The sequence below is a fragment of the Streptomyces sp. NPDC058008 genome, assembly GCF_042886395.1.
Lineage (GTDB): Bacteria > Actinomycetota > Actinomycetes > Streptomycetales > Streptomycetaceae > Streptomyces.
Map to the genome: position 1 here is coordinate 287,617 of NZ_JBHVQX010000003.1, position 42,032 is coordinate 329,648.

40 protein-coding genes and 1 tRNA gene are annotated in these 42,032 nt (G+C 71.9%); 31 read left to right on the forward strand and 10 right to left on the reverse strand.

Features of this window, described 5'->3' with window-relative positions:
* The first annotated feature begins 21 nt into the window (after window positions 1-21).
* A tRNA-Glu gene (locus ACFVS9_RS04805) sits at window positions 22-94 on the forward strand.
* A gap of 243 nt (window positions 95-337) precedes the next feature.
* On the opposite strand, the gene ndgR is transcribed toward ACFVS9_RS04805, so the two are convergent.
* Window positions 338-1,054, reverse strand: a complete 717-nt coding sequence (gene ndgR / locus ACFVS9_RS04810; protein WP_033303994.1) for an IclR family transcriptional regulator NdgR — start codon at window positions 1,052-1,054, stop codon at window positions 338-340.
* A 174-nt stretch (window positions 1,055-1,228) separates the two neighbouring features.
* Between ndgR and leuC the strand changes: the two genes are divergently transcribed.
* From leuC to ACFVS9_RS04830, 4 genes are all read left to right on the forward strand, one after another.
* Complete coding sequence (gene leuC / locus ACFVS9_RS04815; RefSeq protein WP_383118947.1) at window positions 1,229-2,653, forward strand: 3-isopropylmalate dehydratase large subunit; 1,425 nt, start codon at window positions 1,229-1,231, stop codon at window positions 2,651-2,653.
* Between the two features lie 5 nt (window positions 2,654-2,658).
* Complete coding sequence (gene leuD / locus ACFVS9_RS04820) at window positions 2,659-3,252, forward strand: 3-isopropylmalate dehydratase small subunit (protein WP_389930030.1); 594 nt, start codon at window positions 2,659-2,661, stop codon at window positions 3,250-3,252.
* 104 nt (window positions 3,253-3,356) lie between these two features.
* Window positions 3,357-3,584 (forward strand): hypothetical protein, encoded by a 228-nt coding sequence (locus ACFVS9_RS04825; RefSeq protein ID WP_383118945.1) that lies wholly within the window; start codon window positions 3,357-3,359, stop codon window positions 3,582-3,584.
* A gap of 142 nt (window positions 3,585-3,726) precedes the next feature.
* Window positions 3,727-4,380, forward strand: coding sequence for an HU family DNA-binding protein (locus ACFVS9_RS04830; protein ID WP_383118944.1), 654 nt, complete (start codon window positions 3,727-3,729; stop codon window positions 4,378-4,380).
* Window positions 4,381-4,461: 81 nt separating this feature from the next.
* Here ACFVS9_RS04830 and ACFVS9_RS04835 read toward each other — a convergent pair whose 3' ends face one another.
* Entirely contained in the window at window positions 4,462-4,665 is a 204-nt protein-coding gene (locus tag ACFVS9_RS04835; RefSeq protein ID WP_389930033.1) for a hypothetical protein, read from the reverse strand.
* Between the two features lie 10 nt (window positions 4,666-4,675).
* Entirely contained in the window at window positions 4,676-5,359 is a 684-nt protein-coding gene (gene cofC / locus ACFVS9_RS04840; RefSeq protein WP_389930036.1) for a 2-phospho-L-lactate guanylyltransferase, read from the reverse strand.
* A gap of 150 nt (window positions 5,360-5,509) precedes the next feature.
* On the opposite strand from cofC, the gene ACFVS9_RS04845 reads away from it, so the two are divergent.
* The 3 genes from ACFVS9_RS04845 to ACFVS9_RS04855 are packed head-to-tail and all read left to right on the forward strand — an operon-like array spanning window position 5,510 to window position 8,488.
* Window positions 5,510-6,262, forward strand: coding sequence for a lysophospholipid acyltransferase family protein (locus ACFVS9_RS04845; RefSeq protein ID WP_383118426.1), 753 nt, complete (start codon window positions 5,510-5,512; stop codon window positions 6,260-6,262).
* Complete coding sequence (locus tag ACFVS9_RS04850) at window positions 6,259-7,269, forward strand: NAD(P)H-dependent glycerol-3-phosphate dehydrogenase (RefSeq protein ID WP_383118425.1); 1,011 nt, start codon at window positions 6,259-6,261, stop codon at window positions 7,267-7,269. The genes ACFVS9_RS04845 and ACFVS9_RS04850 overlap by 4 nt, the downstream gene beginning before the upstream one ends.
* A 34-nt stretch (window positions 7,270-7,303) precedes the next feature.
* The gene (locus tag ACFVS9_RS04855) at window positions 7,304-8,488 is read left to right on the forward strand and encodes a D-alanine--D-alanine ligase family protein (RefSeq protein ID WP_389930040.1); all 1,185 of its coding nucleotides are present in this window, start codon (window positions 7,304-7,306) and stop codon (window positions 8,486-8,488) included.
* A gap of 30 nt (window positions 8,489-8,518) precedes the next feature.
* Here ACFVS9_RS04855 and ACFVS9_RS04860 read toward each other — a convergent pair whose 3' ends face one another.
* Window positions 8,519-9,007, reverse strand: a complete 489-nt coding sequence (locus ACFVS9_RS04860; RefSeq protein WP_383118423.1) for a DUF3515 domain-containing protein — start codon at window positions 9,005-9,007, stop codon at window positions 8,519-8,521.
* Window positions 9,008-9,027: 20 nt separating this feature from the next.
* Window positions 9,028-9,261, reverse strand: a complete 234-nt coding sequence (locus ACFVS9_RS04865) for an Lrp/AsnC family transcriptional regulator (RefSeq protein ID WP_383118422.1) — start codon at window positions 9,259-9,261, stop codon at window positions 9,028-9,030.
* A 320-nt stretch (window positions 9,262-9,581) separates the two neighbouring features.
* On the opposite strand from ACFVS9_RS04865, the gene ACFVS9_RS04870 reads away from it, so the two are divergent.
* On the forward strand, window positions 9,582-10,553 hold the full coding sequence (locus ACFVS9_RS04870; protein ID WP_383118421.1) for a thiamine-phosphate kinase: 972 nt from the start codon (window positions 9,582-9,584) through the stop codon (window positions 10,551-10,553).
* Window positions 10,554-10,563: 10 nt separating this feature from the next.
* The gene (thiD, locus tag ACFVS9_RS04875; RefSeq protein ID WP_383118420.1) at window positions 10,564-11,370 is read left to right on the forward strand and encodes a bifunctional hydroxymethylpyrimidine kinase/phosphomethylpyrimidine kinase; all 807 of its coding nucleotides are present in this window, start codon (window positions 10,564-10,566) and stop codon (window positions 11,368-11,370) included.
* A 95-nt stretch (window positions 11,371-11,465) separates the two neighbouring features.
* On the opposite strand, the gene rpmB is transcribed toward thiD, so the two are convergent.
* On the reverse strand, window positions 11,466-11,651 hold the full coding sequence (gene rpmB / locus ACFVS9_RS04880; RefSeq protein ID WP_003965989.1) for a 50S ribosomal protein L28: 186 nt from the start codon (window positions 11,649-11,651) through the stop codon (window positions 11,466-11,468).
* Window positions 11,652-11,909: 258 nt separating this feature from the next.
* On the opposite strand from rpmB, the gene ACFVS9_RS04885 reads away from it, so the two are divergent.
* The 9 genes from ACFVS9_RS04885 to mutM all read left to right on the forward strand — a co-directional run bounded on the left by ACFVS9_RS04885 (window position 11,910) and on the right by mutM (window position 20,985).
* A complete protein-coding gene (locus ACFVS9_RS04885; protein WP_383118419.1) occupies window positions 11,910-13,532 on the forward strand; it encodes a DAK2 domain-containing protein in 1,623 nt (540 codons plus the stop codon).
* A 51-nt stretch (window positions 13,533-13,583) separates the two neighbouring features.
* Window positions 13,584-15,806 carry an ATP-dependent DNA helicase RecG gene (gene recG, locus ACFVS9_RS04890; protein ID WP_383118418.1) on the forward strand — a complete coding sequence of 741 codons (2,223 nt, stop codon included), beginning with the start codon at window positions 13,584-13,586 and terminating at the stop codon, window positions 15,804-15,806.
* 89 nt (window positions 15,807-15,895) lie between these two features.
* A complete protein-coding gene (gene rsmD, locus ACFVS9_RS04895; RefSeq protein ID WP_383118417.1) occupies window positions 15,896-16,480 on the forward strand; it encodes a 16S rRNA (guanine(966)-N(2))-methyltransferase RsmD in 585 nt (194 codons plus the stop codon).
* Between the two features lie 26 nt (window positions 16,481-16,506).
* Entirely contained in the window at window positions 16,507-16,986 is a 480-nt protein-coding gene (coaD, locus tag ACFVS9_RS04900; protein WP_383118428.1) for a pantetheine-phosphate adenylyltransferase, read from the forward strand.
* Between the two features lie 97 nt (window positions 16,987-17,083).
* A complete protein-coding gene (locus tag ACFVS9_RS04905) occupies window positions 17,084-18,202 on the forward strand; it encodes a cell division initiation protein (RefSeq protein WP_389930047.1) in 1,119 nt (372 codons plus the stop codon).
* Window positions 18,203-18,340: 138 nt separating this feature from the next.
* The gene (locus ACFVS9_RS04910; protein WP_383118415.1) at window positions 18,341-19,006 is read left to right on the forward strand and encodes a YceD family protein; all 666 of its coding nucleotides are present in this window, start codon (window positions 18,341-18,343) and stop codon (window positions 19,004-19,006) included.
* A 2-nt stretch (window positions 19,007-19,008) separates the two neighbouring features.
* Window positions 19,009-19,182 carry a 50S ribosomal protein L32 gene (gene rpmF / locus ACFVS9_RS04915; RefSeq protein ID WP_003965982.1) on the forward strand — a complete coding sequence of 58 codons (174 nt, stop codon included), beginning with the start codon at window positions 19,009-19,011 and terminating at the stop codon, window positions 19,180-19,182.
* Between the two features lie 19 nt (window positions 19,183-19,201).
* Window positions 19,202-20,023, forward strand: coding sequence for a ribonuclease III (gene rnc, locus ACFVS9_RS04920; RefSeq protein ID WP_383118414.1), 822 nt, complete (start codon window positions 19,202-19,204; stop codon window positions 20,021-20,023).
* Window positions 20,024-20,127: 104 nt separating this feature from the next.
* Window positions 20,128-20,985, forward strand: coding sequence for a bifunctional DNA-formamidopyrimidine glycosylase/DNA-(apurinic or apyrimidinic site) lyase (gene mutM, locus ACFVS9_RS04925; protein WP_383118413.1), 858 nt, complete (start codon window positions 20,128-20,130; stop codon window positions 20,983-20,985).
* Between the two features lie 10 nt (window positions 20,986-20,995).
* On the opposite strand, the gene ACFVS9_RS04930 is transcribed toward mutM, so the two are convergent.
* The gene (locus ACFVS9_RS04930) at window positions 20,996-21,400 is read right to left on the reverse strand and encodes a winged helix-turn-helix transcriptional regulator (protein WP_383118412.1); all 405 of its coding nucleotides are present in this window, start codon (window positions 21,398-21,400) and stop codon (window positions 20,996-20,998) included.
* A gap of 110 nt (window positions 21,401-21,510) precedes the next feature.
* On the opposite strand from ACFVS9_RS04930, the gene ACFVS9_RS04935 reads away from it, so the two are divergent.
* Both ACFVS9_RS04935 and ACFVS9_RS04940 read left to right on the forward strand, forming a co-directional pair.
* Window positions 21,511-21,894 carry a PadR family transcriptional regulator gene (locus ACFVS9_RS04935; RefSeq protein ID WP_383118411.1) on the forward strand — a complete coding sequence of 128 codons (384 nt, stop codon included), beginning with the start codon at window positions 21,511-21,513 and terminating at the stop codon, window positions 21,892-21,894.
* A gap of 53 nt (window positions 21,895-21,947) precedes the next feature.
* Window positions 21,948-22,553 (forward strand): HAAS signaling domain-containing protein, encoded by a 606-nt coding sequence (locus tag ACFVS9_RS04940; protein WP_389930052.1) that lies wholly within the window; start codon window positions 21,948-21,950, stop codon window positions 22,551-22,553.
* Window positions 22,554-22,621: 68 nt separating this feature from the next.
* Here the strand turns inward: ACFVS9_RS04940 and ACFVS9_RS04945 are convergent, their stop codons facing one another.
* A complete protein-coding gene (locus ACFVS9_RS04945; protein WP_389930055.1) occupies window positions 22,622-23,566 on the reverse strand; it encodes a CAP domain-containing protein in 945 nt (314 codons plus the stop codon).
* Window positions 23,567-23,721: 155 nt separating this feature from the next.
* On the opposite strand from ACFVS9_RS04945, the gene ACFVS9_RS04950 reads away from it, so the two are divergent.
* The 4 genes from ACFVS9_RS04950 (at window position 23,722) to ACFVS9_RS04965 (ending at window position 30,393) form a co-directional block, all read left to right on the forward strand.
* A complete protein-coding gene (locus ACFVS9_RS04950) occupies window positions 23,722-24,003 on the forward strand; it encodes an acylphosphatase (RefSeq protein ID WP_383118575.1) in 282 nt (93 codons plus the stop codon).
* A gap of 435 nt (window positions 24,004-24,438) precedes the next feature.
* Complete coding sequence (locus tag ACFVS9_RS04955) at window positions 24,439-24,651, forward strand: hypothetical protein (RefSeq protein ID WP_033304037.1); 213 nt, start codon at window positions 24,439-24,441, stop codon at window positions 24,649-24,651.
* Window positions 24,652-24,959: 308 nt separating this feature from the next.
* Window positions 24,960-28,742: an AAA family ATPase gene (locus tag ACFVS9_RS04960; protein ID WP_389930058.1), complete on the forward strand. Its 3,783-nt coding sequence runs from the start codon at window positions 24,960-24,962 to the stop codon at window positions 28,740-28,742.
* Window positions 28,743-28,974: 232 nt separating this feature from the next.
* Window positions 28,975-30,393 carry a sugar porter family MFS transporter gene (locus ACFVS9_RS04965; RefSeq protein ID WP_389930061.1) on the forward strand — a complete coding sequence of 473 codons (1,419 nt, stop codon included), beginning with the start codon at window positions 28,975-28,977 and terminating at the stop codon, window positions 30,391-30,393.
* A gap of 99 nt (window positions 30,394-30,492) precedes the next feature.
* On the opposite strand, the gene ACFVS9_RS04970 is transcribed toward ACFVS9_RS04965, so the two are convergent.
* Complete coding sequence (locus ACFVS9_RS04970; RefSeq protein WP_389930063.1) at window positions 30,493-31,884, reverse strand: purine-cytosine permease family protein; 1,392 nt, start codon at window positions 31,882-31,884, stop codon at window positions 30,493-30,495.
* 110 nt (window positions 31,885-31,994) lie between these two features.
* On the opposite strand from ACFVS9_RS04970, the gene ftsY reads away from it, so the two are divergent.
* Window positions 31,995-33,200 carry a signal recognition particle-docking protein FtsY gene (gene ftsY, locus ACFVS9_RS04975; RefSeq protein WP_383118571.1) on the forward strand — a complete coding sequence of 402 codons (1,206 nt, stop codon included), beginning with the start codon at window positions 31,995-31,997 and terminating at the stop codon, window positions 33,198-33,200.
* Window positions 33,201-33,265: 65 nt separating this feature from the next.
* Here ftsY and ACFVS9_RS04980 read toward each other — a convergent pair whose 3' ends face one another.
* Complete coding sequence (locus tag ACFVS9_RS04980; protein WP_383118570.1) at window positions 33,266-33,913, reverse strand: bifunctional DNA primase/polymerase; 648 nt, start codon at window positions 33,911-33,913, stop codon at window positions 33,266-33,268.
* A gap of 426 nt (window positions 33,914-34,339) precedes the next feature.
* On the opposite strand from ACFVS9_RS04980, the gene ACFVS9_RS04985 reads away from it, so the two are divergent.
* From ACFVS9_RS04985 to ffh, 5 genes are all read left to right on the forward strand, one after another.
* Window positions 34,340-35,815: a hypothetical protein gene (locus tag ACFVS9_RS04985; protein ID WP_383118569.1), complete on the forward strand. Its 1,476-nt coding sequence runs from the start codon at window positions 34,340-34,342 to the stop codon at window positions 35,813-35,815.
* A gap of 339 nt (window positions 35,816-36,154) precedes the next feature.
* Window positions 36,155-37,510: an ammonium transporter gene (locus ACFVS9_RS04990; protein WP_389930068.1), complete on the forward strand. Its 1,356-nt coding sequence runs from the start codon at window positions 36,155-36,157 to the stop codon at window positions 37,508-37,510.
* Window positions 37,507-37,845 carry a P-II family nitrogen regulator gene (locus ACFVS9_RS04995; RefSeq protein WP_033304048.1) on the forward strand — a complete coding sequence of 113 codons (339 nt, stop codon included), beginning with the start codon at window positions 37,507-37,509 and terminating at the stop codon, window positions 37,843-37,845. Before ACFVS9_RS04990 ends, ACFVS9_RS04995 begins: the two co-directional genes overlap by 4 nt.
* 32 nt (window positions 37,846-37,877) lie before the next feature.
* A complete protein-coding gene (locus ACFVS9_RS05000) occupies window positions 37,878-40,328 on the forward strand; it encodes a [protein-PII] uridylyltransferase (protein ID WP_389930071.1) in 2,451 nt (816 codons plus the stop codon).
* 121 nt (window positions 40,329-40,449) lie between these two features.
* On the forward strand, window positions 40,450-41,997 hold the full coding sequence (gene ffh / locus ACFVS9_RS05005; protein WP_383118999.1) for a signal recognition particle protein: 1,548 nt from the start codon (window positions 40,450-40,452) through the stop codon (window positions 41,995-41,997).
* Window positions 41,998-42,032 lie beyond the last annotated feature (35 nt).

Consider the following 42,032-nt stretch of genomic DNA (forward strand, 5'->3'; position numbering starts at 1 on the left):
AGCGCAAGACCGAAGTAACAAGCCCCCGTTGTGTAGCGGCCTAGCACGCTGCCCTCTCACGGCAGTAGCGCCGGTTCGAATCCGGTCGGGGGTACAACACAGCAGTACGGAAAGGCCCTTCACCTCGGTGGAGGGCCTTTCTCCGTGTATCCCGGGGGGGTTGACCGGCCCCGGGCGATCTCCCGTACGGGACGGGCCTGTTGGGCCGGTTCGGGGCCAACAGGCTTTACGCGGAGGAGGGTTCCGGGGAGGGGGCACCCGGAGAAGGGGGCCGCCACGGCGCTGGGGCGGCCTCGGGGGAGGCGTGGGGCGGGGCGGCCCCGTGACGGCGGTGGGCTCAGCCCGTGCGGCGCAGGGCCTCGCTCAGCCGTGCGGCCGAGTCGATGATGGCCTGGGCGTGCATCCGGCCCGGGTGGCGGGTGAGGCGCTCGATCGGTCCGGAGACCGACACCGCGGCGACCACCCGGTTCGACGGCCCGCGGACCGGGGCCGAGACCGAGGCCACACCCGGCTCGCGCTCGCCGATGGACTGGGCCCAGCCCCGCCGGCGCACACCGGAGAGGGCCGTCGCCGTGAAACGGGCCCCTTGCAGGCCCCGGTGCAGGCGCTCCGGCTCCTCCCAGGCCATCAGGATCTGCGCGGAGGAACCGGCCTTCATCGTGAGCGTGGAGCCGACCGGCACGGTGTCCCGCAGTCCGGACAGGCGCTCCGCCGCCGCCACGCAGATGCGCATGTCGCCCTGCCGGCGGTAGAGCTGCGCGCTCTCGCCGGTGATGTCGCGCAGATGTGTGAGTACCGGTCCGGCCGTCGCCAGGAGGCGGTCCTCGCCCGCCGCGGCGGCGAGCTCCGCGAGCCGGGGGCCGAGGATGAAGCGGCCCTGCATGTCCCTCGCCACCATGCGGTGGTGTTCGAGTGCCACGGCCAGTCGGTGTGCCGTGGGCCGTGCGAGCCCTGTCGCCGCGACCAGCCCGGCGAGGGTGGCCGGACCGGACTCCAGGGCGCTCAATACCAGAGCTGCCTTGTCGAGAACGCCGACGCCACTAGAGTTGTCCATACGACGATACTCGCGTCTCACTCTGTGAAACGCAAGTTCAATTTTCGCCGGAAGTTGCGAACCTGTACGTGCGGCCGTACGACGGCCCGCAGCCACCGCCCCGCTCGGGGGGTCAGGGCGGCGGTACCCGAATCTCTAGTTGGGCCGGCGAAGACGCCGGCCGGAGGGAAAGCGATGGGTAGGACACTCGCGGAGAAGGTCTGGGACGACCACGTCGTCCGGCGCGCCGATGGCGAGCCCGACCTCCTCTTCATCGATCTGCACCTGCTGCACGAGGTGACCAGCCCGCAGGCCTTCGACGGACTGCGCCAGGCCGGCCGGCCGGTGCGGCGTCTCGACCTCACCATCGCGACCGAGGACCACAACACCCCGACCCTCGACATCGACAAGCCGATCGCCGACCCGGTCTCCCGCGCCCAGCTGGAGACCCTGCGCAAGAACTGCGCCGAGTTCGGTGTCCGGCTGCACCCGCTGGGCGACGTCGAGCAGGGCGTCGTGCACGTGGTCGGCCCGCAGCTCGGCCTGACCCAGCCGGGGACCACGGTCGTCTGCGGCGACTCGCACACCTCCACCCACGGTGCGTTCGGCGCGCTGGCCTTCGGCATCGGCACCAGCCAGGTCGAGCACGTCCTGGCCACCCAGACGCTGCCGCTGGCCCGCCCCAGGACCATGGCGATCACCGTCGAGGGCGAACTCCCCGACAGCGTCACCGCCAAGGACCTCATCCTGGCGATCATCGCCCGGATCGGTACCGGCGGCGGCCAGGGCTACATCCTCGAATACCGCGGACCCGCCATCGAGAAGCTCTCGATGGAAGCCCGGATGACCATCTGCAACATGTCGATCGAGGCCGGCGCCCGCGCGGGCATGATCGCGCCCGACGAGACCACCTTCGCCTACCTGCGGGGCCGCGACCACGCCCCCCGGGGCGAGGACTGGGACGCCGCGGTGGAGTACTGGAAGACGCTCCGCACCGACGACGACGCCGTCTTCGACGCCGAGGTCGTCATCGACGGCGCCGCACTCGCGCCGTTCGTCACCTGGGGCACCAACCCGGGCCAGGGGGCACCCCTGTCGGCCAGCGTCCCCGACCCCGCCTCGTACGAGGACGCCTCGGAGCGGTACGCCGCCGAAAAGGCCCTGGAGTACATGGGGTTGACCGCCGGGCAGCCGCTGCGCGAGATCGGCGTGGACACCGTCTTCGTGGGTTCCTGCACCAATGGGCGTATCGAGGACCTGCGCAACGCGGCCTCGGTCCTGGAGGGCCGCAAAGTCGCCGACGGCGTACGGATGCTGGTCGTCCCGGGCTCCGTACGGGTCGCCCTCCAGGCCGTCGAGGAGGGCCTGGACAAGGTCTTCACCGCCGCCGGCGCCGAATGGCGGCACGCGGGCTGCTCGATGTGCCTGGGCATGAACCCCGACCAGCTGGCCCCCGGCGAGCGCTCCGCCTCCACCTCGAACCGGAACTTCGAGGGCCGGCAGGGCAAGGGCGGCCGTACCCACCTGGTCTCCCCGCAGGTCGCCGCCGCCACCGCCGTGCTGGGCCATCTGGCCTCGCCCGCCGATCTGTCCGACGTCCGCACGCCCGCCGGAGTCTGAGAGCCATGGAAGCATTCACCGCACACACCGGCCGGGTCGTCCCGCTGCGGCGCAGCAACGTCGACACCGACCAGATCATCCCCGCCCACTGGCTGAAGAAGGTCACCCGCGACGGCTTCGAGGACGGGCTCTTCGAGGCCTGGCGCAAGGACGGGGACTTCGTCCTCAACCGCCCCGAGCGCCAGGGCGCCTCCGTCCTGGTGGCCGGTCCCGACTTCGGTACGGGCTCCTCGCGTGAGCACGCGGTCTGGGCCCTGCAGAACTTCGGCTTCAAGACCGTCATCTCCTCCCGCTTCGCCGACATCTTCCGTGGCAACTCCCTCAAGAACGGTCTGTTGACCGTCGTCCTCGACCAGCAGGTCGTCGACAGGCTCTGGGAGCTGACCGAGGCCGACCCGACGGCCGAGGTGACCGTCGACCTGGAGAAGCGCCAGGTCCTCGCCGAGGGGATCACGGCCGACTTCGAGCTCGACGAGAACGCCCGCTGGCGGCTGCTGAACGGCCTGGACGACATCAGCCTCACTCTTCAGAACGAAGCGGACATTGCGACTTACGAGGCGGCCAGGCCGTCCCACAAGCCGCGCACGATTGACGCCTGAGCAGCGCTTTTCCCCGACTGCGCCCCCTGCCGGAAGGCAGGGGGCGCAGTCGCTTGTTGAGACCCCCTCGGGCGACAACTCGCCCCAGATGGCACAATCGGTGCATGGAACGCGACAGCCAACTCGAGCTCTATGGCCAAGTCGCCGACCGATTGAAAGAAGCGCACGCAAAGGTGCGCTCACTGCAAGTCCCGGAGGGCGTAAGGATGGCGCTGTCCCGGAAGCTGCTGGCCGTCACGGCCGCGGCTAAGCACGATCTCCCAGGCGCGGCAAGGCGTCTGGACCGGTTGATGAAGGACCTCGATGAGGGCCGATTCCCCGAAGGTGACTGACTCTGCGGACAGCGCAGCGGTCGACTTCGTTGCGGCACTAGGGTGATTAGCCCGTTTCGTGTTTGATTTGCGGTATATATCTGCCTAACGTGCGAAAAAGCCTGAACAGTTTCGTTCCGGCAATGTCTCCGAAGGGGAAGACGTGAACAAGGCGCAGCTCGTAGAAGCGATTGCCGACAAGGTCGGCGGCCGTCAGCAGGCCGCGGACGCCGTCGACGTGGTACTCGACGCGATCGTCCGCGCGGTCGTCGCGGGGGACCGTGTCTCGGTCACCGGCTTCGGCTCGTTCGAGAAGGTCGACCGCCCCGCCCGGTACGCCCGCAACCCGCAGACGGGCGAGCGCGTGCGGGTCAAGAAGACCTCCGTGCCCCGTTTCCGCGCGGGACAGGGCTTCAAGGACCTGGTGAGCGGTTCCAAGAAGCTCCCCAAGAACGACGTGGCCGTGAAGAAGGCCCCCAAGGGCAGCCTCTCGGGCGGATCTTCCACCCGTACGACGGCGAAGGCGGCCGCGAAGAAGGCCACCGCCAAGAAGGCCACCGCGCGCAAGACCACGGCGGCCGCCGCGAAGAAGACGACCGCGGCCAAGAAGACCACCGCGAAGAAGACCACCGCGGCGGCGAAGAAGACCACGGCGGCGGCGAAGAAGGCGGCCCCGGCGAAGAAGGCGACGGCCACGAAGAAGACCGTCGCGGCCAAGACGGCGCCCGCCAAGAAGACCACGGCGAAGAAGGCGCCCGCGAAGAAGACCACGGCACGCAAGACCACAGCCAAGAAGGTCACCGCACGCAAGAAGTGAGACCGGGCACCGCTCGTTCCTCATACGCGCCGGGCCGGGCTCCCCTCGGGGAGCCCGGCCCGCGGGCTGTTCAGGGGCCCTTCAGAGGGTCTGCAACGTCACCAGGGTGATCCGCAGCGACGTTCCCTCGCCCTCGGTCTCGATCCGCACCCGCTGCCCCGGACGCAGCAGCCGCAGCCCTCCCGCGTCGAAGGCGGGCGCGTCGAAGTCCACCGGGGTGCCGTCGTCGAGGAGCACGCTCCCGGAGCGGGTCTCGGAGTCGTACGTGAACGAGGTCGCCTGCATGGGCCGAAGCCTATCGGTCCACGGCGGGCGCCGCCGGGGCGGCGATCCCGGCGGTGAAGCGCCCCACCCCCAGGGCCAGCGCCGCCGCCAGGTCGCCGCCCGTGTCCACGTCCCTGCGGACCGAGTCGAGGCCCGGCAGGGCGGCCTCGACCGCCCCGGACGCCAGGTGCCGCGCCCGCGACGCCCCGCCGAAGGCCGGCCGCAATTCCGCCCCGGGCGCCGCGGAAAGAAATGTGGTCCCGATTCCCTGGGCATCGGCGACAAATGCGCGGGGAAATGCGGCGCAGAATTCGAGCACCCGCGCCAATTCGTCCGGACGCAGCGCGGGGAGGTCCGCGTTGAGGGCGGCCACCGCCGCGCCCCCGTCGCGGGCCCGCACCGACCGCGCGCCGTGCGCCAGCGCCGCGTTCAGCCCGGCCGCCGGGGTGTCGGCCACGACACGGGCGCCGAGCGCGGCCAGCGCCGCTCCGGCCACCGGGTCGTCCGTGACGACCACCACATCCGCCACCCCCCGGCAGGCCAGGGCGGCCGACACGGTGTCCTGCGCGAACGCCAGGGCCAGGCGCGGGCGCAGATCCCCGCCCACCGCCCGCCCGAGCCTGCTCTTGGCCCGTGCGAGAGGTTTCAGCGGGACGACCAGGGACCAGGGGCCGGTCGGGTCGGTGTTCGTGGCGATCTCCCCCTCCGTACGCATCAGCCCATTATTCTCGCCCGCCGGTACGACAACCCGGAGGTCCGCCCCCACGGGTGAGGCGTACGGTGTTCTCCACACAGCAGGGGGCCGGGGCAGGACAGCACCGCCGCGAGCCCCGCAGCAGCTCAGGTCCTAGAGGAAGGCATCCGAGTGTCCCGCCGCAGAATCGGCTTCTGGTACCGCCTGGCAGCGGTCATCGCGAAACCGCCCCTGGTGGTTCTGTTCAAGCGGGACTGGCGGGGGATGGAACACATTCCGGCCGACGGGGGATTCATCACCGCGGTCAATCACAACTCGTACCTGGACCCGCTGTCCTACGGGCATTTCCAGTACAACACCGGACGCGTGCCGAGGCTCCTCGCCAAGGCCGGACTGTTCAGGACGCCGTTCGTCGGAACGATCCTGCGCGGCACCGGGCAGATCCCCGTCTACCGCGAGACGACCAACGCCCTCGACGCCTTCCGCGCCGCCGTGGACGCCATCGAGCGGGGCGAGTGCGTCGCCTTCTACCCGGAGGGCACGCTCACCCGCGACCCCGACATGTGGCCGATGGCCGGCAAGACCGGTGCGGCCCGGGTCGCGCTGATGACCAAGGCCCCGGTCATCCCCGTCGCCCAGTGGGGCGCCAACCTCGCGATGCCGCCCTACGCCAAGGAGAACAAGCTCCGGCTGTTCCCCCGCAAGACCCTGCGGGTGCAGGCGGGACCGCCGGTCGACCTCTCCCGTTACTACGGCCTCGAACCGACCCCCGACGTCCTGCGCCGGGCGACCGAGACCATCATGGCCGCGGTCACCGCCCAGCTGGAGGACGTACGCGGCGAGAAGGCCCCCGCCGAGCTCTACGATCACCGCAAGGCCCGTGCTGAACAGCGGCGCAAGGCAGAGGGAAAGGGAACCACGTGACGCACCCCGTAAAGGCGGCCGTCTTCGGCACCGGCTCATGGGGTACGGCGTTCGCCGTGGTCCTCGCCGACGCCGGCTGCGAGGTCACCCTCTGGGGCCGTCGCGCCGAGGTCGCCGAGGCCGTCAACACGACCCGGACCAACCCGGACTACCTGCCCGGCGTCGAGCTCCCCGCCTCGGTCCGCGCCACGACCGACCCCGCCGAGGCGCTGCGCGGCGCCGACTTCGCGGTCCTCGTCGTCCCCTCGCAGACCCTGCGCGCCAACCTCGCCGACTGGGCCCCGCACCTGGAGCCCGGCACGGTGCTCGTCTCCCTGATGAAGGGCGTCGAACTCGGCACCGCCAAGCGGATGAGCGAGGTCATCCACGACGTCACGGGGGTCTCCCCGGACCGGATCGCCGTCATCACCGGCCCCAACCTCGCCAAGGAGATCGCCGAACGCCGCCCCGCCGCGGCCGTCGTCGCCTGCCCGGACGAGGACGTCGCCCGCCGCCTCCAGGCCGCCTGCCACACCCCGTACTTCCGGCCGTACACCAACACCGACGTGGTCGGCTGCGAGCTCGGCGGCGCCGTGAAGAACGTCATCGGCCTCGCCGTGGGCATCGCCGACGGCATGGGCCTCGGCGACAACGCCAAGGGCTCCCTCATCACCCGCGGCCTCGCCGAGACCACCCGGCTGGGACTGGCCATGGGCGCCGACCCGCTCACCTTCTCCGGACTGGCCGGGCTCGGTGACCTGGTGGCGACCTGCTCCTCGCCGCTCTCGCGCAACCACACCTTCGGGACCAACCTCGGGCGCGGGATGACGCTCCAGGAGACCGTCGCCGTCACGAGCCAGACCGCCGAGGGCGTCAAGTCCTGCGAATCCGTGCTCGATCTGGCGCGCAGGCACGGTGTCGACATGCCGATCACCGAGACGGTCGTCGGCATCGTCCACGAGGGCAAGCCGCCGGTCGTCGCGCTCAAGGAGCTGATGTCGCGCAGCGCCAAGCCCGAGCGACGCTGACTCGAGCCTTACCAGCAGGTACGCTCGTCGCGATATGAGCAGCCAGAACCTCCCCCAGAGCCCTGAGGGCACCCTGAGCTCCGAGCAGAGCTCCGAGCCGGGCCGCAAGCCGCGCGTGGCCGTCGTGTTCGGCGGCCGGAGCTCCGAACACGGCATCTCCGTCGTCACGGCCGGTGCCATCATGAGCGCCATCGACCGGACGAAGTACGACGTCCTGCCGATCGGCATCACCAGGGACGGCCGTTGGGTCCTCGCGGCCGACGATCCGGCCCGCATGGCCATCACGGACCGGCGGGTGCCCGACGTGGACCAGCTGGCCGGGTCCGCCCCGGGGGCCGTGACGCTCTCCGTCGACCCGGGCAACCGCGACGTCGTCGTCGGTGAACCCGGTGCGGTGCCCACGGTGCTGGGCGAGGTCGACGTCGTCTTCCCCGTGCTGCACGGCCCCTACGGCGAGGACGGCACGCTCCAGGGGCTCCTGGAGCTCTCCGGCGTCCCCTACGTCGGCGCCGGTGTCCTGTCCTCGGCCGTGGGCCAGGACAAGGAGTACATGAAGCGGGTGTTCACCTCCTTCGGGCTGCCGGTCGGCCCCTACGAGGTCGTGCGGCCCCGGGAATGGGAGTCCGACCGCCCCGCGGCACGCAAGCGCGTCATGGAGTTCGCCGCCGAGCACGGCTGGCCGCTCTTCGTGAAGCCCGCCCGCGGCGGCTCCTCCATGGGCATCACCAAGGTCGACGACGCCGCCGGGCTCGACGAGGCGATCGACGAGGCCCGCCGGCACGACCCCAAGTTCCTCGTGGAGTCCCTGCTGAGCGGCCGGGAGATCGAGTGCGGCGTGCTGGAGTTCGAGGACGGGCCGCGCGCCAGCGTGCCCGCCGAGATCCCGCCCGTCACCGCGCACGACTTCTACGACTTCGAGGCCAAGTACATCGACTCGGCCGCCGGTCTGGTCCCCGCGCCCCTCACCGAGGAGCTGACCGCGGAGGTGCGGCGGCTCGCCGTCGAGGCGTTCGAGGCGGCCTCCTGCGAGGGCCTGGTGCGCGCCGACTTCTTCCTCACCGACGACGGCACGTTCGTCATCAACGAGATCAACACCATGCCCGGCTTCACCCCGATCTCCATGTTCCCCCGCATGTGGCAGGCGAGCGGTGTGGAGTACCCGGAGCTGGTGGACCGGCTGATCACGTCCGCGCTGAACCGCTCCACGGGCCTGCGCTGACCCCGGGGGCCGTCCCGCGCGGGACGGCCCTCACAGACTGTCGGGGACCGTCCTCTCCACGGGCCCGGCGAACGCGGACAACGGGGTGATGTCATGCGCGTACTCGGTCCCGAGCGTCACCTCCACGTACGCCTTGCGGTAGGTGGTGGTGAACCGCGGGCCGGCGTCATCACGCTGCTCCAGCAGCCAGTTGACGCCGTCCGCGGTGACCGCCTTGGCCTGGGAGTCGTCCATCCTCGCGGGCCGGGGGACGCCGCAGCGCAGTACGATCGCCCCGTCCCCCCAGCCGGCGGTCAGGTCCGAGTCCGGTGAGGGGTCGTTCCGTCCCAGGCCGTCGACGGTCCCCGGCAGCTCCCCGCTCAGCTTCCCGCAGTACCCGGCGGCCTCCGACGACGGCGTGGGGACCGTCACCGAGGGCCGGTCACCGGCGGAGGAGCAGCCCGCCGCGGCCAGCACGAGCAGGGCGGCGGACGGGGCGAGGACACGGGACCGGGGGGACCGGCGGCGGGTGTGGGTCACCGGACCAGCGTAGACAGGGGTCAGAGGTGGACGACCGGGCAGGTGAGGGTTCGCGTGATGCCGTCCACCTGCTGGATCTTGGCGACCACCATGCGGCCGAGCGAGTCGACCGTGTCGGCCTGCGCGCGCACGACCACGTCGTAGGGACCTGTGACGTCCTCTGCCTGAATCACTCCCGGAAGCTTTGCGATGGTCTCGGCGACGGTCGACGCCTTGCCCACCTCGGTCTGGATGAGGATGTACGCCTGTACCACGGAACCTCCAGGGCGGCCACGAGGATCATGTGGGGGAAAGGGACGCCACGTTATCGCGTCGCCCCGGGCCGCGGGGAGACCTGCGGGCCTGTCGAGGCCCCGAGCGTGGCGCGCGCACCACAGAAGTTGACGTATCCCCTGACGCTACCGACAGCGGTCGGGGCTCGCGACCGCAAGCCCGCCGGTGCGGAAGGGGGACGGTGATGCCTGCATGTCCAGGGGCCGCCGGCTCCCGTGGGCTCCTGGCCCGCGGTCCGGACCTCCGGCCCCCGAAGCAGCCCGGACAGGCGTCCGGTGCGATAGATGAGAGGTGACACTCGGTGAAGGGAACCGTGGGCGAGTTGGGGGAGTTCGGGCTCATCAGAGAGCTCACGTCCCGGCTCACCACCACTCCGGCGGTACGGCTGGGACCCGGCGACGACGCCGCGGTCGTGGCCGCTCCCGACCGCAGGGTCGTGGCCAGTACGGACGTCCTGCTGGAAGGGCGGCACTTCCGCCGCGACTGGTCGACGGCGTACGACGTCGGCCGCAAGGCCGCCGCGCAGAACCTCGCCGACATCGCGGCCATGGGCGCCGTGCCCACCGCGCTGCTGCTCGGCCTCGTCGTCCCGGCCGACCTGCCGGTCACCTGGGCCGGCGAGCTGATGGACGGACTGCGCGACGAATGCCAGGTCGCCGGGGCGGCCGTGGTCGGCGGTGACGTCGTCGGCGGCGACACCATCACCGTCGCGATCACCGCGCTGGGCGACCTGCGCAACCACGAACCCGTCACCCGCTCCGGCGCCCGCCCCGGCGACGTCGTGGCCGTCACCGGATGGCTGGGCTGGTCCGCTGCCGGATTCGCCGTGCTCTCCCGGGGCTTCCGCTCACCCCGCGCCTTCGTCGAGGCCCACCGGCGCCCCGAACCGCCCTACCACGCGGGCCCCGCCGCGGCCGGGCTGGGCGCCACCGCGATGACCGACGTCAGCGACGGACTCGTCGCCGACCTCGGGCACATCGCCGAGGCCAGCACGGTCCGCATCGACCTGCGCTCCGGGCTCATCGACATCCCCTCGCAGATGTCCGACATCGGGCAGGCCGTCGGCGTCGACCCGTTGCAGTGGGTGCTCACCGGGGGAGAGGACCACGCGATCGTGGCGACGTTCCCGCCGGACGTGAAGCTCCCCGCGCGCTGGAAGGTCATCGGGGAGGTCCTCAAGCCGTCGGCCCTGCCCCAGGTCACGGTCGACGGGGCGCCCTGGACGAGCAAGGGCGGCTGGGACCATTTCGGAACCATCGAGGACGCCCAGTAGATTCCGGGGCATGACCGCACCCGCCCCGACACCGCCCCGTGTCCTCACCGTCGCCGGATCCGACTCCGGCGGCGGTGCGGGCATCCAGGCCGACCTGAAGACGATGCTGGCCCTCGGCACCCACGGAATGAGCGTGCTGACCGCCGTCACCGCCCAGAACTCGCTGGGCGTGCAGGGAGCCTGGGAGCTCCCGGCGGACGCCGTGCGCGCCCAGTACCGCAGCGTCGTCGACGACATCGGCGTCCAGGCCGTGAAGACCGGCATGCTCTCCTCGGCCGCCCTCGTCGACACCGTCGCCGGACTCCTCGCCGGGACCGGCGTTCCCGTCGTCGTCGACCCCGTCGGGGTCTCCAAGCACGGGGACGCGCTGCTGGCCGCCGAAGCGCTCGACTCCGTACGCACACGACTGCTGCCCGTCGCCACGGTCGCCACCCCGAACCTCGACGAGGTGACCCAGCTCACCGGCCTCACCGTCACCGACGAGCCGGGGATGCGCCGGGCCGCCGCGGAGATCCTCGCGTACGGGCCGCGCTGGGTGGTGATCAAGGGCGGCCATCTGCCCGGTGAGGCCGTGGACCTGCTGACGGACGGGAGCGAGGAGCACTGGCTGCGCGCACCGAGGCACGGCAACCGGCACACCCACGGCACGGGCTGCACCCTCGCCTCCGCCATCGCCTGCGGGCTCGCCCGCGGCCAGGACGTCCCGACGGCCGTGCGGGGCGCGAAGGAGTACGTCACCGGCGCGATCCGGGCCGGCTTCGCGCTGGGAGCGGGCATCGGCCCCGTCGGTCACGGCTGGCTGGGGAACCGCCCGTGACCGGCGGGCGCACCGGCCCCGGCACAGCAAAAAGCCGGTCCACCGAGGTGGACCGGCTTTTTGGGCAACCGGAAGGCTGCGCTACGACGGGGACGTCAGCGCGCGACCTTGCCGGCCTTGATGCACGAGGTGCAGACGTTGAGCCGCTTCGGCGTCCGACCGACCACGGCACGCACGCGCTGGATGTTGGGATTCCAGCGACGGGACGTACGGCGGTGCGAGTGCGAAATGCTGTTGCCGAAGCTCGGCCCCTTGCCGCAAACGTCGCAGTTGGCAGCCACGGGTCACTCCAAAGACTTCAGATGCACTTACAGTGAATTCCGGCGCGCCGGAATCATTTTACTGAAGTGGCGGTACCGGAGGAATGGCCCGACTTTCGTCGGGCAACCGAAGCAGCATACAACGGCTGCGTCGGAGATACGAAACTACCACGGCTCCCCGTGCACTCCGTCCCCGCACCTGCGCCCGCCACGGCCGGGGCACGAGGACTACCCTGCGGTGCAGCCAGCCCCCCACGGCCGCCCCAAGGAGGACCAACGGTGCCGCAGTCCCCCGACGATCTCGACGCCGTCGCGGTGCGCACCTGGTGCTCACTGGCCCTGGAGGCCCTCGGCCGGGAACGCGCGGCGATCGACGCCATCAACGTCTATCCGGTCGCCGACGGGGACACCGGAACCAACCTGTACCTCACGGTCGAGTCGGCCGCCGCGGCCGTCGAAGCGGTCTTCGCCGCCCACGAGACCGGATCCACCGTGCCCGGCCCCGCCGACGCCGTACGGGCCATGGCGCACGGGGCGCTGATCGGCGCCCGGGGGAACTCCGGGACCATCCTCGCCCAGCTGCTGCGCGGCATGGCCTCGGTGCTGTCCGAGTCGGGTGACGCGGGTCACCTCAGGACCGCGCTGGCCGAGGCCGCCGCCGCGGCACGGCTGGCCGTCGCCCACCCCGTCGAGGGCACCGTCCTCACCGTCGCCACCGCCGCCGCCCGGGCGGCGGCGGTCGCGGACCCGGCCGCGGGCCTCAGGGAGGTGGCGGGGGCGGCGTACGAGGGGGCACGCACCGCCCTGGCCGCGACCCCCGGCCAGCTCGCCGTCCTCGGCCGCGCCGGTGTCGTGGACGCGGGCGGCCAGGGCCTGGTCACCGTGCTCGGCGCGCTGCTGGAGGCCGTCGGCGGCCGGGCGCGGGAGCGCGCCGTCCGGCCGGCCCCCGACGTCCTGCCCCTGACCGGGGACTGCGCGGAGGCCGGCCCGGACGGCGGCCCGGCCTTCGAGGTCATCTACCTGCTGGAGGCCCCGGACGACGCGGTCGCCCGGCTGCGCGACCGGCTGGACACCCTGGGGGACTCGCTCGTCGTGGTCGGCGGCGACGGCCTCTGGAACGTCCACGTCCACGTCGACGACGCCGGGGCGGCCGTCGAGGCCGGGGTCGAGGCCGGCCGGCCCTACCGGATCCGGATCACGCACTTCGCCGCCGACCGGGGCGCGGCCCACCGGGAACCCGCCCAGCGCGCGGTCGTCGTGGTGGTCCCCGGCGACGGGCTCTCCGGCCTGTGCGCCGAGGCGGGCGCGACGACCGTGCTGGCGCGCCCCGGCGAGCCCCCCGCCAGCGGCGAGCTGGTCGACGCCATCCGCCGGGCCCACGCCCGCGAGGTGGTCCTGCTGCCCAACGACGCCCAGCTGCGCCACACCGCCGCCGCGGCCGCCGAGCAGGCCCGCGCCGAGGGCATCCGCGTCGCCCTGGTCCCCACCAGGGCCGCGGTCCAGGGCATCGCGGCCCTCGCCGTCCACGAACCCGGCCGCAGCTTCGACGAGGACGTCGTCGCCATGACGTCGGCGGCCGGAGCCACCCGGTACGCCGAACTCGCGGTCGCCGAACGGCAGTCGTGGACCATGGCGGGCATCTGCCAGGCCGGTGACATCCTCGGCCTGATCGACGGCGACGTCGCGGTCATCGGCGACGACGTCCCCGGCACGGCCCGCACGGTCCTGGACCGGATGCTCTCGGCGGGCGGCGAACTGGTCACCCTGGTCCTGGGCGAGGACGTGCCCGACGCCCTGGCCGACGAGCTGGGCGAGCACGTCCGCGAGGGCTACCTCGCCGTCGACACGGTCGTCTACCGGGGCGGCCACCAGGCGGCACCCCTGCTCATCGGCGTCGAGTGACACCCGGCACGGCGCCGCGTCCGGCGGCATCTGTCAGTGGCGTGGTGTGCAATGGACCGCGTGTCCGCTTTCGATGAACCCCTCAAGAAGCTGCTCGGCGGAGCCACCGCGAAGGTGATGGCCGAACACCTCGACCTGCACACGGTCGGGGATCTGCTGCACCACTACCCGCGGCGCTACGAGGAGCGGGGACGCCTCACCTCGCTCGCCGAGCTCCCGCTGGACGAGCACGTGACGGTCGTCGCCCAGGTCGCCGACGCGCGGATCATGATGTTCAACAACGGCCGCGGCAAGCGCCTGGAGGTCACCCTCACCGACGGCAGCGGCAGGCTCCAGCTCGTCTTCTTCGGACACGGCGTCCACAAGCCCCACAAGGAGCTCCTGCCCGGCCGCCGCGCCATGTTCGCCGGCAAGGTCTCCGTCTTCAACAGGAAGATGCAGCTCGCCCACCCCACCTACCAGCTCCTGGACGCGCGCTCCGGCGACGAGGCGGACGACCCGGCCGGAGTCACCGAGGCCGTCGACGCCTTCGCGGGGCAGCTGCTGCCGATCTACCCGGCGTGCAAACAGCTCGACTCCTGGCGGATCGCCAAGGCCGTCGACACGGTCCTGCCCAGCGCCCCGGAGGCCGTGGACCCGCTGCCCCCGGCGCTGCGCGAAGGACGCGGATTCATCTCCCTGCCCGAGGCGCTGCTCCGGATCCACCGCCCCGGCACCAAGGCGGACATCGCGGCCGCGCGGGACCGCCTGCGCTGGGACGAGGCCTTCGTCCTCCAGGTCGCGCTCGCCCGCCGCCGGTACGCCGACACCCAACTCCCGGCCGTGGCCCGCCGGTCCGTCACCGACGGCCTGCTCGACGCCTTCGACGCCACTCTGCCCTTCACGCTCACCGAGGGCCAGCGGAAGGTCACCGAGGAGATCTTCGGCGCCCTGGCCACGGAACACCCCATGCACCGGCTGCTCCAGGGCGAGGTCGGCTCCGGCAAGACCCTGGTGGCGCTGCGGGCCATGCTCAGGGTCGTCGACGCGGGCGGCCAGGCGGCGATGCTCGCGCCCACCGAGGTGCTGGCCCAGCAGCACCACCGGTCGGTCACCGAGATGATGGGCGGGCTCGCCGAGGGCGGCATGCTCGGCGGCTCCGACCTCGGCACGAAGGTGGTCCTGCTCACCGGGTCGATGGGCACGGCGGCCCGCAGGCAGGCGCTGCTCGACCTCGTCACGGGCGAGGCCGGGATCGTCATCGGCACCCACGCGCTGATCGAGGACAAGGTCCGGTTCCACGACCTCGGCCTGGTCGTCGTCGACGAGCAGCACCGCTTCGGCGTGGAGCAGCGGGACGCGCTGCGTTCCAAGGGGAAGCAGCCGCCCCACCTGCTGGTCATGACGGCCACCCCCATCCCCCGTACGGTCGCGATGACGGTCTTCGGCGACCTGGAGACCTCCGTGCTCGACCAGCTCCCGGCCGGCCGCTCGCCGATCGCCAGCCATGTCGTCCCCGCCAAGGACAAGCCCCACTTCCTCAGCCGCGCCTGGGAACGCGTCCGCGAGGAGGTGGAGAACGGCCACCAGGCCTACGTCGTGTGCCCGCGCATCGGTGACGACGCCGAGGAGACGGCGGGGAAGAAGGGGAAGCAGGCCCCCGCGGAGGACGCGGAGAAGCGGCCGCCGCTCGCCGTGCTGGACATCGCCGCACAGCTCGCCGAGGGCCCCCTCGCCGGTCTGCGCGTCGAGATCCTGCACGGCAGGATGGCCCCCGACGACAAGGACGACGTCATGCGCCGGTTCGCCGCCGGCCAGGCCGACGTCCTGGTCGCCACCACCGTCATCGAGGTCGGCGTGAACGTTCCCAACGCCACCGCGATGGTGATCATGGACGCGGACCGCTTCGGGGTGTCCCAGCTGCACCAGCTCCGGGGCCGCGTCGGGCGCGGCAGCGCGCCCGGCCTCTGCCTGCTGGTCAGCGAGGCCCACGAGGCGAGCCCCGCCCGGGCCAGGCTCTCCGCGGTCGCCGCGACCCTGGACGGCTTCGAGCTCTCCCGCATCGACCTCGAACAGCGCCGTGAGGGCGACGTCCTCGGCCAGGCCCAGTCCGGAGTCCGCTCCTCCCTGCGGGTGCTCAGCGTCATCGACGACGAGGAGGTCATCGCCGCGGCCCGGGAGGAGGCCGTCCGCGTCGTCGCGGACGACCCGGGGCTCGACCGGCTGCCGGAGCTGCGCACCGCGCTGGACGCCCTCCTCGACAAGGACCGGGAGGAGTACCTCGACAAGGGGTGACCGGGCGGATTCCCGGTGACGCCATATCGTGGGGAGCACGGCACACGTTCCGTCCGGTGTGCCGCCCGCGACCCGAGGAACAGAAACCCATGACCCGCGTGATCGCCGGCTCGGCCGGCGGACGCCGGCTGGCCGTCCCGCCCGGCACCGGCACCCGTCCCACCTCCGACCGCGCGCGCGAAGGACTGTTCTCCACCTGGGAAGCGCTCCTGGGCACGCTCGACGGCATCCGCGTCGCCGATCTCTACGCCGGCTCCGGCGCGGTGGGCCTGGAGGCGCTCTCGCGCGGCGCGGCCCACGCGCTGCTCGTGGAGGCCGACGCCGGCGCCGCCCGGACCGTCCGCGAGAACATCCGCGTCATCGGCCTGCCCGGCGCCGAGTTCCGCGCGGGCAGAGCGGAACAGATCGTGACGGGTCCGGCGCCCTCCGACCCGTACGACGTGGTCTTCCTCGATCCGCCGTACGCGGTCACCGACGACGGCCTCCGGGAGATCCTGCTCACACTCCGTGCTCAGGGGTGGCTGACGGACGACGCTCTCGTCACGGTGGAACGCAGCACCAGAGGCGGGGAATTCGGCTGGCCCGACGGCTTCGAGCCGCAGCGGTCCCGTCGCTACGGCGAGGCCACGTTTTGGTACGGTCGCGCCGCCTCTACGTGCGAAGACGCACGATGACCGCACCGGAGAGCGAGGGAATCACGTTGCGCCGCGCCGTCTGTCCGGGGTCGTTCGACCCCATCACCAACGGACATCTCGACATCATCGGACGAGCCTCGAAGCTGTACGACGTCGTGCACGTCGCCGTGATGATCAACCAGTCCAAGAAGGGCCTGTTCACCGTGGAGGAGCGGATCGCCATGATCCGCGAGGTGACCGCGGACTTCGGCAACGTGGAGGTCGAGTCCTTCCACGGCCTGCTGGTCGACTTCTGCAAGCAGCGCGACATCCCGGCGATCGTGAAGGGCCTGCGGGCCGTCAGCGACTTCGACTACGAGCTGCAGATGGCACAGATGAACAACGGCCTCTCGGGGGTCGAGACACTCTTCGTGCCGACGAACCCGACCTACAGCTTCCTCTCCTCCTCCCTGGTCAAGGAGGTCGCCACCTGGGGCGGCGACGTGGCGCACCTGCTGCCGCCGGCCGTCCACGAGGCGCTGGTGGACCGTATCCGCCGGAAGTGAGGCGCTGACCGTCCGTCACCAGGTGTCGGACGGGAGGCGACTGGCCTTACAGTCGTCCCGTCCGTCTCCAACAGCAGCAGAGAGTGGCGAGCACACGGTGGACGTGCAGAAGAAGCTCGACGAGATCGTCGAAACGGTCGGGAACGCCCGCTCCATGCCCATGTCGGCGTCCTGCGTGGTCAACCGGGCGGAACTGCTCGCGATGCTCGAGGAGGTGCGCGAGGCCCTGCCCGGCTCGCTCGCCCACGCCGAGGAGCTCATCGGCGGCCGTGAGCAGATGGTCGAGCAGGCCCGCCAGGAGGCGGAGCGGATCATCGAGTCGGCCCGGGCGGAGCGCGGCTCCCTGATCTCCGGCACCGAGGTCGCCCAGCGGTCCCAGGCCGAGGCGGACCGGATCCTGTCCGAGGCCCGCAGGGAGGCCGACGAGGTCCGCAGCGAGGCCGACGAGTACGTCGACAGCAAGCTGGCCAACTTCGAGGTCGTGCTCACCAAGACGATCGGCTCCGTCGACCGGGGCCGCGAGAAGCTCCTCGGCCGCGGCGAGGGCGTCGACGAGCGGGGCTACGAGGACCCCGACTTCGCCGAGGCGCCCGAGCGCAGCGCCGACCCGGAGACCCTGCGCCGCCGCGCGGACGACTACGTGGACGCCAAGTTCGGCGCCTTCGAGGCCGTGCTCGCCAAGACCCTGGAGGCCGTAGGCCGGGGCCGCCAGAAGCTGCACGGACGGGTCGCCACCGACGACCTCGGCGCGCACATGGCCGCCCAGGACGCCGCGGGCGGCCGGCAGCACACCAGCGACGAGGACCACTGGGCCGGCCTGGCCGAGCTCGCCACCCCGGAGCCCCGGCAGAGCCCCCAGCAGCACGCCTACACCGAGCCGGCGCAGCCGGACTACACGCCGGTGGCCGGCTACCAGGACCCCGCGCAGCCCGGCTACCCGGCCCAGGCCGAGCCCACGTACGCGCAGACGTACGGCTACCAGGACCAGCAGCAGGTCCAGGACGGCTACGGCTACCAGCAGCAGCAGCCCGATCCGTACGCCTACCAGCAGCAGGCCTACGACCCGAACCAGCAGCAGGACCAGCAGCAGTACGGCTGGCAGCAGCAGGGCCAGGTCCCCGCGCAGCAGGGCGGGAGCGCCCTCGACGAGACCAGCCTCTTCGACACCAGCATGATCGACCTGGAGCAGCTGCGCCGGTACGAACAGGGCCGCTGAGCGGAGCGGGCCGTACCGGATTGGGAGCTGGGCGGTACGTCCAGTATCCTGGCTCTTCGGTCGCGTGTATGTCCGCGATCCCGGCTGCCCTCTTTCCCCCGAGGACGGAGGCAGCCCTCCCGAAGCCGCACCACGCACATGATCCCGAAAGCAGGAAAAGCCCTGAACGGCCATCTCGACCACCGCAGCCCTCTCGTGTTCGATACGCGTGAGCTGGGCCGGCGTCCTGGTGCCATGAAGCGGCTGACCCGCACCGCGGAAGCGCCGAAGGACCTCGGTATCGACGGGGTCATCGGCGTACCGGAGAACGCGCCCCTGGCGCTGGACCTCCGCCTCGAGTCGGTCATGGAAGGGGTGCTCGTCACAGGCACCGCCCGTGCGACGGCCGAGGGGGAGTGCGTAAGGTGTCTGGAGCCGCTGGCCCTCGAGGTCGAAGCGGACTTCCAGGAGATGTTCTCGTACCCTGACGCCGATGACCGGAACCGCAGCAGGACCGCGGACCCGGTCGACGACGCCGAGGACGACGAGGACAGGTTCTTTCTCGAGGACGATGCCATCGACCTCGAGCCTGTGCTGCGTGACGCGGTGGTGCTCGCACTGCCGCTGCAGCCGGTGTGCAAGGAGACCTGCGCCGGTCTGTGTTCCGAATGCGGAATCAGGCTGGACGAGAATCCTGACCACCACCACGATGCCGTCGACATGCGTTGGGCGGCACTGCAAGGACTCGCCGACACCGTTCAGGACGGCGAGAAGGACAACATGGGCGGCGCCGCACCCGGCGTCGACGAGAAGCAGGAGAAGTAGCCGTGGCTGTTCCGAAGCGGAAGATGTCGCGCAGCAACACGCGCCACCGCCGGTCGCAGTGGAAGGCTGCGGTCCCCACCCTGGTTTCGTGCGAGCGTTGCCAGGAGCCGAAGCTCCAGCACATTGCGTGCCCGAGCTGCGGCACCTACAACAAGCGCCAGGTCCTCGAGGTCTGAGCGGCTGGTGAGAGGCCCGATGTCTGAGTTGTCCAGCTCCAAGAAGCAGACAGACAACATCAACACAGCCTCGTCCCACACGCTTCTGGAAGGGCGGCTCGGGTACCACCTCGAGTCCGCCCTTCTGGTGCGTGCGCTGACCCACCGTTCGTACGCGTACGAGAACGGCGGTCTGCCCACCAACGAGCGGCTCGAATTCCTCGGGGATTCGGTGCTCGGCCTGGTGGTCACGGACACGCTGTACCGCACCCACCCCGACCTGCCCGAAGGCCAGCTGGCCAAGTTGCGGGCCGCGGTGGTCAACTCGCGTGCGCTTGCGGAAGTGGGCCGCGGCCTCGAACTCGGCTCCTTCATCCGGCTCGGCCGCGGTGAAGAGGGTACGGGTGGCCGGGACAAGGCTTCCATCCTCGCCGACACCCTTGAAGCGGTGATCGGCGCCGTCTATCTCGACCAGGGCCTCGGCGCGGCCTCGGAGCTGGTCCACCGGCTCTTCGACCCGCTGATCGACAGGTCCTCCAACCTCGGAGCCGGCCTGGACTGGAAGACCAGTCTCCAGGAGCTCACCGCGAGCGAGAGCCTCGGAGTCCCCGAGTACCTCGTCACGGAGACCGGCCCCGATCACGAGAAGACCTTTACTGCTGCCGCTCGCGTCGGTGGTGTCTCGTACGGCACCGGCACCGGCCGTAGCAAGAAGGAAGCGGAGCAGCAGGCGGCCGAGTCCGCCTGGCGTGAGATCAGCGCCGCCGCGGAGGCACGGGAGACGGCGGCCAAGGCCGCCGTCGACGGAGGGGTCGCCGACGCCCCTGCCGGCCCGTCGCACTCGGACGCGGCTCCGGCCTGAACCATCCGGAAACCCCCCGGTGCCTCGGCGCACCGGGGGGTTTCCGCTCTCCTGCCACCGGGGCGAAGCCCCGTACCCCGCCGTGTTCCCGAGGAGTGCCCGCCGTGCCCGAACTGCCCGAGGTCGAAGTCGTGCGCCGGGGCCTGGAGCGCTGGACCGCCGGGCGCACGGTCCAGGACGTGGAGGTCCTGCATCCGCGCGCGGTCCGCCGGCACCTCGCGGGCGGCGAGGACTTCGCCGCCCGGCTGCGCGGTCTGCGCTTCGGCACGGCGATGCGCCGGGGGAAGTACCTCTGGGTCCCCCTCGACGAGGCCGGCTCCTCACTCCTGGGACACCTGGGCATGAGCGGCCAGCTGCTCGTACAGCCCGAGGACGCCGCCGACGAGAAGCACCTGCGCGTCCGCGTCCGTTTCGACGACGCGCTCGGCACCGAGCTGCGCTTCGTAGACCAGCGCACCTTCGGCGGTCTGTCGCTGCACGACAACACCCCCGACGGTCTGCCCGACGTCATCGCGCACATCGCGCGCGACCCGCTGGACCCGGCTTTCGACGACACGGCGTTCCACCGGGCGCTGCGTCTGCGCCGTACGACGGTCAAGCGCGCCCTGCTGGACCAGTCCCTCATCAGCGGCGTCGGCAACATCTACGCCGACGAGGCGCTCTGGCGCAGCCGGCTGCACTACGAGCGGCCGACCGCGACCCTGACCGCCCCGAGGACGGCTGAGCTGCTCGGCCATGTCCGGGGCGTCATGCGTGAGGCCCTCGACCAGGGTGGCACCAGCTTCGACAGCCTGTACGTCAACGTGAACGGCGAGTCGGGTTACTTCGACCGGTCGCTGGACGCGTACGGACGCGAGGACGAGCCCTGCCGCCGCTGCGGAACGCCGATGCGGAGGCGGCCGTGGATGAACCGCTCCAGCTACTTCTGCCCGCGCTGCCAGCGTCCGCCGCGGGTCTCCTGACGGTCGCGCCTCAGGCTTCGCGCGCCGCGTCGTACCGCTTCCGGGCCTCGACGACCTCGGGCATCCGTCCCTCGACGAGCTGGATGAGCTCCATGAGCCGCCCCGCTACCTGGCGGCCCAGCGGTGTCAGCGCGTAGTCGACGCGCGGTGGATTGGTCAGCCGGGCCTCCCGGTGCACCAGGCCGTCGCGCTCCAGGGCGTGCAGGGTCTGGGAGAGCATCTTCTCGCTGACGCCGTCCACCCGGCGGCGCAGCTCGTTGAAGCGGGCGCCGCTCTCGTACAGGGCGCCCAGGGTGAGGCCGCCCCAGCGGCCCGTGACGTGCTCCAGCGTCCCGCGTGAGGGGCACTGCCGTGAGAAGACGTCGAACGGCGACTCACCGCCGTCGCGCACCGGGTCCGTCACCGTCTCAGCCATGAGCGCCAGCTTACGCCCGTGCAGCGCTCACTCCCGGTGAGCGTCGCACCGCCGTGTCCCCTGCCGTCCCGGCTCACAGCTAGGCGGGTTCGCCTGGTACATTGCATTGCATGGAACCTGGCAAGGCGCGTCGCCACGGAGCGGGCAACATCGAGAGCCAGCTCCGCAAGGGAGTGCTGGAGTACTGCATCCTCGCGCTGATGCGGGACGGCCCGACGTACGGCGTCGAGCTGCTGAACGCGCTGTCGCGGACCGGCGCGCTGACGGCCAGCCAGGGCACGGTCTACCCGCTGCTCTCCCGGTTGCGACGGGACGACCTCGTCGCCACCACCTGGCAGGAGTCCCTGTCCGGCCCGCCCCGGCGGTACTACGAACTGACCGACGCGGGGCACGCGGCACTCGCGGAGTTCGCCGCCCTCTGGCCCGGCTTCCGTGACGGTGTCGACCACATCCTCGACGCGGCCGGCAGCCCCGCGGGGGAGCCCGGCGGCTGAGCCGCCCGCCGACCGAGTGACCACCCATGGCGCCACAACCGAAGGACGCACGCATGAAGACCGACACCGCCCTGGTCGCGGACTACCTCGACGCCGTCGGGCGTGAGAGCACGGCACTGCACCCCGGGGCCCGCCAGGAACTCCTCGCCGACCTCCGCGAACACATCGAGGCCGCCCTCGCCGAGCGGCCCGGCGACGTCCACGCGATCCTCCGGGAGACGGGCGACCCCCGCACGATCGCGGCGACCGCGCTCCAGGAATTCGGGACGGCCCCGGCCGGTTCCACCCCGGCCCCCGAGCCCGGTCGGCCCCGCCGCCCGAGGTCCCCGGCCTGGCTGCCCATCGCCTTCCTGCTCACCAACGGGATCGCCGGCATGTTCACGCTCTCGGGCATCTCGCCGGTGCTGCTCCTCCTGCTCGAAGCGGTGCAGATCACCGCGGTCGTGATCGTGTGGCGCTCACGGCACTGGACCACCGGCCAGAAGTGGACCGGGCTCGCGCTGGCCCTCTTCCTGCCCGTCGTCCTGCGCCTGGTCTGGAACCTCGGCGTCCCGGAGGGCGTGGACGGCCGGGAAGTGTGGCGCTGGGTGCTCATCTGTGTGGCACTCGCCCTGAACGTGTCGGGCTGCGTGTGGCTCTGGCGCACCAAGCGCCCCTGAGGCCCCTGCGCCGTTACGGCCGAGCCCGCCCCGGGTGTCCCGGGGCGGGCTCGGCCGTAACGGAAGGGTCAGAAGCCGAAGTCCTGCGTCCACCAGGGGCCGCCGGAGCCGAGGTGGACGCCCACGCCGAGGGTCTTGTAGTCGCAGTTGAGGATGTTCGCGCGGTGGCCCTCGCTGTCCATCCAGGCATCCATCACGGCCTGCGCGTCGGCCTGGCCCCGGGCTATGTTCTCGCCGCCCAGGCCCTGCACGCCCGCTGCGGCGGCGCGGTCCCAGGGGGTCGCCCCGTCGGGGTCGGTGTGGCCGAAGAAGTCACGGGCGGCCATGTCCTCGCTGAAGTCCTGGGCGAGCGCGGTCAGCGAGGCGCTGACGGTGACCGGGCTGCAGCCGACCTTCGCGCGCTCCTGGTTGACCAGGCTGAGCACGGTGGCCTGGGCGGAGGCCGGTGCCGGGCTCGCCGGGGCGGGAGCCTTGGTGCTCGGCGCGGCCGACGAGGACTTCGGAGCGGCCGGTGCCTTGGCCGTCGGTCCGGCCGGTGCGCTCTTCTCCGGCGTGGCGGCGGGCGCCTTCGTCACGGCGGGGGACCTCGTCGCCGGCTTCGAGGCGGTGGCGGACGGCTCGGCGGAGGACTTCGCGCCCGGGGTCGCCGAGGGGGACGTCGAAGGTGCCGCGGAACGGCCGCTCCCGCGGTCGGCCCCGGCCGGCGCGGAGGCGGACGCGGCGCCGGTCGGCTCGTCGGACGACTCGCCCTGGGTCAGCAGGTCGGGGGCGCCGCCCGCGCGGACCTGGTCGGCGGACCCGCCGCCGCTGACGCTGAAGGTGTCCCCGCCGGGCAGCAGGCCGGAGGCGACGGCGACCGCCCCGACGGCCACGGCCGCGGACACGCCGAGGAGCCCGGCGCGCACGGGCAGGCCCGCCCGCTTCCTGCGGTGCGCGCTCCGGTGTCCTTCGTCCGCGTTCGCCGTGTGCTGCTCAGCGGCGGGGGCCGCGCCTGCGCGTCGATGCCGTCCCATGCGCGGTGCCTTCCTCGTGCTCCGGACGTCCTGGCGACGTCGCCGTATTCAAGATCAAGCTCACCTGTTCGGGTGACGCTATTGCGAGGGGACCTTACGCCATGGCTGTTCGGGGCGGCGTGCTCCTCGGACAATCGGCCGGTTAGCGTTCGGGCATGAACGAAGACGCACGACTCGTCGTATGGGTACGCGGCCGAGTACAGCAAGTAGGGTTCCGCTGGTTCACCAGGGAAAATGCTCTGGAGATCGGAAAGCTCACCGGCTTCGCGCTCAATCTCGACGACGGACGGGTCCAGGTGGTCGCCGAGGGGCCGCGTGAGAATTGCCACCGTCTGCTCGACTGGCTCGGCTCCGACGACACACCCGGCCGCGTGGACGGTGTCACTGAGATCTGGGACACGCCCCGCGGCGGATATGAGGGATTCGCCATCCGCTGATACCGGCCCGGAAAAGGGGCCGCGCCCGAGGGGCGAACGGGTACGTCCGGCGGTCACGGGGAAGCGGTGCGAGGGGCTCGCACCCGAAATGACCTGCGAAAGCAGCCGGCACCCCGACATGGTTGCCAAGAAGCGCACCTCGTGCCAGGCTGCGGCATTGACGAAGATCTCCACACCCTTCGGGACCCGCAGCAGAGCAGCGCCGCATGATCGACAAGCCGCGCGCCGCCGGGACACCCGGCCCCCTGGCGTGTGATCGTGTTGACCGTCAAACTTTTTGGTGAGACGCTGAAACCCCCGCGCACCTCAGCTGTTCGGCAGAGCTGGTGACAGCAGAACAGCAGTGAATACAGCACACTGCCGAGCACCGCGGGTGCGATTCCCTCACGACCCACACCGCATCGGTCGGTCACTCAGTGTGGAGGACCATCCATCATGGCAAAGGCGCTTCTCGGTTACGTCGGCGGTTCCGACCCGCGACTCCTCGCCGAGATGCGACGGCTTCAGAAGCGTGTCCAGGACCTGGAATCCGAGCTCGTACGGATCCAGGACGAGAACGACGCGCTCAACGCCGCCGCCCAGCACCAAGAGTCGCTGCTCGACAGCATCGACATCGACGTACCCCAGGCGGAGCCCGCGCTGACCTGACCCCCCTGGCCCTGCCGGGGCCGGCAGGGCCGCAGCCAGCCGCTCGGGAACAACCACCGAAGTCTTCGTCACGGATCGTCGTCCCGGACACCGAGGATCGCTCGTGATCCGCTCCGGCCACGATCCGAAGCGCAAGGCTGTGCCCGCATGACTGCACAGCGACACCGTGCAGGATTCACCAGGGACGCTCCGGCGTCCCTTCTTTCTTTCCCCCCGGACCGTCCCCGCCCTATCGCTCTTCGTCTACCGTCTGATGTGCCCTGCACCTTCATCGGTGAAACCGGGAGTGAAAGGTAGAGTCCGGCGGCGTGCACCTCAAGGCCCTGACCCTCCGCGGTTTCAAATCGTTCGCCTCCGCCACCACCCTGCGGTTCGAACCGGGGATCACCTGTGTCGTCGGTCCCAACGGTTCGGGTAAATCGAATGTGGTGGACGCGCTCTCCTGGGTCATGGGCGAGCAGGGAGCCAAATCCCTGCGCGGCGGCAAGATGGAGGACGTGATCTTCGCCGGCACCACGGGAAGACCGCCGCTGGGCCGCGCGGAAGTGTCGCTGACCATCGACAATTCCGATGGTGCACTGCCCATCGAGTACGCCGAGGTGACGATCACCCGGATCATGTTCCGCAACGGCGGCAGCGAATATCAGATCAATGGGGAAACCTGCCGGCTTCTCGACATCCAGGAACTCCTCTCGGATTCCGGTATCGGCCGCGAGATGCACGTCATCGTCGGACAGGGCCGGCTGGACTCCGTCCTGCACGCCGACCCGACGGGGCGCCGCGCCTTCATCGAGGAAGCGGCCGGCGTGCTCAAGCACCGCAAGCGCAAGGAGAAGGCGCTGCGGAAGCTGGAGGCGATGGGCGCGAACCTCGCCCGGGTCCAGGACCTCACCGACGAACTGCGCCGCCAGCTCAAGCCGCTGGGCCGCCAGGCCGCCGTGGCCCGCCGGGCCGCGGTCATCCAGGCGGACCTGAGGGACGCCCGGCTGAGGCTCCTCGCCGACGACCTGGTGCGCCTGCGCGAGGCCCTGCGCGGCGAGATCGCCGACGAGGCCGCCCTGAAGCACCGCAGGGAGGCCACGGAGGCCGAGCTCAAGGCGGCGCTCGCCCGCGAGGCGGACCTGGAGGCCGAGGTGCGCAGGCTGGCCCCGCGGCTCCAGCGGGCGCAGCAGAGCTGGTACGAACTCTCCCAGCTCGCCGAACGCGTACGCGGCACCGTCTCGCTCGCCGACGCGCGGGTGAAGAGCGCCACCGCGGCGCCGGAGGAGGAGCGGCGCGGGCGGGACCCGGAGGACATGGAGCGTGAGGCCGCCCGGATCCGCGAGCAGGAGGCGGAGCTGACGGCGGCCCTCGAAGCGGCGGAGCACGCCTTGGAGGACACCACCGCGCACCGGGCCGACCTGGAGCGGGAGCTGGCCGCCGAGGAACGCAGGCTCCGGGACGCGGCCCGGGCCATCGCGGACCGCCGCGAGGGGCTGGCCCGGCTCAACGGCCAGGTCAACGCGGCCCGCAGCCGGGCGGGTTCGGCCCAGGCCGAGATCGACCGGCTGGCCGCCTCCCGAGACGAGGCCCGGGAACGTGCGGCCGCGGCCCAGGAGGAGTACGAGCAGCTCAAGACCGAGGTAGAGGGCCTGGACGCGGACGACGCGGAGCTCACGGAGCGGCACGAGGCCGCCGGGCGGGAGCTCGGCGGCGCGGAGACGGACCTCGGCACGGCGCGGGAGGCGCTGACCGTGGCGGAACGCAGCCGCGCGGCCGTCTCCGCCCGGCACGAGGCCCTGTCGCTCGGACTGCGGCGCAAGGACGGCACCGGGGCGCTGCTCGACGCCGGGGACCGGCTCTCCGGCCTGCTCGGGCCCGTCGCGGAGCTGCTCACCGTGGCCCCGGGGTACGAGGTCCCGGTGGCCGCCGCACTGGGCGCGGCGGCCGACGCCGTCGCGGTCACCGGTGCGGCGACGGCGGCGGACGCGATCCGCCTGCTGCGCAAGCAGGACGCGGGACGCGCGGCACTGCTCCTGGGCGGAGCGGGAGCCGGACAGGTGCCCGCGCAGGCCACGGAACAGCCGCCGGGGCCCGCCGGCGGCCCGCCCGGCCAGGTGCCGGGGCAGGCGTCGGGAGCGGGCCACGGCCCGGCGGCCCCGGCCACCGGGCCGGCTCCGGGCGTTCCCGGTTCCGGCGCCACCGCGAGGGGGCAGGGCCCGGCAGCGACCGCGACCGCCGCCGGCACCGGACCCGCCGCCACGGTCGCCGCCGGAGGCGAGGAATGCGCCGCGCCCGCCGTCGCGGGGCTCCTGCGGGGGCCCGCCGACCTGATGGCGGCCGTACGGCGGCTGCTGCGCGACATGGTCGTCGTCGGCACCCTGGAGGACGCCGAGGAACTGGTGGCCGCCCATCCGGGGCTGACCGCCGTCACCGCCGAGGGCGATGTCCTGGGAGCCCACTTCGCCCATGGCGGATCGGCCGGGGCGCCCAGCCTCCTGGAGGTCCAGGCGTCAGTGGACGAGGCCGCCGCCGAACTGGCCGAACTCGTCGTGCGCTGCGAGGAACTCGCCTCGGCCCAGCGCGCCGCCACCGCGCGGCGCGGCGAGGCCGCGGCCCGAGTGGAGGAACTGGGGGAGCGGCGCCGGGCCGCCGAGCGGGAGAAGTCCGGGGTGGCGCAGCAGCTCGGGCGGCTGGCCGGGCAGGCGCGGGGCGCCGCCGGTGAGGCCGAGCGGATGACCGCGTCCGCGGCCCGGGCCCAGGAGGCGCTGGAGCGGGCGACCGAGGAGGCCGAGGAACTGGCGGAGCGGCTGCTCGTCGCCGAGGAGACCCCGGTCGATGACGAGCCGGACACCTCCGTACGGGACCGGCTCGCCGCCGACGGTGCCAACGCCCGGCAGACCGAGATGGAGGCGCGCCTCCAGGCCCGTACCCACGAGGAACGCGTCAAGGCGCTCGCCGGGCGGGCCGACGCCCTCGACCGAGGGGCCCGCGCCGAGCGCGAGGCGCGCGCCCGCGCCGAACAGCGCCGCGCCCGGCTGCGCCACGAGGCGGCCGTGGCGGCGGCCGTGGCGGCGGGCGCCCGGCAACTGCTCGCCCACGTCGAGGTCTCGGTCGTACGGGCGGAGGAGGAACGGACCAGGGCCGAGGCGGCGAAGGCCGAGCGCGAGCGGGATCTCGCGGCCGAACGCGGCCGGGGGCGCGACCTCAAGGGGGAGCTCGACCGGCTCACCGACTCGGTGCACCGCGGTGAGGTGCTCGGGGCCGAGAAGCGGATGCGCATGGAGCAGGTGGAGGCCAGGGCGCTGGAGGAGTTCGGCGTCGAGCCGGCCGGGCTCGCCGCCGAGTACGGCCCGGAGCAGCCCGTGCCGCCGTCCCCCGCGGCGGAGGGCGAGGAACTCCCGGCCGATCCGGAGGACCCGCGCAACCGGCCGAAGCCGTTCGTCAGGGCCGAGCAGGAGCAGCGGCTGAAGGCGGCCGAACGGGCGTATCAGCAACTCGGGAAGGTGAATCCGCTCGCCCTGGAGGAGTTCTCGGCGCTGGAGGAACGGCACAAGTTCCTCTCCGAGCAGCTCGAGGACCTGAAGAAGACCCGGGCGGACCTGATGCAGGTGGTCAAGGAGGTCGACGAGCGGGTCGAGCAGGTGTTCACGGAGGCGTTCCGGGACACCGCCCGCGAGTTCGAGGGGGTGTTCTCCCGGCTCTTCCCGGGCGGGGAGGGCCGTCTCGTCCTCACCGACCCGGACAACATGCTGACGACCGGTCTCGACGTCGAGGCGAGGCCGCCGGGCAAGAAGGTCAAGCGGCTCTCGCTGCTGTCCGGCGGCGAGCGGTCCCTTACGGCCGTTGCCCTCCTGGTCTCCATCTTCAAGGCCAGGCCGAGCCCGTTCTACGTCATGGACGAGGTCGAGGCGGCGCTCGACGACACCAACCTTCAGCGTCTGATCCGGATCATGGAGGAGCTCCAGGAGAGCTCCCAGCTCATCGTCATCACGCACCAGAAGCGGACGATGGAGGTCGCCGACGCGCTGTACGGCGTCTCGATGCAGGGGGACGGGGTCTCGAAGGTGATCAGCCAGCGGCTCCGCCGAACAGGTGGGGGCAGTGGCTGATGGGCCGTCACAGGCTTTTACCTAATCTTCAACACTTCAATGTGCCTCCTGGATGTTCCCGGGTACGCGTGAGGAGCCCCTTCGGCTGAACGTCCGTCGCGACTTCGAAACTTGAATGCCTGGCCTCGGTGAGGTTGTTTGTGTCTTCAAGTGGTGGTCGGTCGGAAGTTGTGCGCCACTAGGAGGGCTCATCCCCCACACCTGACGTCGTGGCCAGGTACCAGGAGTTCATGTGACCAGCACAGCGAACGGACCGGAGTCCGGAGCCCGGGCGGCCCACCCGGACCATCTCGGCCATGTCATCTTCATCACGGCAGCCGCGGCGATGGGCGGTTTCCTCTTCGGCTACGACAGCTCCGTGATCAACGGTGCCGTCGAGGCCATCCGCAGCCGCTACGACATCGGGTCGGGGACGCTCGCACAGGTCATCGCCATCGCGCTCATCGGCTGTGCCATCGGGGCGGCCACGGCGGGGCGCATCGCCGACCGGATCGGCCGTATCCGCTGCATGCAGATCGCCTCGGCGCTCTTCACCATCAGCGCCGTCGGATCCGCGCTGCCGTTCGCCCTCTGGGACCTCGCCATGTGGCGGATCATCGGCGGCTTCGCGATCGGCATGGCCTCGGTGATCGGCCCGGCGTACATCGCCGAGGTCTCGCCGCCCGCCTACCGCGGCCGGCTCGGCTCCTTCCAGCAGGCCGCCATCGTCATCGGCATCGCCATCTCGCAGCTGGTCAACTACGGCATCCTGCAGATCGCCGACGGGGACCAGCGCGGCAAGATCGCCGGCCTGGAGGCCTGGCAGTGGATGCTCGGGGTGATGGTCGTGCCCGCCATCCTCTACGGACTGCTGTCCTTCGCGATCCCCGAGTCGCCGCGCTTCCTGCTCTCCGTCGGCAAGAGGGAGCGCGCGCGGAAGATCCTCGCGGAGGTCGAGGGTGAGCACATCGACCTCGACGCACGCGTCGACGAGATCGAGACGGCCATGCGCCGCGAGCACAAGTCCAAGTTCAGCGACCTGCTCGGGAGCCGCTTCGGCTTCCTGCCGATCGTCTGGATCGGTATCGGCCTGTCGGTCTTCCAGCAGCTCGTCGGCATCAACGTCGCGTTCTACTACTCGGCGACGCTGTGGCAGTCCGTCGGCATCGACCCGACCGCGTCGTTCTTCTACTCGTTCACCACGTCGATCGTGAACATCATCGGCACCGTGATCGCCATGATCCTGGTGGACCGGGTCGGCCGTAAGCCGCTCGCACTCGTCGGATCCACGGGTATGGCCGTCGCCCTGGCCTTCGAGGCCTGGGCCTTCTCGGCGAAGCTCGTGGACGGGAAACTGCCGACCACCGAGGGCACCGTCGCCCTGGTCGCGGCCCACGTCTTCGTGCTCTTCTTCGCGCTCTCCTGGGGTGTCGTGGTCTGGGTCTTCCTCGGCGAGATGTTCCCGAACCGCATCCGGGCCGCGGCCCTCGGTGTCGCCGCCTCCGCGCAGTGGATCGCCAACTGGGCGATCACCGCGAGCTTCCCGAGCCTGGCCGACTGGAACCTGTCGGGCACATACATCATCTACGCCTGCTTCGCCACGCTCTCGATCCCCTTCGTGCTCAGGTTCGTCAAGGAGACCAAGGGCAAGGCGCTGGAGGAGATGGGCTGACCCCGCCGCCCCCTTCCCGACCCGCCGCCCCGGTCCGGCCCCTGCCGCACCGGGGCGGCGGTCCGTCCGGCCGTTCCCCCGCCCCGCCCCGACGCCGGGTCAGGACCCGGCGGGGACGCCGTCCGTACCGGCCACCGGACGGGGCAGCACCGCGTACACCCCCGACGCGACGAGGGCCGTGGCCGCCCAGCCCAGCCCGTTGCGCCCGATCCAGGACGTGGCGAGCGGGCCGCTGAACCACTCCACGCCGGTGAACAGCAGCCCCGTCACCAGCGCCGCGCTCCAGGCGCCCATGGCCTGCGGGCTGAAGCCGGCGGTGTACCAGTAGCCGCTGCCGGGAGCGGTGTCCATGAGGGCCACCGCGTCGTACGTCCGCCCGCGCAGCAGGTCCACGCCGAAGACCCCGATCCAGGCGGAGAACGTCACGCCCAGCAGGGTCAGGAACGACAGGAAGGTGCCGAGGAAGTCCGTCGCCACCAGCATCAGGGTGCCGCCGAGCAGCAGGCTGATGGCCGCGTTGACCCCCACGGCCCAGGTGCGCGGGACCGCGAACCCGAGCGTCTGGGCGGTGAAGCCCGCGGAGTACATCGACATCGCGTTGATCAGCACCATGCCGATGACGGCGGTCATCAGGTACGGCACCGAGATCCACGTCGGAAGCAGTTCGCCGATGAACGCCACGGGGTCCTTCGTGACGGCCAGACGCGGTGCGCCCACCGCCATCACCGCGCCCATCAGCACCATCGGGACCACGGTGACGAGCGCCCCGCCCACGGTCACCCCCACCATCGCCCGGCCGGAGGCGGAGCGCGGCAGGTAGCGGGCGAAGTCCGGCGCCGAGGGAACCCAGCTGATCCCCCCGGCCGCCAGCGTCCCCACCCCCGCGATCATCAACTCCGCCGGGCCCGGAGGCCGGTCCAGGACCGTCCGCCACGGGGTCGACCCGGCCAGATGGACGAGGACGAGGACGCTCGCGCACCCGAAGAGCCATACCGAGGCCCGGGAGCACACGCGCAGCGCCCTGATCCCGAGCCCCGACACGAGGAAGCTCGCGGCGACGAAGGCCGCCAGGGTCACCAGGATCAGGGCGGAGGTGCGCCGGACACCGGAGACCAGACCGAGGACGGCCAGCAGGGCGTAGGAGCCCGTGACCGCGTTCACGGTCTCCCAACCCCAGCGCACCACCCACAGCAGCGCACCGGGGAAGAGATTGCCGCGCTGTCCGAAAACCGCCCGCGACAGCGCCATGCCGGGCGCCCCGCCCCGCTTGCCGGCGACGGACACGAGGCCGACCAGCCCGAAGGAGAGCACGGGCGCCGTGACGGCCACGGCCAGGACCTGCCAGAGATTCAGCCGGTTGAAGACGGTGAGCCCCGCGCCGAGGGTGAGCAGCAGCACGGTCATGTTGGCCGTCACCCAGGTGGGGAAGAGGGACCGGACCCGGCCGGTGCGCTCGTGATCGGGGACGGGATCCAGGCCGCGGTTCTCCACGGGCAGCAGCGTACCTTTACCCCCAAACGTGGCATACCGCCCCCGTCGTCCGTACCCGCCCGCCTCCGGAACCGCGCCGGACCACGGCCGTGGCCGATACTGGACGCGTTATGGAAATCGTCATCCTTGCTGTAGTCATCGCCCTGGTCGCGGTCGGCCTGATCAGCGGGCTCGTGGTCAGCAGCCGCAAGAAGAAGCAGCTGCCGCCCTCGGCGCCGTCGAGCACGCCGACCATCACTCCTCCCGCCGAGCCCCGCGTCGGCGAGGAAGCCGAGACGCCGCGCGACGAAGCGCGGCGCACCATCGAGGAGGTCGGTCTCCCCGGCGCGGGGACGCCCGTCGAGGAAACCCCCGCCACCGTCGAGCCGGAGGCCCCCGAGCTCGAAGTCCCCGAGCCCACCGCCGGCCGCCTGGTGCGGCTCCGCGCCCGGCTCGCCCGTTCGCAGAACTCCCTGGGCAAGGGCCTGCTCTCGCTCCTGTCCCGCGACAACCTCGACGAGGACACCTGGGAGGAGATCGAGGAGACCCTCCTCACCGCCGACGTCGGCGTCGCCCCCACCCAGGAGCTGGTGGAGCGGCTCCGTGAGCGGGTCCGCGTCCTCGGTACCCGTACGCCCGACGAGCTGCGCACCCTGCTGCGCGAGGAGCTCGTCACCCTGCTCGGCCCCGACCTTGACCGGACGGTCAGGACGGAGGGCGGTGACTCGACCCCCGGCGTGGTGATGGTCGTCGGGGTCAACGGCACCGGCAAGACGACCACGACGGGCAAGCTCGCCCGGGTGCTCGTCGCCGACGGCCGCAGCGTGGTGCTGGGCGCCGCGGACACCTTCCGCGCCGCCGCCGCCGACCAGCTCCAGACCTGGGGCGACCGCGTGGGCGCCCGTACGGTGCGCGGCCCCGAGGGCGGCGACCCGGCTTCGATCGCCTTCGACGCGGTGAAGGAGGGCATCGCCGAGGGCGCCGACGTGGTGCTCGTCGACACCGCCGGCCGGCTGCACACGAAGACCGGCCTGATGGACGAGCTCGGCAAGGTCAAGCGGGTCGTCGAGAAGCACGGGCCGCTGGACGAGATCCTGCTCGTCCTCGACGCCACGACCGGGCAGAACGGCCTGGTCCAGGCGCGGGTCTTCGCCGAGGTCGTCGACATCACCGGCATCGTCCTCACCAAGCTGGACGGCACCGCCAAGGGCGGCATCGTCATCGCCGTCCAGCGCGAGCTGGGCGTGCCGGTGAAGCTGATCGGCCTCGGCGAGGGGCCGGACGACCTCGCCCCGTTCGAGCCGGGCGCCTTCGTCGACGCGCTCATCGGCGACTGAACGGCGCGGCGCCGCACACGCGCGAAGGGCGGTGGACCCGGGAGGGGTTCACCGCCCTTCGGCGTTCACCACCGGTGGCATATGTAGGCGAGCGTGCCCAGCAGCAGCCGGGCCTGCGGGGGAGCGGCGGCGGTCTCCGGCTCCGGCGGACGCAGCCAGCGCACCGGACCGAGCCCGCCGAGATCCGACGGGGGAGCGGTGACGTAGGCGCCGCACCCCAGGGCCCGCAGGTCCAGGTCCGCGTCGTCCCAGCCCATCCGGTAGAGCAGCCCGGGCAGTCCCACCGCGGCGCCGGGGGCGACGAAGAACTGTGTACGGCCGGCCGGCGTCAGCGCCACCGGTCCCAGCGGCAGCCCCATCCGCTCCATCCGCACCAGGGCGCGCCGTCCCGCGGCCTCGGCGACGTCGAGGACGTCGAAGGTCCGGCCCACCGGGAGCAGCATCGAGGCGCCCGGCACCTCGGCCCAGGCGTCCGCCGCCGTGCGCAGGGTGGCGCCCGGCGGCACCTCGCGGGCGAAGCCCAGGGGATGCGCGCCGGGGGCGGCGCAGGCGGTGTCGCCGCACGAGCAGACGCCCGCCGAGGCGCGCGCGCCCGGAGCCACGGCCCAGCCCCAGAGTCCTGTGTATTCCGCCACCGCGGTCGCCCCGGCCGCACGGCCGCGCCGCCGTGCGCCGGACCGCATCTCCCGGATGCCGCCGATCGTGAAGCCCATGCCCCCTCCAACGGGTCCGACTCACCGGTGGTTACGACCCGGAGTCCCCCGAGGTCCTCCGCTCCCGCGGATCCTCCGGCGCGCGGGAGTGGCACGGCAGGGGTGCGCAGCGCAGACCGCGCGCCCCTGAATGCTTCATTCCGCTCGCTGCTGATCGCGACCTGTCAAGTGAATCGCGACCTGTGTCGAACAGGTTCATCCGAAGGGGTGGCGAATGGTGGCGTTTCCGCAACGTCCCTCGCCGGAGCGGTGATCGTAGGATTACCGTGGGTACTCGAACCTGCAATTGCATGTGCAGTTGAGTATGCCGCGGGCATTCCGCCGAGCTGTTCGACGGTGTCCGACGCCCGTACGGACAGCGCCGAGGCGCGGCATTCTGATAGAGGTTCGCGCGACAGGTTTTCGGCGGGGATGGGGGACGTTCCAGTGAGTGGCAGCGGCGCAGGCGGGACGAATGCCGGAAAGCGCCCCAACGGGCAACTGGGATCGTGGTTCGTGCGCAGCGGCTGGTCCAAGGGCGAGCTCGCCCGCCAGGTGAACCGGCGGGCCCGCCAGCTCGGTGCCCACCACATCAGTACCGACACCTCCCGGGTACGCCGCTGGCTGGACGGCGAACAGCCGCGCGAACCCATCCCGCGCATCCTCTCCGAGCTCTTCTCCGAGCGCTTCGGCGCCGTCGTCTCCGTCGAGGACCTCGGACTGCGCGCCGCCCACCAGGCGCCCTCGGTGGCGGGGGTGGACCTGCCCTGGGCGGGCCCGCAGACCGTCGCGCTGCTCAGCGAGTTCTCCCGCAGCGACCTCATGCTCGCCCGGCGCGGCTTCCTCGGCAGCTCCCTCGCCCTGGCCGCCGGCCCCACCCTCATCGAACCCATGCAGCGCTGGCTGGTGCCCGTCACCCGCCCCGGGCAGCCGGAGGCCGAGCTGCCGACCGCGGAGAGCCGCCCCTCGCGCCTCTCCGGTCCTGAGCTGGACCTCCTGGAGTCCACCACGGCGATGTTCCGCCAGTGGGACGCCCAGTGCGGCGGCGGGCTGCGCCGCAAGGCCGTCGTCGGCCAGCTCCACGAGGTCACCGACCTGCTCCAGGAGCCGCAGCCCCAGGCCACCTCCCGGCGCCTGTTCCGCTGCGCGGCCGAACTGGCGGAGCTCGCCGGCTGGATGAGCTACGACGTCGGCCTCCAGCCCACCGCCCAGAAGTACTTCGTGCTCGCCCTGCACGCCTCCAAGGAGGCCGGCGACAAGCCCCTGGGCTCGTACATCCTCTCCAGCATGAGCCGTCAGATGATCCACCTCGGACGGCCCGACGACGCGCTCGAACTCGTCCACCTCGCCCAGTACGGCAGCCGCGACTGCGCCACCGCGCGGACCCAGGCGATGCTGTATGCGATGGAGGCCCGCGCCTACGCCAACATGGGCCAGCCCAGCAAGTGCAAACGAGCGGTCCGGATGGCCGAGGACACCTTCGCCGACGCCGCCCTCGACGCCGAGCCCGATCCCGACTGGATCCGCTTCTTCTCCGAGGCCGAACTGCACGGGGAGAACTCCCACTCCTACCGTGACCTCGCCTATGTCGCGGGCCGCAGCCCCACCTACGCCTCGCTCGCCGAGCCCGTCATGGCCCGCGCCGTCGAGCTCTTCGGCGAGGACGACGAGCACCAGAGGTCCTACGCGCTCAACCTGATCGGCATGGCCACCGTGCACCTCCTCAAGCGCGAGCCCGAGGCCTCCACCGTGCCCGCCGCCGCCGCCCTGAGGATCGCCAGGAAGGTCAGGTCGGAGCGGGTGAACACCAGGCTCCGCAAGACCGTCGACACCGCAGCCAGGGACTTCGGGGACGTTCCCGAGGTCGCCCGGCTCACCGAGCTGCTCCACGAGCAGCTCCCGGAGACCGCCGAAGCGGTCTGACGGCGGTTTCCGGACCACCGGCCACGACGGCCGCCCCCACCACCCGACCCGGCTCCCCCCTCGCCAGGTCAGCGGGCCGCCGTCGTGGCCGGTTCACGTCTGCGGGCGCTCCCGCCGCACCGTATGCGGCGCGACCGGCATGGTAGGCAGGGCACCGGATCGGACACTCCCGGTTCATTGGGACGTAACACGCGTGGCTCCTTCGTCACTGCGGTGAAACATCGTGCGGCATTCGTGGAAACCGCGCTGCGCGAATCTCATGGCGCATAACCGGCCCGCACCTTTTCACCGTGGTCCCGCACCCCCGCACGTGGCCGCACCGACGACGAGGAGACGCCGATGCCCCCAGGCATCACGACGCTTGCCGCAGACGCCCCGCAGCTGTCTGCCGCCAACACAGGGTTCATGCTCATCTGCTCCGCGCTGGTGATGCTCATGACCCCGGGTCTGGCCTTCTTCTACGGAGGCATGGTCCGCGTCAAGAGCACCCTGAACATGCTGATGATGAGCTTCATCAGCCTCGGGATCGTCACGGTCCTGTGGGTGCTCTACGGATTCAGCCTCGCCTTCGGCTCGGACATCGGATCCGTCATCGGCTGGAGCTCGGACTTCGTCGGCCTCAGCGGGATCGGCGTCACCGAGCTCTGGGACGGCTACACCATCCCGGTGTACGTCTTCGCGGTCTTCCAGATGATGTTCGCCATCCTCACCCCCGCCCTGATCAGCGGTGCCCTCGCCGACCGGGTCAAGTTCACCTCCTGGGCCCTGTTCATCACCCTGTGGGTGACCGTCGTCTACTTCCCGGTCGCGCACTGGGTCTGGGGCGCCGGCGGCTGGCTCTACGAGCTGGGCGTCATCGACTTCGCGGGCGGTACGGCGGTCCACATCAACGCCGGTGCGGCGGCCCTCGGCGTGATCCTCGTCATCGGCAAGCGGGTCGGCTTCAAGAAGGACCCGATGCGGCCGCACAGCCTGCCGCTCGTCATGCTCGGCGCGGCCCTCCTGTGGTTCGGCTGGTTCGGCTTCAACGCGGGCTCCTGGCTCGGCAACGACGACGGCGTCGGCGCCGTCATGTTCGTCAACACGCAGGTCGCCACCGGTGCCGCCGTCCTCGGATGGCTCGCCTACGAGAAGATCCGCCACGGCTCCTTCACCACCCTCGGTGCCGCCTCGGGCGCCGTCGCCGGCCTCGTCGCCATCACCCCCGCGGGTGGTTCGGTCAGCCCGCTCGGCGCCATCGCGATCGGTGTCATCGCCGGTGTCCTGTGCGCCATGGCCGTCGGCCTGAAGTACAGGTTCGGCTACGACGACTCCCTGGACGTCGTCGGCGTCCACCTCGTCGGCGGTATCCTCGGCTCCCTCCTGGTCGGCTTCTTCGCCACCGGCGGCGTGCAGTCCGACGCCAAGGGCCTCTTCTACGGCGGCGGGCTCGACCAGCTGGGCAAGCAGGCCGTCGGTGTCCTCGCGGTCCTCGCCTACTCCCTGGTCGTCTCCGCGGCCCTGGCGTTCGTCCTTGACAAGACCATCGGCATGCGGGTCCCCGAGGACGACGAGATCTCCGGCATCGACCAGGTCGAGCACGCCGAGACGGCGTACGACTACAGCGGTGCCGGCGGCGGCTCGGCGCCCCGCACCACGGCCCCCGCGCCGGGCGCCACGGCAGCCCCGACGACGAACAAGAAGGTGGACGCATGAAGCTCATCACCGCAGTCGTGAAGCCGCACCGGCTGGACGAGATCAAGGAGGCCCTCCAGGCCTTCGGCGTCCAGGGCCTCACGGTCACGGAAGCCAGCGGCTACGGGCGTCAGCGCGGTCACACCGAGGTCTACCGCGGTGCCGAGTACACCGTCGACCTCGTCCCGAAGATCCGTATCGAGGTCCTCGTCGAGGACGAGGACGCCGAACAGCTCATCGACGTGGTCGTCAAGGCCGCCCGCACGGGCAAGATCGGTGACGGCAAGGTCTGGAGCGTCCCCGTCGACACCGCGATCCGCGTACGGACCGGCGAACGCGGCCCGGACGCACTCTGACCGACGGTCCCTGTGAACGGAAAGGCAGCCGGGTGACGAGCACCGAAGTGACCACCGAATCCGAGGACTCGGGACCCAGCGGCTACGCGGCGGCCCGGCTGCGCCTCCTCCAGAAGGAGGCGCGGTCCGGGCCGCCGCGCCGTGCCGCGCTGGCCCGCCTCACCGACGACTGGCTCACCGGGCTGTTCACCGCGGCCACCGGGGCCGCGGGCGTCCGCGGTGCCGCACTCGTCGCCGTCGGCGGGTACGGGCGCGGCGAGCTCTCCCCGCGCAGCGACCTCGACCTGCTGCTCCTGCACGACGGCACCGCCGACGCCGCGGCCGTCGCCACGCTCGCGGACCGGATCTGGTACCCCGTCTGGGACCTCGGCCTCGCCCTCGACCACTCCGTACGCACCCCCGGCGAGGCGCGCAGGACGGCGGGGGAGGACCTCAAGGTCCAGCTCGGACTGCTCGACGCCCGGCCGGTGGCCGGGGACCTCGGCCTCGTCGCCGGCCTGCGGACCGCCGTCCTCGCCGACTGGCGCAACCAGGCCCCCCGGCGGCTCCCCGCGCTCGACGAGCTCTGCCGCGAGCGGGCGGACCGCATGGGCGAGCTCCAGTTCCTCCTGGAACCCGACCTCAAGGAGGCCCGCGGCGGCCTCCGCGACGCCACCGCCCTGCGCGCGGTCGCCGCCTCCTGGGTCGCCGACGCCCCCCGCGAAGGGCTCGCCGAGGCCCGCCGTACGCTCCTGGACGCCCGCGACGCCCTCCACCTCACCACCGGCCGTGCCACCGACCGGCTCGCCCTCCAGGAGCAGGACCAGGTCGCCGGGGCCCTCGGCCTCCTCGACGCCGACGCCCTGCTGCGCCAGGTCTACGAGGCCGCCCGCACCGTCTCGTACGCCACCGACGTCACCTGGCGCGAGGTCAACCGCGTCCTGCGCGCCCGCTCCGCGCGTCCCCGGCTGCGGACGCTCCTCGGCGGCGCCAAGGCCGCGCCGGAGCGCACCCCGCTCGCCGAGGGAGTCGTCGAGGCCGACGGCGAGGTCGCCCTCGCGCGCACCGCCCGGCCCGAACGCGACCCCCTCCTCACCCTCAGGGCCGCCGCGGCGGCGGCCGAGGCGGGCCTGCCGCTCTCCCGCCACCTCGTACGCCACCTGGGCACCGCGGCCCGGACGCTGCCCGTGCCGTGGCCCGCCGAGGCCCGCGAGGAACTCGTCACCCTGCTCGGCGCCGGTGAAGCGACCGTCGGCGTCTGGGAGGCGCTGGAGGCGGAGGGCATCATCACCCGCCTGCTGCCCGACTGGGAGCGGGTCCACTGCCGCCCGCAGCGCAACCCCGTGCACACCTGGACCGTCGACCGGCACCTCGTCGAGACCGCCGTCCGGGCCTCCCACCTCACCCGACGTGTCGGACGCCCCGACCTCCTCCTGATCGCCGCCCTGCTCCACGACATCGGCAAGGGCTGGCCCGGGGACCACTCCGTGGCGGGCGAGGTCATCGCCCGGGACATGGCCGCCCGCATCGGCTTCGACAAGCAGGACGTCGGCGTCGTCGCCACGCTCGTACGGCACCACCTGCTCCTCATCGAGACCGCCACCCGGCGTGACCTCGACGACCCCGCGACCGTCCGTTCCGTCGCCACGGCCGTGGGCAGCGCCTCCACCCTGGAGCTCCTGCACGCGCTCACCGAGGCCGACGCGCTGGCCACCGGCCCCGCCGCCTGGAGCTCGTGGCGGGCCTCCCTCGTCGACGACCTCGTCAAACGGGTCGCGGCCCTCCTGGCCGGCGAGGAACCGCCCGCGCCGGAGCCGCTGGCCCCCAGCGCCGAGCAGGAACGCCTCGCCGTCGAGGCCCTGCGCACCGGCGAGCCCGTCCTGTCCCTGCGCACCCGCACCGAACCGGCCTCCGAGGACGGCGGCCCCGAACCGGTCGGCGTCGAACTCCTCATCGCGCTGCCCGACCGCCCGGGCGTCCTGCCCGCGGTGGCCGGTGTCCTCGCCCTGCACCGCCTCACCGTGCGCGCCGCCGACCTGCGCGCCGTCGAACTCCCCACCGGGCTGGGCGAGGCGGCCGCACTGCTGGTCCTCAGCTGGCGGGTCGCGGCCGAGTACGGATCGCTCCCGCAGGCCGCCCGGCTGCGCGCCGACCTCGTACGCGCACTGGACGGCTCCCTGGACATCCGGGCCAGGCTCGCCGAACGCGAGGCCGCCTACCCGCGGCGGCGCGGGGTGAAGGCCCCGCCGCCCCGGGTGACCGTCGCCGCCGCGGGCTCCCGCCTGGCCACGGTCATCGAGGTCCGCGCCCAGGACGCCCCCGGGCTGCTGCACCGCATCGGCAGGGCGCTGGAACAGAGCGCCGTCCGGGTGCGCAGTGCCCATGTCTCCACGCTCGGGGCGAACGCCGTGGACGCCTTCTACGTCACGGACGCCGACGGCGAACCACTGGCTCCGGAGCGGGCCGCGGAGGTGGCCGGGGAGGTCGAGAAGGAGCTGCGCTGACCCCCCGCCCCGGGCCCGTTCGTCACGAGAAACGGCCGAGGGCTCCGCGTTCTCCGGGGTCCGGATACCCTGGAGGGCGACTGACCTGCCACGCCCCCGACCCTGAGGACCGACGAGCGCCGTGTTCGATACTCTCTCCGACCGCCTTAGCGCGACTTTCAAAAACCTCAGGGGCAAGGGCCGCTTGTCCGAGGCGGACATCGACGCCACGGCTCGCGAGATCCGTATCGCCCTGCTCGAGGCCGATGTCGCCCTCCCCGTCGTCCGCGCGTTCATCGCCAACGTCAAGGAGCGGGCGCGCGGCGTCGAGGTCTCCCAGGCGCTGAACCCCGCCCAGCAGGTCGTCAAGATCGTCAACGAGGAGCTCGTCGGCATCCTCGGCGGCGAGACCCGGCGGCTGCGGTTCGCCAAGAACCCGCCCACCGTGATCATGCTCGCGGGTCTTCAGGGCGCCGGTAAGACCACCCTGGCCGGAAAGCTCGGGCTCTGGCTCAAGGCCCAGGGGCACTCCCCCCTGCTGGTCGCCTGCGACCTCCAGCGCCCCAACGCCGTCAACCAGCTGAGCGTCGTCGCCGACCGCGCGGGGGTCGCGGTGTACGCGCCGGAGCCGGGCAACGGCGTGGGCGACCCGGTCAAGGTCGCCCAGGACTCCATCGAGTTCGCCAAGGCCAAGGTCCACGACATCGTCATCGTCGACACCGCCGGCCGCCTCGGCATCGACGAGGAGCTGATGCGGCAGGCCGCGGACATCCGCGACGCCGTCAGCCCCGACGAGATCCTCTTCGTCGTCGACGCGATGATCGGCCAGGACGCGGTCAACACCGCCGAGGCCTTCCGCGACGGCGTCGGCTTCGACGGCGTGGTGCTCTCCAAGCTCGACGGCGACGCCCGCGGCGGTGCGGCCCTGTCGATCGCCCATGTCACGGGCAAGCAGATCATGTTCGCGTCGAACGGTGAGAAGCTCGAGGACTTCGACGCCTTCCACCCCGACCGCATGGCCTCCCGCATCCTCGACATGGGTGACCTGCTCACCCTGATCGAGCAGGCGGAGAAGACCTTCAGCCAGGAAGAGGCCTCCAAAATGGCCTCCAAGCTGGCGTCGAGCAAGGGCAAGGACTTCACGCTCGACGACTTCCTGGCGCAGATGGAGCAGGTCAGGAAGATGGGCTCCATCTCCAAGCTGCTCGGGATGCTGCCCGGCATGGGGCAGATCAAGGACCAGATCAACAACATCGACGAGCGTGACGTGGACCGCACGGCCGCCATCATCAAGTCGATGACCCCGAAGGAACGCGCCGAGCCCACGATCATCAACGGATCGCGCCGGGCCCGCATCGCCAAGGGCTCGGGTGTCGAGGTCTCCGCGGTGAAGAGCCTCGTGGAGCGCTTCTTCGAGGCCCGCAAGATGATGTCGAAGATGGCCCAGGGCGGCGGCATGCCCGGGATGCCGGGGATGCCGGGCATGGGCGGCGGTCCCGGCCGTCAGAAGAAGCAGGTCAAGCAGGCCAAGGGCAAGCGCAAGAGCGGTAACCCGATGAAGCGCAAGGCCGAGGAGCAGGCTGCCGCCGCCCGCCGCGAGCAGGCGGCGCAGGGCGGCGCGTTCAACCTGCCCGCGCAGGAGGACAAGAACTTCGAACTGCCCGACGAGTTCAAGAAGTTCATGGGCTGACCGGCCCGGTGGACGGACGGAGGGGCGCCCCGCAC

Bases quoted from the DNA above. Each gene is read 5' to 3' on its own strand.
- cofC (WP_389930036.1), bottom strand. From the start codon at position 5,359: ATGCGTACGGAGGGGGAGATCGCCACGAACACCGACCCGACCGGCCCC.
- leuC (WP_383118947.1), top strand. From the start codon at position 1,229: ATGGGTAGGACACTCGCGGAGAAGGTCTGGGACGACCACGTCGTCCGG.
- rsmD (WP_383118417.1), top strand. From the start codon at position 15,896: ATGACCCGCGTGATCGCCGGCTCGGCCGGCGGACGCCGGCTGGCCGTC.
- ACFVS9_RS04935 (WP_383118411.1), top strand. From the start codon at position 21,511: ATGGAACCTGGCAAGGCGCGTCGCCACGGAGCGGGCAACATCGAGAGC.
- leuD (WP_389930030.1), top strand. From the start codon at position 2,659: ATGGAAGCATTCACCGCACACACCGGCCGGGTCGTCCCGCTGCGGCGC.
- ACFVS9_RS04910 (WP_383118415.1), top strand. From the start codon at position 18,341: ATGATCCCGAAAGCAGGAAAAGCCCTGAACGGCCATCTCGACCACCGC.
- ACFVS9_RS04995 (WP_033304048.1), top strand. From the start codon at position 37,507: ATGAAGCTCATCACCGCAGTCGTGAAGCCGCACCGGCTGGACGAGATC.
- recG (WP_383118418.1), top strand. From the start codon at position 13,584: ATGGACCGCGTGTCCGCTTTCGATGAACCCCTCAAGAAGCTGCTCGGC.
- thiD (WP_383118420.1), top strand. From the start codon at position 10,564: ATGACCGCACCCGCCCCGACACCGCCCCGTGTCCTCACCGTCGCCGGA.
- ACFVS9_RS04940 (WP_389930052.1), top strand. From the start codon at position 21,948: ATGAAGACCGACACCGCCCTGGTCGCGGACTACCTCGACGCCGTCGGG.
- rnc (WP_383118414.1), top strand. From the start codon at position 19,202: ATGTCTGAGTTGTCCAGCTCCAAGAAGCAGACAGACAACATCAACACA.
- ACFVS9_RS04945 (WP_389930055.1), bottom strand. From the start codon at position 23,566: ATGGGACGGCATCGACGCGCAGGCGCGGCCCCCGCCGCTGAGCAGCAC.
- ACFVS9_RS04950 (WP_383118575.1), top strand. From the start codon at position 23,722: ATGAACGAAGACGCACGACTCGTCGTATGGGTACGCGGCCGAGTACAG.
- ACFVS9_RS04855 (WP_389930040.1), top strand. From the start codon at position 7,304: ATGAGCAGCCAGAACCTCCCCCAGAGCCCTGAGGGCACCCTGAGCTCC.
- ACFVS9_RS04835 (WP_389930033.1), bottom strand. From the start codon at position 4,665: ATGCAGGCGACCTCGTTCACGTACGACTCCGAGACCCGCTCCGGGAGC.
- ftsY (WP_383118571.1), top strand. From the start codon at position 31,995: ATGGAAATCGTCATCCTTGCTGTAGTCATCGCCCTGGTCGCGGTCGGC.
- ACFVS9_RS04825 (WP_383118945.1), top strand. From the start codon at position 3,357: ATGGAACGCGACAGCCAACTCGAGCTCTATGGCCAAGTCGCCGACCGA.
- ACFVS9_RS04980 (WP_383118570.1), bottom strand. From the start codon at position 33,913: ATGGGCTTCACGATCGGCGGCATCCGGGAGATGCGGTCCGGCGCACGG.
- ACFVS9_RS04955 (WP_033304037.1), top strand. From the start codon at position 24,439: ATGGCAAAGGCGCTTCTCGGTTACGTCGGCGGTTCCGACCCGCGACTC.
- ACFVS9_RS04930 (WP_383118412.1), bottom strand. From the start codon at position 21,400: ATGGCTGAGACGGTGACGGACCCGGTGCGCGACGGCGGTGAGTCGCCG.
- ndgR (WP_033303994.1), bottom strand. From the start codon at position 1,054: ATGGACAACTCTAGTGGCGTCGGCGTTCTCGACAAGGCAGCTCTGGTA.
- ACFVS9_RS04990 (WP_389930068.1), top strand. From the start codon at position 36,155: ATGCCCCCAGGCATCACGACGCTTGCCGCAGACGCCCCGCAGCTGTCT.